General features: G+C 71.2%; 52 protein-coding genes (1 of these 52 cut by a window edge). 25 read left to right on the forward strand and 27 right to left on the reverse strand.

Annotation, left to right across the window (positions count from 1 at the left end):
* Nucleotides 1-412 precede the first annotated feature (412 nt).
* On the forward strand, nt 413-616 hold the full coding sequence (locus FCN22_RS13610; protein WP_137122107.1) for a helix-turn-helix domain-containing protein: 204 nt from the start codon (nt 413-415) through the stop codon (nt 614-616).
* Nucleotides 616-1,728 (forward strand): site-specific integrase, encoded by a 1,113-nt coding sequence (locus tag FCN22_RS13615; protein WP_137122108.1) that lies wholly within the window; start codon nt 616-618, stop codon nt 1,726-1,728. Before FCN22_RS13610 ends, FCN22_RS13615 begins: the two co-directional genes overlap by 1 nt.
* Nucleotides 1,729-2,042: 314 nt before the next feature.
* On the opposite strand, the gene FCN22_RS13620 is transcribed toward FCN22_RS13615, so the two are convergent.
* Nucleotides 2,043-2,822, reverse strand: coding sequence for an SDR family oxidoreductase (locus FCN22_RS13620; RefSeq protein ID WP_137122109.1), 780 nt, complete (start codon nt 2,820-2,822; stop codon nt 2,043-2,045).
* Between the two features lie 100 nt (nt 2,823-2,922).
* On the opposite strand from FCN22_RS13620, the gene sigJ reads away from it, so the two are divergent.
* Both sigJ and FCN22_RS13630 read left to right on the forward strand, forming a co-directional pair.
* Entirely contained in the window at nt 2,923-3,807 is an 885-nt protein-coding gene (gene sigJ / locus FCN22_RS13625) for an RNA polymerase sigma factor SigJ (protein ID WP_137122110.1), read from the forward strand.
* Between the two features lie 161 nt (nt 3,808-3,968).
* On the forward strand, nt 3,969-5,330 hold the full coding sequence (locus tag FCN22_RS13630) for a C39 family peptidase (RefSeq protein WP_238384731.1): 1,362 nt from the start codon (nt 3,969-3,971) through the stop codon (nt 5,328-5,330).
* A gap of 27 nt (nt 5,331-5,357) precedes the next feature.
* Here the strand turns inward: FCN22_RS13630 and FCN22_RS13635 are convergent, their stop codons facing one another.
* Complete coding sequence (locus tag FCN22_RS13635) at nt 5,358-6,371, reverse strand: zinc-binding alcohol dehydrogenase family protein (protein ID WP_137122111.1); 1,014 nt, start codon at nt 6,369-6,371, stop codon at nt 5,358-5,360.
* Complete coding sequence (locus FCN22_RS13640; protein WP_137122112.1) at nt 6,368-8,878, reverse strand: molybdopterin-dependent oxidoreductase; 2,511 nt, start codon at nt 8,876-8,878, stop codon at nt 6,368-6,370. The genes FCN22_RS13635 and FCN22_RS13640 overlap by 4 nt, the downstream gene beginning before the upstream one ends.
* Nucleotides 8,879-8,976: 98 nt before the next feature.
* Between FCN22_RS13640 and FCN22_RS13645 the strand changes: the two genes are divergently transcribed.
* The 4 genes from FCN22_RS13645 to ctaD all read left to right on the forward strand — a co-directional run bounded on the left by FCN22_RS13645 (nt 8,977) and on the right by ctaD (nt 13,981).
* Nucleotides 8,977-10,143: an NAD(P) transhydrogenase subunit alpha gene (locus FCN22_RS13645; protein WP_137122113.1), complete on the forward strand. Its 1,167-nt coding sequence runs from the start codon at nt 8,977-8,979 to the stop codon at nt 10,141-10,143.
* Entirely contained in the window at nt 10,143-10,454 is a 312-nt protein-coding gene (locus tag FCN22_RS13650; protein ID WP_137122114.1) for an NAD(P) transhydrogenase subunit alpha part 2, read from the forward strand. The genes FCN22_RS13645 and FCN22_RS13650 overlap by 1 nt, the downstream gene beginning before the upstream one ends.
* The gene (locus tag FCN22_RS13655; protein WP_137122115.1) at nt 10,454-11,962 is read left to right on the forward strand and encodes an NAD(P)(+) transhydrogenase (Re/Si-specific) subunit beta; all 1,509 of its coding nucleotides are present in this window, start codon (nt 10,454-10,456) and stop codon (nt 11,960-11,962) included. Before FCN22_RS13650 ends, FCN22_RS13655 begins: the two co-directional genes overlap by 1 nt.
* A gap of 222 nt (nt 11,963-12,184) precedes the next feature.
* Complete coding sequence (gene ctaD / locus FCN22_RS13660) at nt 12,185-13,981, forward strand: aa3-type cytochrome oxidase subunit I (RefSeq protein WP_137122116.1); 1,797 nt, start codon at nt 12,185-12,187, stop codon at nt 13,979-13,981.
* Nucleotides 13,982-14,012: 31 nt separating this feature from the next.
* Here the strand turns inward: ctaD and FCN22_RS13665 are convergent, their stop codons facing one another.
* On the reverse strand, nt 14,013-14,663 hold the full coding sequence (locus FCN22_RS13665) for an IMPACT family protein (protein WP_137122117.1): 651 nt from the start codon (nt 14,661-14,663) through the stop codon (nt 14,013-14,015).
* A 68-nt stretch (nt 14,664-14,731) separates the two neighbouring features.
* On the opposite strand from FCN22_RS13665, the gene FCN22_RS13670 reads away from it, so the two are divergent.
* The gene (locus FCN22_RS13670) at nt 14,732-15,430 is read left to right on the forward strand and encodes a copper resistance CopC family protein (protein WP_137122118.1); all 699 of its coding nucleotides are present in this window, start codon (nt 14,732-14,734) and stop codon (nt 15,428-15,430) included.
* A 71-nt stretch (nt 15,431-15,501) separates the two neighbouring features.
* Nucleotides 15,502-16,668, forward strand: coding sequence for a Glu/Leu/Phe/Val dehydrogenase dimerization domain-containing protein (locus FCN22_RS13675; RefSeq protein ID WP_137122119.1), 1,167 nt, complete (start codon nt 15,502-15,504; stop codon nt 16,666-16,668).
* A 19-nt stretch (nt 16,669-16,687) separates the two neighbouring features.
* Here FCN22_RS13675 and FCN22_RS13680 read toward each other — a convergent pair whose 3' ends face one another.
* Nucleotides 16,688-17,272 carry a class I SAM-dependent methyltransferase gene (locus tag FCN22_RS13680; RefSeq protein ID WP_137122120.1) on the reverse strand — a complete coding sequence of 195 codons (585 nt, stop codon included), beginning with the start codon at nt 17,270-17,272 and terminating at the stop codon, nt 16,688-16,690.
* A gap of 67 nt (nt 17,273-17,339) precedes the next feature.
* Nucleotides 17,340-17,555, reverse strand: coding sequence for a hypothetical protein (locus FCN22_RS13685; protein ID WP_137122121.1), 216 nt, complete (start codon nt 17,553-17,555; stop codon nt 17,340-17,342).
* Between the two features lie 244 nt (nt 17,556-17,799).
* Here FCN22_RS13685 and FCN22_RS13690 point away from each other — a divergent pair, with 244 nt between their 5' ends.
* The gene (locus FCN22_RS13690) at nt 17,800-17,994 is read left to right on the forward strand and encodes a DUF3073 domain-containing protein (RefSeq protein ID WP_137122122.1); all 195 of its coding nucleotides are present in this window, start codon (nt 17,800-17,802) and stop codon (nt 17,992-17,994) included.
* Between the two features lie 68 nt (nt 17,995-18,062).
* On the opposite strand, the gene purM is transcribed toward FCN22_RS13690, so the two are convergent.
* The 3 genes from purM to FCN22_RS13705 form a co-directional block, all read right to left on the reverse strand.
* On the reverse strand, nt 18,063-19,184 hold the full coding sequence (purM, locus tag FCN22_RS13695; protein ID WP_137122123.1) for a phosphoribosylformylglycinamidine cyclo-ligase: 1,122 nt from the start codon (nt 19,182-19,184) through the stop codon (nt 18,063-18,065).
* Nucleotides 19,185-19,293: 109 nt separating this feature from the next.
* On the reverse strand, nt 19,294-20,820 hold the full coding sequence (gene purF, locus FCN22_RS13700; RefSeq protein ID WP_137122124.1) for an amidophosphoribosyltransferase: 1,527 nt from the start codon (nt 20,818-20,820) through the stop codon (nt 19,294-19,296).
* Between the two features lie 80 nt (nt 20,821-20,900).
* The gene (locus FCN22_RS13705; RefSeq protein ID WP_137122125.1) at nt 20,901-21,131 is read right to left on the reverse strand and encodes a hypothetical protein; all 231 of its coding nucleotides are present in this window, start codon (nt 21,129-21,131) and stop codon (nt 20,901-20,903) included.
* Nucleotides 21,132-21,314: 183 nt separating this feature from the next.
* On the opposite strand from FCN22_RS13705, the gene FCN22_RS13710 reads away from it, so the two are divergent.
* The gene (locus tag FCN22_RS13710) at nt 21,315-22,430 is read left to right on the forward strand and encodes a sunset domain-containing protein (protein ID WP_137122126.1); all 1,116 of its coding nucleotides are present in this window, start codon (nt 21,315-21,317) and stop codon (nt 22,428-22,430) included.
* 81 nt (nt 22,431-22,511) lie between these two features.
* On the opposite strand, the gene FCN22_RS13715 is transcribed toward FCN22_RS13710, so the two are convergent.
* From FCN22_RS13715 to FCN22_RS13730, 4 genes are all read right to left on the reverse strand, one after another.
* A complete protein-coding gene (locus tag FCN22_RS13715) occupies nt 22,512-24,707 on the reverse strand; it encodes a thiamine pyrophosphate-dependent enzyme (RefSeq protein WP_137122127.1) in 2,196 nt (731 codons plus the stop codon).
* Nucleotides 24,704-25,588: an LLM class flavin-dependent oxidoreductase gene (locus FCN22_RS13720; RefSeq protein WP_137122128.1), complete on the reverse strand. Its 885-nt coding sequence runs from the start codon at nt 25,586-25,588 to the stop codon at nt 24,704-24,706. Before FCN22_RS13720 ends, FCN22_RS13715 begins: the two co-directional genes overlap by 4 nt.
* Nucleotides 25,589-25,710: 122 nt before the next feature.
* Nucleotides 25,711-26,082: a sterol carrier family protein gene (locus FCN22_RS13725; protein WP_137122129.1), complete on the reverse strand. Its 372-nt coding sequence runs from the start codon at nt 26,080-26,082 to the stop codon at nt 25,711-25,713.
* Nucleotides 26,082-27,305, reverse strand: coding sequence for an arginine deiminase (locus tag FCN22_RS13730; protein WP_137122130.1), 1,224 nt, complete (start codon nt 27,303-27,305; stop codon nt 26,082-26,084). The genes FCN22_RS13725 and FCN22_RS13730 overlap by 1 nt, the downstream gene beginning before the upstream one ends.
* A 106-nt stretch (nt 27,306-27,411) precedes the next feature.
* On the opposite strand from FCN22_RS13730, the gene FCN22_RS13735 reads away from it, so the two are divergent.
* Genes FCN22_RS13735 through FCN22_RS13745 form a run of 3 tightly spaced genes read left to right on the forward strand, consistent with a single transcriptional unit; the run spans nt 27,412 to nt 29,853 of the window.
* On the forward strand, nt 27,412-28,458 hold the full coding sequence (locus FCN22_RS13735; RefSeq protein WP_137122131.1) for a zinc-dependent alcohol dehydrogenase family protein: 1,047 nt from the start codon (nt 27,412-27,414) through the stop codon (nt 28,456-28,458).
* A 57-nt stretch (nt 28,459-28,515) separates the two neighbouring features.
* A complete protein-coding gene (locus tag FCN22_RS13740; protein ID WP_238384732.1) occupies nt 28,516-29,334 on the forward strand; it encodes a spermidine synthase in 819 nt (272 codons plus the stop codon).
* A 24-nt stretch (nt 29,335-29,358) separates the two neighbouring features.
* Nucleotides 29,359-29,853 (forward strand): NUDIX domain-containing protein, encoded by a 495-nt coding sequence (locus FCN22_RS13745; RefSeq protein ID WP_137122132.1) that lies wholly within the window; start codon nt 29,359-29,361, stop codon nt 29,851-29,853.
* Between the two features lie 106 nt (nt 29,854-29,959).
* Here FCN22_RS13745 and purL read toward each other — a convergent pair whose 3' ends face one another.
* The 3 genes from purL to purS are packed head-to-tail and all read right to left on the reverse strand — an operon-like array spanning nt 29,960 to nt 33,221.
* Nucleotides 29,960-32,254 carry a phosphoribosylformylglycinamidine synthase subunit PurL gene (gene purL, locus FCN22_RS13750; RefSeq protein ID WP_137122133.1) on the reverse strand — a complete coding sequence of 765 codons (2,295 nt, stop codon included), beginning with the start codon at nt 32,252-32,254 and terminating at the stop codon, nt 29,960-29,962.
* Entirely contained in the window at nt 32,251-32,922 is a 672-nt protein-coding gene (gene purQ / locus FCN22_RS13755; protein ID WP_137122134.1) for a phosphoribosylformylglycinamidine synthase subunit PurQ, read from the reverse strand. Before purQ ends, purL begins: the two co-directional genes overlap by 4 nt.
* Nucleotides 32,919-33,221, reverse strand: coding sequence for a phosphoribosylformylglycinamidine synthase subunit PurS (purS, locus tag FCN22_RS13760; protein ID WP_137122135.1), 303 nt, complete (start codon nt 33,219-33,221; stop codon nt 32,919-32,921). The genes purQ and purS overlap by 4 nt, the downstream gene beginning before the upstream one ends.
* Before the next feature lie 211 nt (nt 33,222-33,432).
* Here purS and FCN22_RS13765 point away from each other — a divergent pair, with 211 nt between their 5' ends.
* Nucleotides 33,433-34,038 (forward strand): class I SAM-dependent methyltransferase, encoded by a 606-nt coding sequence (locus FCN22_RS13765; RefSeq protein WP_137122136.1) that lies wholly within the window; start codon nt 33,433-33,435, stop codon nt 34,036-34,038.
* Between the two features lie 38 nt (nt 34,039-34,076).
* Here the strand turns inward: FCN22_RS13765 and FCN22_RS13770 are convergent, their stop codons facing one another.
* Entirely contained in the window at nt 34,077-35,003 is a 927-nt protein-coding gene (locus FCN22_RS13770; protein ID WP_137122137.1) for a phosphoribosylaminoimidazolesuccinocarboxamide synthase, read from the reverse strand.
* Nucleotides 35,004-35,134: 131 nt separating this feature from the next.
* Nucleotides 35,135-36,415: a phosphoribosylamine--glycine ligase gene (purD, locus tag FCN22_RS13775; RefSeq protein ID WP_137122138.1), complete on the reverse strand. Its 1,281-nt coding sequence runs from the start codon at nt 36,413-36,415 to the stop codon at nt 35,135-35,137.
* A gap of 257 nt (nt 36,416-36,672) precedes the next feature.
* On the opposite strand from purD, the gene FCN22_RS13780 reads away from it, so the two are divergent.
* Together FCN22_RS13780 and FCN22_RS13785 are read left to right on the forward strand one after the other, a co-directional pair.
* Complete coding sequence (locus FCN22_RS13780; RefSeq protein WP_137122139.1) at nt 36,673-37,740, forward strand: helix-turn-helix transcriptional regulator; 1,068 nt, start codon at nt 36,673-36,675, stop codon at nt 37,738-37,740.
* Nucleotides 37,741-37,800: 60 nt separating this feature from the next.
* Nucleotides 37,801-40,080, forward strand: a complete 2,280-nt coding sequence (locus FCN22_RS13785) for a HelD family protein (RefSeq protein WP_137122140.1) — start codon at nt 37,801-37,803, stop codon at nt 40,078-40,080.
* 103 nt (nt 40,081-40,183) lie between these two features.
* On the opposite strand, the gene lysS is transcribed toward FCN22_RS13785, so the two are convergent.
* The 3 genes from lysS to FCN22_RS13800 form a co-directional block, all read right to left on the reverse strand.
* Nucleotides 40,184-41,992: a lysine--tRNA ligase gene (lysS, locus tag FCN22_RS13790; protein WP_137122141.1), complete on the reverse strand. Its 1,809-nt coding sequence runs from the start codon at nt 41,990-41,992 to the stop codon at nt 40,184-40,186.
* A gap of 175 nt (nt 41,993-42,167) precedes the next feature.
* On the reverse strand, nt 42,168-43,460 hold the full coding sequence (locus FCN22_RS13795) for an adenylosuccinate synthase (RefSeq protein ID WP_137122142.1): 1,293 nt from the start codon (nt 43,458-43,460) through the stop codon (nt 42,168-42,170).
* Between the two features lie 209 nt (nt 43,461-43,669).
* Nucleotides 43,670-44,662: a hypothetical protein gene (locus FCN22_RS13800; protein WP_137122143.1), complete on the reverse strand. Its 993-nt coding sequence runs from the start codon at nt 44,660-44,662 to the stop codon at nt 43,670-43,672.
* Nucleotides 44,663-45,001: 339 nt separating this feature from the next.
* Here FCN22_RS13800 and FCN22_RS13805 point away from each other — a divergent pair, with 339 nt between their 5' ends.
* From FCN22_RS13805 to FCN22_RS13825, 5 genes are all read left to right on the forward strand, one after another.
* Nucleotides 45,002-45,610 (forward strand): hypothetical protein, encoded by a 609-nt coding sequence (locus tag FCN22_RS13805; protein ID WP_137122144.1) that lies wholly within the window; start codon nt 45,002-45,004, stop codon nt 45,608-45,610.
* Nucleotides 45,611-45,767: 157 nt separating this feature from the next.
* The gene (locus FCN22_RS13810) at nt 45,768-46,073 is read left to right on the forward strand and encodes a hypothetical protein (protein ID WP_137122145.1); all 306 of its coding nucleotides are present in this window, start codon (nt 45,768-45,770) and stop codon (nt 46,071-46,073) included.
* Between the two features lie 2 nt (nt 46,074-46,075).
* Entirely contained in the window at nt 46,076-46,315 is a 240-nt protein-coding gene (locus FCN22_RS13815) for a DUF2249 domain-containing protein (protein ID WP_137122146.1), read from the forward strand.
* Nucleotide 46,316: 1 nt separating this feature from the next.
* Nucleotides 46,317-46,739, forward strand: coding sequence for a metal-sulfur cluster assembly factor (locus FCN22_RS13820; protein WP_238384734.1), 423 nt, complete (start codon nt 46,317-46,319; stop codon nt 46,737-46,739).
* Nucleotides 46,736-47,893, forward strand: a complete 1,158-nt coding sequence (locus FCN22_RS13825; protein ID WP_137122147.1) for a DUF8744 domain-containing protein — start codon at nt 46,736-46,738, stop codon at nt 47,891-47,893. Before FCN22_RS13820 ends, FCN22_RS13825 begins: the two co-directional genes overlap by 4 nt.
* 6 nt (nt 47,894-47,899) lie before the next feature.
* On the opposite strand, the gene FCN22_RS13830 is transcribed toward FCN22_RS13825, so the two are convergent.
* From FCN22_RS13830 to fbaA, 3 genes are read right to left on the reverse strand one after another with little or no spacing between them, the layout of a single operon-like run.
* Entirely contained in the window at nt 47,900-49,048 is a 1,149-nt protein-coding gene (locus tag FCN22_RS13830) for an acyl-CoA dehydrogenase family protein (protein ID WP_238384735.1), read from the reverse strand.
* A 4-nt stretch (nt 49,049-49,052) separates the two neighbouring features.
* Nucleotides 49,053-49,463 carry a DUF3151 domain-containing protein gene (locus tag FCN22_RS22250; protein WP_137122173.1) on the reverse strand — a complete coding sequence of 137 codons (411 nt, stop codon included), beginning with the start codon at nt 49,461-49,463 and terminating at the stop codon, nt 49,053-49,055.
* On the reverse strand, nt 49,460-50,488 hold the full coding sequence (gene fbaA, locus FCN22_RS13840) for a class II fructose-bisphosphate aldolase (protein ID WP_137122148.1): 1,029 nt from the start codon (nt 50,486-50,488) through the stop codon (nt 49,460-49,462). Before fbaA ends, FCN22_RS22250 begins: the two co-directional genes overlap by 4 nt.
* Nucleotides 50,489-50,674: 186 nt before the next feature.
* On the opposite strand from fbaA, the gene FCN22_RS13845 reads away from it, so the two are divergent.
* The gene (locus FCN22_RS13845) at nt 50,675-52,774 is read left to right on the forward strand and encodes a prolyl oligopeptidase family serine peptidase (RefSeq protein ID WP_137122149.1); all 2,100 of its coding nucleotides are present in this window, start codon (nt 50,675-50,677) and stop codon (nt 52,772-52,774) included.
* 45 nt (nt 52,775-52,819) lie between these two features.
* Here the strand turns inward: FCN22_RS13845 and FCN22_RS13850 are convergent, their stop codons facing one another.
* On the reverse strand, nt 52,820-53,557 hold the full coding sequence (locus FCN22_RS13850) for a TrmH family RNA methyltransferase (protein WP_202911574.1): 738 nt from the start codon (nt 53,555-53,557) through the stop codon (nt 52,820-52,822).
* A 55-nt stretch (nt 53,558-53,612) separates the two neighbouring features.
* Between FCN22_RS13850 and FCN22_RS13855 the strand changes: the two genes are divergently transcribed.
* Nucleotides 53,613-54,311: a DedA family protein gene (locus FCN22_RS13855; RefSeq protein ID WP_137122174.1), complete on the forward strand. Its 699-nt coding sequence runs from the start codon at nt 53,613-53,615 to the stop codon at nt 54,309-54,311.
* 16 nt (nt 54,312-54,327) lie between these two features.
* Here FCN22_RS13855 and FCN22_RS13860 read toward each other — a convergent pair whose 3' ends face one another.
* Entirely contained in the window at nt 54,328-55,317 is a 990-nt protein-coding gene (locus FCN22_RS13860) for an aldo/keto reductase (protein WP_137122151.1), read from the reverse strand.
* A gap of 132 nt (nt 55,318-55,449) precedes the next feature.
* Nucleotides 55,450-56,860, reverse strand: the 3' portion of a protein-coding gene (locus FCN22_RS13865) for an L-lactate permease (RefSeq protein WP_137122152.1). Its footprint extends 263 nt past the window's final position; 1,411 of the gene's 1,674 nt are visible here — the last part of the coding sequence; the start codon falls outside the window, past its right edge; its stop codon occupies nt 55,450-55,452.

Here is a 56,860-nt window from a genome sequence, read left to right on the forward strand (position 1 = left end):
CCAAAGTGATCACACTCCAATGGTCGAGTGTTCACTTTTCACCGCCGAAACTGTCCAATCTTCGAGCGCCGTCGACATAGCGGCGACGCGAGGCCGCCAACAGGCCGGCCACCGATGTCGCCGGCCAGCCTTCAGCCACGCCTCGGCCGTCTGCTCGGTGAAACGGTCCAACCGCACGTCGTGCAACGTCCTCATCCTCGCGCGGATCAGCCGTTCGGTCCGCTGGGTCTTGGCTCGCTGCGCCTGAGCAGGCCAGAGTCCGTGGGGATGCCCACTGCTGACTGCCCCTTGTGACAGCCCCTTGCGCGTTGGTGTACCGCCGCCTTGGTATGCAGATCAGACATGGCGGTCCGCAGCGCGACCCTCTCCAAGGGCGGTGTTGGTCGGCCAGGTCACCGACGAAGGAGGAGCGGTGGACAGACTCTTGACCGTAGGGCAGGCAGCCGAACTCCTCGGCACGTCGGAACGCTTTCCACGGCGGTTGATCGCGGAGCGACGGATCCGCTTCGTGCATGTCGGGCGGCATGTCCGCATCCCGGAGTCGGCTCTTCAAGACTTCATCGCCGATGGAGTGGTCGAAGCGATCGGGACTCGAGGTGGGTTGGGTCTGCGGTAATGCCGCGACGACGCTTCGGGTCGATCCGCCGACTTCCGTCGGGCCGGTTCCATGCCAGCTTCATCGACCCCGACGGGCGCAGGCAGGTCGGGCCCGAGACCTACCGGTCCGAGGCGGACGCCGCCCGCTATCTGGACCGTGTGGATCGCGACATCAAGCGCGGCCACTGGATCCCCGACGAAGGCCTGGGCCGGCGGACCCTCCGGGAGTGCTGCGAGGCCTACCTGGAGGAGAACCCGCGCGTGGGGCTGCGTTGGGCGGAGACCTGCCGACGGAACATGCGTTTGCACATGACCGAGCTCCTGGACATGCCCATCGTCACCATCACCCCACCTGTCGTCCGGGCCTGGCACGCCAGGGCCCTGCGCGGAAGCGGTGGCCGCACGTCCATCAGCCAGTCCTACCGGCTCATCCGCGCCGTGCTGAACGTCGCCGTCCAGGACGGGGCCATCCTGCGCAACCCCTGCAACATCCCGGGCGCCGGCGCCCAACGCAGCCCCGAGCGGAAGATCGCCACACCGGCGCAAGTCACCCAACTGGTCGAGGCGACCACGCCCCGGTTCCGGGCGGCCGTCGTCCTCGCGGCGTGGTGCGGCCTACGCCGGGGCGAGGTCTGCGCGCTGCGCACCGACGACGTCGAGCTGGACCGGGGACTCGTCCGGGTGCGGCGCAACTGGGTCGAGCTGCTCGAGGAGCCGACCAGGTTCGAGAAGGATCCCAAGAGCGATGCCGGCAAGCGCACCGTCACCATCCCGCCGCACGTGATCCCGATCCTTCAGGCCCACGCCGACCAGTTCGCCGGCACGGAGTACTTCTTCGTCGACCGGCTGGGCAACCGGGTCAGGAGCAACGCGGTCTACCAGGCCTTCGTCCGCGCCCGGAAGAAGGTCGGGGTGGAGATCTCCTTCCACGACCTGCGGCACACCGGCCAGAGCCTGGCCGCGGCCACCGGCGCGAGCCTGGTCGACCTGAAAAAGCGGCTGGGTCACTCCTCGACCGCAGCGGCCCAGCGCTACATGCACGCCGTCGAAGGTCGCGATGCCCAGATCGCCAAGGCACTGTCACAGCTGGCCCAGGACGGCGACGCCACCAAGCTTCCCAAGAACTACTGACGCGACCGAGATGTTGCACGAGTTGTTGCACGACGCCATCAAAACCGGCCCTGACCTGCAGGTTCACGTCTGTCTGAAAATCGGAAGGTCGGCGGTTCGACCCCGCCCCTGGCCACCACCCGAAACCGCAGGTCACAGCGCCGTGGCGGTGGTTCGACGAACCCGGATCAGCCACGTCACTCCGCCTACGGACAGCACGCCGTATCTGCATGTCCAGACCATCGACGGCCCAGCACGCATCCACCTCGACCTGGTCGGCGACCTACAACAGGATCCTGCCGGCTGGAGGATCCGGGGAGTCAGGCACGTCGCACTCATACGTTCTCGGCGAGGAAGTCCTCCCAGGTACGGTGCCCAACGGCCCGATCGGGGGCGAGGTTGCCGCCCTGCGTGAAGCTGCGTGCCGCCCGGCCGGGCAGCTTGACCGGCAGGATGAGCCGGCGGCGGTGCGTGGCTCTCAGGTAGCTGCGGAGGAGCTCCGCCACGTCATACACCCGGGGGCCGGCCAGATCCGGCACCAGTCCGGACGGCTCACCGAAGGCGAGCTCGACCAGACGCGTCGCCACCTCCCCTGCGTCGACGGGTTGGAAGCGGCCCCTTGGCAGAGGGATGACTGGCGACTTGGCCAACGCGGCGGAGACGGTCAGCATCAAGTCGTGGAACTGCGTGGCCCGCAGCGTGGTCCACGGCATCCCCGACTCTTCCACGACGCGCTCGGCGGCCCGCTTCGAGGCGAAGTAGCCGAAGGCCCGACGATCGAAACGACTGACCACCTCGATCCGATCGGCGCCGACGACAGAGATGTACACCAGGTGCGGCGAACCCGAGCGCGCAGCTTCCCGCACCAGAACCCGCGTGCGGTCGTCGTCACCAACTTGGCTGCCGGCACAGTGCACGATGGCGTCGACGCCGTCCGTCGCCGCCGCGACTCCTTCGCCGGTGTCCAGGTCGCCGACGTAGAACTGAACGCCCTCCTCGGACGGATGACTGCGGCGACTCAGCACGCGCACCTCGGCGCCCGCCTCGCGCAGACGAGGTATGACGAGGCGCCCGAGGGTGCCGGTGCCGCCGGTGAGCAGGATGGGTGAGGTCATGGATTGCTCCTTGGGGGTGGCCAGGGACCGGGTCGCGGTCACACTCACGCTGTTTGGTGGGTCTACTGGTGTGACACCTCTCCAGAAGGGAACGTGACACGTGGACCAGGACGAGTGGCTGAGTCAGCGGTTCGAGGAGCACCGCCCGCACCTGCGCGCGGTCGCCTATCGGATGCTCGGCTCGGTCAGCGAGGCCGAGGACGCCGTGCAGGACACCTGGCTGCGGGTCAGCCGCGCCGACGCCGGGGCGGTTGACAACCTCGGTGGATGGCTCACCACGGTGGTGTCGCGGGTCTGTCTCAACGCGCTCCGCTCGCGCCAGCGGCGTCGGGAGGACGCGCTGGAGGTGCGCCTCCCCGATCCGGTCGTCACCGCGGAGCCGACGGCGGACCCCGAGCACGAGGCGGTCCTCGCGGACTCCGTCGGGCTGGCGCTGCTGGTCGTGCTCGAGACCCTCACACCTGCCGAGCGGCTCGCCTTCGTGCTGCACGACCTCTTCGCCGTGCCGTTCGACCAGATCGCGGAGCTGCTGGAGCGATCCCCTGCGGCGGTGCGGCAGCTGGCCAGTCGCGCGCGCCGCCGGGTGCAGGGTCAGGCCACGACTCCCGACCCCGACCTCGCGCACCAGCGCCGGGTCGTCGACGCGTTCTACGCCGCCGCCCGCGACGGTGACTTCGAGGGACTCATCTCGCTGCTGGACCCCGATGTGGTGCTCCGAGCAGACGGGGGCGGGTCGCGCACCCGCCCGAGCGTCGTCCTGCGCGGCGCTCGCGAGGTCGCTTCCAACGCAGCCCTCGCGGGGCGGCTCGCCGAGTCCGTGCAGCCTGCGCTGGTCAATGGAGCGGCCGGCGCTGTCGCCGTGGTCGCGGGAAGACCGTTCTCGGTGATGTCCTTCACCGTCACGGGCAGCCGGATCGTGGCGATGGACGTGCTCTACGACCCGGAGCGGCTCCGGCGGCTGGACCTCTCGGCGCTCGGCCTTTGAGCCCTCGTCACCGACGGACGCTCACAACCCGGACGCGGGCCTGGGCGCTCACCGGACCGGGGCGACCGTTCGTCCCCCGCACCACATGAACCGCCAGGTCCTTCCTCCGAGGACGGGCTTGGAGCTCCCATAAATGCGGCTTGGAGGCTATTGTCGGGCAGATGAATCGCAGCGTAAGAAAATCACGTATTCGTCTCGGTGGCACGACCGCCGTCGTCACCCTGGGTTGCCTGGCCCTCCTGGCCACCTCACCCGGCGCCGCGTCGGCCGCCCCGGTCCTCACCGGCAAGCTGCTGATGGCGGCGGCAGACCAGCCCGCCGGACAGCGCGACATCCTCTACCGCCAGTTCTCCGGCCACACCCTCGCGCAGGGCCACGGCGACGGAGTCCAGGTCACGCCGTACGGGCTGCGCATCGAGCGGGCGACCGGCACGATGACCTACACCGACCCGTTCGGCGACGGCGCCGCGCGCACCTACGACACCGCCACCTGGGTCTCGCCGCACGTCGCAACGACCTTCGGGCTCGAGCAGCTCATCGCGTCCTACAACGCGTCCACGCCGATGGGCACCTGGATCCAGGTGGAGATGCGCGGGCACTCCGTCAGTGACGAGGACCCGGGCGGCCACGACACCAAGTGGTACACGATGGCGCGCTGGGCCTCCAGCGACGAGCACATCCACCGCACCACCGTCGACGGCCAGGGTGACGACGACGGCACGGTCTGGACCGACACCTTCGCCGCTCGGGGCAGCGCCGACGTGGTCAGCTACCAGCTGCGCGTCACGCTGCTGCGTCCGGCGGGCACCCACCAGACGCCGACGCTCCGCTCGGTCGGCGCGGTCGCCTCGCGCCTGCCGTCCGGTGACGACAACCCGGCCAGCCCGCTCGGTGGTGCCGAGGGCATCACCCTCGACGTCCCGACATACAGCCAGGAGAAGCACATCGGCGAGTACCCACAGTGGGACGGCGGCGGCGAGGCCTGGTGCTCGGCCACCTCGACCGCCATGGTGGTCGACTACTTCCACAAGGGCCCGAACTCCCAGGAGATGTCCTGGGTCGACCCGAGCTACGCCGACCCGCAGGTCGACTTCACGGCGCGCAACGTCTTCGACTACACCTACGACGGCACGGGCAACTGGCCGTTCAACACCGCCTACGCCAGCACGCGCGGCCTCAACTCGTTCGTCACCCGCCTGCGGTCACTCACCGAGGCGGAGCAGTTCATCAAGGCCGGTATCCCCCTCGTCGTCTCGCTGTCGTTCAGCAAGGACGACCTCGACGGAGCGGGCTACGGCACCAACGGCCACCTCATGGTGCTCGTCGGGTTCGACAAGACGGGCAACGTGGTGGTGAACGACCCCGCCTCGCACCTGATCCCGAGCAACGACCAGGTCCGGTTCACCTACGACAGGAAGCAGTTCGAGAACGCCTGGTCGCACTCGGGCAAGACGGTCTACGTCAACTACCCCCGGAGCAAGACACTGCCGCAGAGCCTGACCCCGGACCAGCCCAACTGGTGACCCCCGCGATCACGGCGCCGCGGGGATTCAGAAACCGCTGAGGGTGAGCTTGCCGATGACGGACCCGGCCTCGATCGCCTCCTGAGCGGCGCGGATCCCCGCGGCGTCGATGGTGCCCAGATGCTGCGTGGCAGGGCTCACCACGGTGCCGGCGTCCACGACGTCGGCGACGGTGTCGAGGATCTCCCGCTGTCGCCCGAGATCGGGCGTGCAGAACGTCGAGCGGGTGTACATGCTCTCCCAGTGCACCGAGACCGACTTGGCCTTGAGCAGGCGCAGGTCCAGCGGCTGGGGGTCGTCGATGAGCCCGATCCGACCCTGCGGCGCGGCCATCGCGGCGAGTGCCCGCCAGGCCTCGGCGCTGGTGTGGGTGCTGAAGGCGTAGCTGATCGGGTGGTCGCCCAGCCCGAGGGCGCGCACCTGCTCGGCGAGGTCTTCGTGGTGGTCGACGACGTGCTGGGCGCCCATGCGTTGCACCCAGGCCCGGCTCTCCTCCCGCGACGCGGTGGCCACGACCGTGAGACCGGTCAGCCGAGCGGCAAACTGGATCGCCATGCTCGGAACGCCCCCGGCACCACCGAGCACCAGCAGCGTCCCCCCGCCTTCCCCCAGCGGCACCTGGAGCCGGTCGAAGAGCATCTCGTATGCCGTCAGGGACGTGAGTGGGAGCGCTGCGGCCGCAGGGAAGTCGAGCGTCGAGGGCTTGTGCCCGACGATGCGTTCGTCGACGACGTGCAGCTCGGAGAAGCAGCCGGGCCGCTCGGCCGAACCGGCGTAGTAGACGTCGTCACCGACGCCGTAGCCGGTGACCTCGGATCCGACCGCGGCCACCGTGCCGGCGGCGTCCCAGCCGAGGACCTGTGGACGCTCGGGGCTGGCCGGCTTGGTGCGACGCACCTTCGTGTCCCTCGGGTTGACGGCTACCGCGGCCACCCGCACCAGCAGGTCACGCGGCCCCGGCGTGGGCTCGGGCAGCGTGAGGTCCTCGAGCACCTCGGGTCCCTGGCCCGGCTCGAACCGGCTGTAGCCGACCGCCTTCACGACGGGTCGTCCTCTGCGTCTCGGCGCAGTGGGCCGTCCTCGGCCCCGGCCGCGGTTCCCCGCTCGTCCGCAGTGGTCGTGAGGTTTGAGGCCGGTTCTGCCACCCCTTTCCGCCGATCACGTGCCACGGGAGGGGTGAAGGCGCGCACGGGAGGCAGGGGGCCGTCATACCGCTCGACCTGCACGAGCGCATGCTGCCCGGTCGAGCCCTGCGCCAGCCTGGAGGTGCGCCGGTCGGAGGTCAACACGTTGGGGTTGCCGTGGACGCACATCGACGACGGGTCGGCGGGATCGAGCGGGTCGTACCACGCGCCGGTGGACAGCTGCACCACCTGCCGTCGCAGACCGTCGTCGAGCACCGCTCCCGCGAGGCAGGATCCGTGGTCGTTCCAGACCCGCACCACATCTCCGTCAGCGATCGAGCGAGCCGCGGCGTCCTCGGGGTGCAGCCGGATCGGTTCGCGCCCCTGCACCTTCGAGCCCTGGCTCGTCGCGCCGTGGTCGAGCTGGCTGTGCAGCCGGGTGCGCGGCTGGTTGGCGATGAGGTGCAGCGGGAACTGCTGGGCCCGCGCCGAACCCAGCCACTCCACGGGCTCCAGCCACGCCGGGTGCCCAGGGCAGTCGTCGTAGCCGAACGACTCGATCGTGTCCGACCAGATCTCGATCCGCCCGCTCGGCGTCGACAGCGGATGCCCTTCGGGGTCGGCACGGAACTCCTGCAGCAGGTTCCGTCGGTCCTCGACCGGAAGCCTAAGATGGCCGAGCTCCCAGAAGGCCTCGAACGTCGGCAGGTCCAGCCCGTGGCTCGCGACGACCCGCTCGCGCCACTCGCCGTAGAGGTATTCCAGCCACTCCTGCGACGTGCGGCCCTGCGTGAACTCCTTGCCCGCCCCGAGGAGCTCGGCAACCGCGGCGAAGGTGTCGTAGTCGTCCCGCGATTCGGCGTAGCGCTCGACCGCCGGGTGCATCGCGGTGAGGTAGGGGCTGTTGTTGCTGCCGCTGAGGTCGGAGCGCTCCAGCGACGTCGTGGACGGCATCACGAGGTCCGCGTGCCGCGCCATCGGCGTCCAGTAGGGGTCGTGCACCACCACGGTGTCGACCCTGCCGAGGGCGCGCCGGAGCCGCCCGAGGTCCTGCGCGTGGTGGAACGGGTTGCCGCCCGCCCAGTAGACGAGGCGGATGTCGGGGTAGGTGAGGCGCCGCCCGTCGTAGTCGAACGGCTCCCCCGGCTGCAGCAGCATGTCGTTGACGGCGGCCACCGGCACGAACGAGTCGATCGGGTTGACCCCCTGCGGCAGGCGAGGCAGCGAGAACGGCAACCGGCCCAGCCCGGGTTTGTTCATCGACCCGTAGCCGTGCCCGAATCCCCCTCCCGGCAGGCCGATCTGACCCAGCATCGCCGCCAGCGTCACCCCCATCCAGGGCGCCTGCTCGCCGTGCTGGACCCGTTGGAGCGACCAGTTGACGGACAGGAACGTCCGGCGGGAGGCCATCTCCCGCGCCAGGTCGACGATGACCTCGGCGGCCACCCCGGAAAGCTCCGCGGCCCACCGCGGATCCTTGGGTATGCCGTCCGAGCGCCCCAGCAGGTAGCCCTCGAACCGCTCGTAGCCGACGCAGTAGCGCGCGAGGAACGCCGTGTCGTGCAGCCCCTCCGTGGCCAGCACGTGGGCGAGTCCGAGCATGATCGCGACATCGGTGCCCGGCCGTGGCGCGATCCATCGCACGGAGGAATCATCGTGAGGTTCCGGCCCCCCAGAGGGGCCGAAACCGCGCGAAGATCCCTCACGGGGGTCGATCAGGTCGTCGCGCAAGGGGCTCACCGACACGAACCGGCACCCGCGGGAACGCATCCGGGCCAGGGCATCTCGAGCCGGGTGCACCGAGCTGCCGCCGTGGTTGGTGCCACGGTTCTTCAGCGGGACACCACCGAACGCGACGAAGAGCTCGGTCTCCTCGGCGAGCACCTCCCAGGTCGTCGACCGGGAACCCAGGTCGTCCTCGGGGGCGATCACGTGCGGATAGATGACCTCGGCCGCCCCGGTGCTGTAGCTGTTCACCGACCGGGTGTAGCCGCCGAGCGCGTTGAGGAACCGGTGCACCTGGCTCTGCGCGTGGTGGAACCGCCCCGCGCTGCCCCAGCCGTAGGAGCCCCCGTAGATCGCGCTGTTGCCGTGCCGGTCGATGACCCGGCGCAGCTCGCCGGCCAGGAGGGAGGTGGCCTCCTCCCAGCTGACCTGCACGTAGTCGTCGACGCCACGTCGATCCGTCGGGCCCGGGCCGGACTCGAGCCAGCCGCGCCGCACCGCCGGGCCGGTCACCCGCGAGCGGTGCCGGATCGAGCCGGGGATGTTGCCGAGCAGCGGTGAGGGGTCGCGGTCCTCGGGGTGCGGGTGGACGGCGACGACCTCTCCGCCCTCGGCCTGCGCGGCATACGTGCCCCAGTGCGCCAGATGGGGTACGCCCGGCCCGGCGGTCGGCGCACTCCCCTCGTCTCGTGGTTCCACCCCCTCACGGTAGCGAGGTCGCCGGATCGGGGTGACGGCCGATCGAGGTGTGGACCCGATCCGCGTTCTCCCACACCAGCGCGCCGTTCGCTGGCACGATGGCCCCACCCGACCGAGAGGAGACACCGGTGCGCGTGACCCTCGTCGCCGAGACGCGGCCCGGGGAGCGCCGTGTCGCCCTGACGCCGGAAGTGGTGGCGCCGCTCGTCGAGCAGGGACACGAGGTGTCGGTCGAGTCGGGCGCCGGAGCCGCGGCACTGTGCGCGGACGAGGACTACCGCGAGACCGGCGCGCAGGTGCTCCCGGCCGGCGACGACGCACTCCTCGCCGGTGCCGACATCGTGGCGCACGTCCGGCCGCTGCTGCCCGACCAGATCGCCCGGCTGCGCCGGGGCGCGGTGACCGTCGGTTTCGTGACCGGCCCCGGCGAGCTGGACGGCATACGCGCCCTGCGCGGCTGCGGCACGACGGCCCTCGCGATGGAGCTCGTGCCCCGCATCTCGCGCGCCCAGTCGATGGACGCCCTCACCTCCCAGGCCTTGGTGGCCGGTTACCGCTGTGCGCTCGAGGCCGCGATGCGCCTGCCCCGCTTCTTCCCGCTGTTCATGACTGCGGCGGGCACGGTGCGCCCCGCCAAGGTGCTGGTACTCGGCGCCGGGGTCGCCGGGTTGCAGGCGATCGCCACCGCCAAGCGTCTCGGCGCGGTGGTCGAGGCGTATGACGTGCGCCCCTCCTCCGCCGACGAGGTCAAGTCGATGGGCGCCACCTTCCTCGACCTCGGCCTGGACGCGATCGAGGGCACCGGAGGCTACGCACGGGAGCAGAGCGAGGATCGGGCCGCCCGCCAGCAGGAGGCGCTCACCCCCTACATCAGCAAGGCCGACGCGCTCATCACCACCGCCGCGGTCCCCGGGCGCCCGGCTCCACGGCTGGTCACCCGCGCCATGCTGGCCGGTATGCCGGCCGGTGCCGTCGTCGTCGACCTGGCCGCCGAGAGCGGGGGCAACGTCGAGGGCGCGCGGCCGGGCGAGACCCTCGACGTCGACGGGGTGACCCTGCACGGCATGGCCGACCCGGCCTCCGCGATGCCGGTCGACGCCTCCCGTCTCTACGCGAAGAACGTCACCAACCTGCTGGCCCTCGGGCTCAGCGCGGAGGGCTGGTCGCTCGACCTGGCCGACGAGGTCCTCGACGGCGTGTGCATCGTGCACGAGGGCACGGTGCGGCACGCGCCGACGGCGGCGCTGCTCGAGGAGGAGGGCTGATGGAGGGAATCACGCTGCTCACGATCTTCGTGCTCGCGGTGTTCGTCGGGTTCGAGGTGGTGTCCAAGGTGTCGACCACCCTGCACACGCCGCTGATGAGCGGCGCCAACGCGATCCACGGAGTGATCCTCGTCGGCGCGATCATCGCCACCGGGCAGGCCTCGTCGACCGCCGCGCTGGTCCTCGGCGTGGTCGCGACCGTCCTCGCCACGGTCAACATGGTGGGCGGGTTCGTGGTCACCGACCGGATGCTCGAGATGTTCAAGGGCCGCGGCGCCCGGGGCGGCGCCAACGGCCGGAAGGCGTCCTGATGGCGTGGCTCTCCGCCCCGTGGACGGCTCTGTTCTACCTCGTCGCGGCCGTCTGCTTCATCATCGCGCTGAAGGGCCTTTCCGCGCCGAACACCGCACGCCGGGGCAACCTGATCGGTGCGGCCGGCGCGGTGCTCGCCGTGCTCGTGACCTTCTTCTCCTTCGACCTCGACCACCTCGGCTGGATCGTCGGCGCGATCGTGGTCGGCTCCGCGCTCGGCGTGCCGACCGCGAGGCGGGTCGCGATGACCCAGATGCCCCAGCTGGTCGCTCTGTTCAACGGCGTCGGCGGTGCCGCTGCTGCCCTCGTCGCGGGCCTCGAGCTGACCGGCACGGTCCCGTTGCTCGAGCGCGGCAAGGTCGTCGGCACCATCCCCAAGCTCGCCGCACACAGCGGATCGGGAGGGTGGTTCGCCTACGGGTCGGTCCCGCACGGCATACCGGCCACTGCCGACACCTACATCGCGGCAGGCGCTGGCGCCTTCACCGTGCTCGTGGGGGCGATCTCCTTCTCGGGCTCCATGGTGACGTTCGCCAAGCTGCAGGAGCTGATGACGACCCGTCCGGTGACCTTCCCGGGCGGGCAGTATCTCTTCGGCGGTGGCCTGCTGGCCGGGGTCGCCCTCGGCGTGGCCGTGGTGGTCGATGCCCGGGACTCGATCGTCTCCCCGTGGTTGCTGGCCGCGCTCGCGCTGGTCGCGCTGGTCGTCGGCGTGCTGTTCGTGCTGCCGGTCGGGGGTGCGGACGTGCCGATCGTGATCTCCCTGCTCAACGCCTTCACCGGCCTGACCGTGGCCGCCAGCGGCTACGTCCTCGACAACACCCTGTTGCTGGTCGCCGGCACGTTGGTCGGGGCGAGCGGCACCATCCTCACCCGCCTGATGGCCGCAGCCATGGGCCGCTCCCTGACCTCGACCCTGTTCGGCGCCTTCCGGCAGTCATCCTCGGCCGGCGCGGTGGGCAGCGGCGAGGACCGGCCGGTGCGCTCCGGGTCGGCGCAGGACGTCGCGATCATGCTCGGCTACGCCCGCAAGGTCATCATCGTGCCCGGCTACGGTCTGGCCGTCGCGCAGGCCCAGCACACCATCCGTGAGCTGGCCGAGCTGCTCGAGGCACGCGGCATCGAGGTGCTCTACGGCATCCACCCCGTCGCCGGCCGGATGCCCGGGCACATGAACGTGCTGCTGGCCGAGGCCAACGTGCCCTACGAGGTGCTGCGCGAGATGGACCAGGTCAACCCCGAGTTCGCGAGCACGGACGTCGCGCTCGTCGTGGGCGCCAACGACGTGGTCAACCCGGCGGCCAAGTCCACCCCCGGGGCGCCGATCTACGGGATGCCGATCCTCGAGGTCGGCGACGCCCAGCAGGTCGTCTTCCTCAAGCGCTCGATGCGGCCCGGCTTCGCGGGCATCGAGAACGAGCTGCTCTACGACCCCAAGACCATGCTGCTGTTCGGCGACGCCAAGGACTCACTGACCAAGGTGGTGGCGGGCATCAAGGCGCTCTGATCGGTGCTCCGGCGGTCGCCGCAGCGCCGCCCGGAGCAGGTCCCGGGAGTGCTCCGGGCGGTGTGATCCTCGCACGAGTTCCATCGGGACGGGGTTTTGCCCTTGCGACCGGCGGGTATGAGGGCCACCATCGAACAGATCGCCGGATTGCGATGACCACCCGAGCCGACAGGGACTCGGGCGCGTCACCGTGGACCTGACCGGGTCGACGAAGGAGACGCCATGGCGGGCACGCTCGAGCGCGACACCCTGACCACCCTCGAGACAGAGATCCGCCGCGGCGGACGCCGCCACTCACCCGGGCAGACCGTCATTGCCTGGGCCACCACGACCGACCACAAGGTCATCGGCAACCTCTACTTCATCACCTCCTTCGCGTTCTTCCTGTTCGGCGGCGTCCTGGCGATGCTGATCCGGGCCGAGCTGTGGGAGCCGGGTCTTCAGATCGTCAGCAACCCGGAGGAGTACAACCAGTTCTTCACGATGCACGGCACGATCATGCTGCTGCTGTTCGCGACGCCGCTGTTCGCGGCCTTCGGCAATGCGCTCATGCCGATCCAGATCGGGGCCCCGGACGTCGCCTTTCCCAAGCTCAACGCCTTCGCCTACTGGCTCTACCTGTTCGGCGGTCTGATCGCCGCCGGCGGCTTCCTGACCCCGGGTGGGGCCGCGTCCTTCGGCTGGTTCGCCTACTCCCCGCTCTCGGACATCGTCTACAGCCCCAACCTCGGCGGCAACCTGTGGGTCTTCGGTCTGGCCCTGTCCGGCTTCGGCACCATCCTGGGCTCGGTCAACTTCATCACCACGATCATCTGCATGCGCGCGCCCGGCATGACCATGTTCCGGATGCCGATGTTCTGCTGGACCGTGCTGGTGACCTCGATCCTGGTGATCATGGTCTTCCCCGTGCTGGCCGCGGCGCTCTTCGGGCTGGGCGCCGACCGGGTCGTGGGCGCGCACATCTTCGACCCCGCCAACGCCGGAGCCATCCTGTGGCAACACATGTTCTGGTTCTTCGGCCACCCCGAGGTCTACATCATCGCGCTGCCCTTCTTCGGCATCATCAGCGAGATCATCCCTGTGTTCTCGCGAAAACCCCTCTTCGGCTACAAGGGCATGGCCTTCGCCACGATCGCCATCGCCGCCCTGTCGATGAGCGTGTGGGCCCACCACATGTTCGCGACGGGACAGGTGCTGCTGCCCTTCTTCTCCGCGATGTCGTTCATGATCGCCGTGCCGACCGGGGTGAAGTTCTTCAACTGGATCGGCACCATGTGGCGCGGCTCGTTGAGCTTCGAGACACCCATGCTCTGGGCCATCGGCTTCATCACCACGTTCCTCTTCGGTGGCCTGACCGGCGTCATCCTGGCCAGCCCTGCCCTGGACTTCCACGTCACCGACACCTACTTCGTGGTCGCCCACTTCCACTACGTGGTCTTCGGCACCGTGGTCTTCGCGATGTTCGGTGGCTTCTACTTCTGGTGGCCCAAGCTGACCGGCCGGATGCTCGACGAGCGGCTGGGCAAGATCCACTTCTGGATGCTCTTCTTCGGCTTCCACATCACCTTCTTGATCCAGCACTGGCTGGGTGTGATCGGCATGCCCCGCCGCTACGCGGACTACATGCCCGAAGACGGCTTCACCTGGGCCAACCAGATCTCCTCGGGCGGCGCCTTCCTGCTCGGCGCTTCGACCCTGCCGTTCCTCTACAACGTCTGGAAGACCTACACGAGTGCACCACTGGTCGAGACCGACGACCCGTGGGGCTACGGCGGCTCCCTGGAGTGGGCCACGTCGTGCCCGCCACCGCGGCACAACTTCAACTCCATCCCGCGGATCCGTTCCGACCGTCCGGCCTTCGACCTGCACCACCCCATGGTCGAGACGCTCTCTTCACCTGAACCCGACAAGGACGTCATGGAGCAACTGGCCGGAGGTCCCGACGGGCATCCGCCCGGCGAGCCCGTCGATCCGACCGGCGACCGCACCAGCTCACCGGGCGACCGCTCCGACGAGTGACGCCGCAGCGCCGGGCGACGGCCCGGCGCCGTCAGCCGGGCAGGTCCACCCACTCCGTCGCGGTGGGGCGCAGGCTGACCTCACCCGACGTCAGCGCCGCCACGATCGAACGCAGGTTCTCGACCCCGGTGACGGGCACGGCAGCCGTGACCACCACCGGGTCGGCGTAGCTGACGCCGCGCACCACCACGTCACGCGAACGCAGGTCGTGCTCTAGGCGTCCCGCCCCCGCGGGAGTGGTCAGCAGCTCCACGAGCTGCATCCGCTGGCGGCGCACCACGCCCTCCTCCTCCAGCCCCATCCGGACGGCCTCGGAGTAGGCCCGCACCAGGCCACCGGCGCCGAGCAGCGTGCCGCCGAAGTAGCGTGTCACCACCGCCACCACGTCGCTCAGCCCGTGACCCCGAAGCACCTCCAGCATCGGAGCCCCCGCCGTCCCACCGGGCTCGCCGTCGTCGTGCGAGCGCATGGTGGCGCCGTCCGGGCCGAGCACGAAGGCGGAGCAGTGGTGCCCGGCGTCCCAGTGCTCCTTGCGAGCGCGATCAACGACCTCCCGGGCGCCCGGCTCGTCAGTGACGCGACGCAGCCGGGCGAGGAAGCGGGAGCGTTTCACCTCGATCTCGGCGTCGCCCGGCCGGGCGATGGTCAGGTAGCTCGACGGCTCCGCTGGCTGACCCTCCACCCCGCCAGCCTAGGACGGCCTCCTCACCCTGCACCGGACCACAGCACCAGCGCTCCTAGGCTGGGGCCATGATCGCCCCCGCGAACCGTCTGCTGCGCCTGACCCGCGCGGTCGCCTTCGCCTCGGTGGCGGTCGTCCTGTCACTGGTAGCCCGGCCCCTGCAGCGGTGCCTGACGATCGCCGCCCTCGCCCTCGCCGCTCTCGCGCTGACCTGGGGCGCGGGTGCCTCGCCGGCCGCGGCGCACGACGTGCTGATCAAGACCACACCCGCCGACGGTGCCTCGGTGCCCCGGCTGCCCGACAAGGTCACGCTCACCTTCGACGACCCCGCGCTCGCGCTCGGCACCGAGCTGCGGGTCACCGGCCCCTCCGGCCAGGTCCAGGAGGGCAAGCCGGTGCTGGTGGACAACACGGTGAGCCAGGCCGTCCGCCCCGGCTCGCCCGCCGGGTCCTACACCGTCGTCTGGCGGGTCACCTCCGAGGACGGCCACCCGGTCTCGGGCACGTTCAGGTTCACCGCCGCGAAGGGCAACGGCGGCACCGCACCTTCGGCGAAGGCCAACCCGTCGGCTGCCTCGCCCGCGAACAGCTCGTCCTCGAGCGCGGCGAACAGCCCTGCCGCGAGCAGTCCCGCGACCTCCTCGGCTGGGAGCACACAGCAGCAGAGCGAGTCCGGGAGCTCGATGCCGTGGATCGCGGGAGTGGTGGCCATCGTCATCGTGCTCGGTGGCGTGGGCTTGTGGTTGAGGTGGCGTCGGAGGGCCTGAGCGGACGGCATACGCTGGGAAGGCGCGTGATCCGCGCCACATCTCCATACCGCACCCAAGGAGTCACCACCGTGGCCCAGTCCCCGTCGCCCACCGCAGCCGACCTCGTCACCGAGCCGGGAGCCACCCCTTCCCGGACCCGATGGAACGCACCGGGTCCCTTCGGGCCGTCTGAGGGTCACGAACAGGTCGCCTACTGCCACGACCGGGCCACGGGCCTGCGGGCCATCATCGCGATCCACAGCACCGCCCTCGGGCCGGCGCTCGGAGGCACGCGGTTCTTCCCCTACGAGACCGAGGACGACGCGCTGCAGGACGTGCTGCGCCTCTCCCGCGGGATGACCTACAAGAACGCGCTGGCTGGTCTCGACCTCGGCGGTGGCAAGGCCGTCATCATCGGCGATCCCTCCCTCGACAAGAGCGAGGCGCTGCTGCGGGCCTACGGCCGGTTCGTGGAGAGCCTCGGTGGCCGCTACGTCACCGCGTGCGACGTGGGCACCTACGTCGCCGACATCGACGTCGTGGGGCGGGAGACCAGCCACGCGGTCGGTCGCAGCGAGGCGAACGGCGGCTGCGGCGACTCGTCGGTGTTGACGGCGTATGGCGTGTTCCAGGCCATGCGCGCCAGCGCCGAGCACGTCTGGGGCGAGCCGACGCTGTCCGGCCGCACAGTGGGCATCGCAGGGGTCGGCAAGGTGGGACACCTGCTCGCCGAGCACCTGCTGGAGGACGGTGCCCAGCTGGTGGTGACCGACGTCAACACCGCTGCGGTGGAGGCGCTGCAGGTGCGGCACCCCGACATCGAGCAGGTGGAGGACGCCACCGCGCTGGTCAAGTCCGACCTGGACGTCTACGCGCCCTGCGCGATGGGTGGCGCGATCGACGACGCCACCGTGGAGACGCTGAGCGCGCGCATCGTCTGCGGGTCGGCGAACAACCAGCTGGTCGACGAGGGCGAGGACGGCACCGCGGCCCGGTTGCTCGCCCGCGGCATCGTCTACGCGCCGGACTTCCTCGCCAACTCCGGAGGCGTGATCCAGGTCTGCGACGAGTTGCACGGTTTCAACTTCGAGCGGTGCAAGGCTCGGGTCAGCGGCCTGTTCGAGGCGACTGCGTCCGTGCTGCGCCGGGCGGACGAGCACGGCATCTCGCCCGCGACCGCAGCCGCCCACCTCGCCGAGGAGCGGATCGAGGCGGTCGGCAACACCCGCCGCATCTACCTCCCTCGGCGCCGCTGACGCCTTACCCGGTGGCGCGTCAGCGGCGGGCGACGAGGGCGACGTCGATGGCGTCACCGTCCGGTGTGGTCCGGATGACCTCGCCGAGGCGCTCGATCGTGAGATCGCCCGCGGCTGTGCGCAGCTCCGCCTCGTCGTGCAGCAGGGCAGGGTTCGAGGGACCGCCCACGCCGTCGACGAGGTTGCGCTTGGCATGTCCCACGACCACGAGGCGGCCGCCGGGCGAGAGCAGGCTGCGCGCCTGTGCGAAGACGTCGTCGGCCAGGTGCAGGTAGGCGACCAGCACGAGGTCGTAGGTGGTGCCGGGGGCGGGCCGCCAGCTGCGCACGTCGGCGACGACCCACTCCACGTCGAGGCCGGCGCGCAGTGCGCCCGTCCTGCCCTTGTCGAGTCCCACGGCGGAGAAGTCGACCGCGGTCACCGACCAGCCGCGCCCCGCGAGCCAGACCGCGTGCCGGCCCTCGCCGGCCCCCAGATCGAGCGCTGTGCCGGGCGCCAGCGGAGCGCAGATCTCCTCGACCGTCACGTTCGGGGTCGCGGACCAGACCCGCTCGTGCTCGGCATACCTGCGGTCCCACTCCTGCGCCGGGTGGCCAGCCGTCACGAGCGCGGTCCCTCGACGACGAGCGGCGCCGCGTGCCCTGAGCTCGCGGCGTCGCGCAGGATGCGGGTCACTTGGGCAGCGGCGGGGCCTGCAGGACCTCCATCAGCGGCCAGATGCCGATGAGGAAGGCAGCGAGGACGATGCCGAAGAGGACGTAGAGGGCTGCCCTGACCCCGTCGGGGAGCCGCTGGCGTCGAACCGTGCCGTACGACTCGCCTCCCACCACCTCCAGGGGGGCGGCGTCGTCGGAGGCGTCGAGGGTCGACCGTTCGCTGCGCTGCATGGCGCCCATTGTGACACGGGCCACCTGACCTGCCCACGGCTCTCGGGTCACGCCTTCGTCACGACCCGGCGTCCGCTCGAGTGGCGCCGGAGGAGAAACCGGCTCACACTTCGAGGGACAACTCGTGTAGCGTGGGTACCACGATTACACAAGATTCCCGGGGCCGTCCCGTGAACCGCAACGAGTGCGAGCTCGAGGTGGGGAGCGAGAGGCCGCCCCGGCAGAGCCATGAGGGGGTCACGCCATGGGGCGCGGCCGGGCCAAAGCCAAGCAGACCAAGGTTGCCCGGGAGCTGAAGTACTTCTCTCCCGACACCGACCTGACGGCACTTGAGCGAGAGCTCCACGGATCATCGTCTCCCCGCGAGCGGGAGTCTGCTCCCGACTCACGCGAGGACGACTACGACGACTACGACAAGTGGGCGTCGGGAGACCGCTGAGTCACTCCACCTTCCGCGACGCGCGCACCTGACGTCGGGCGGCACGGTCGAGCACGCCGTGCTCGAGGTCAGGGATGCGTGCCGACCAGTTGGACGGCGCCGCCGTCCACTCCCTTGGCACCATGCGTCACCTCGACGCCGTCATCCGGGGTCGACGGCGCGCCGTCGCTCACCTCGCCGAGCACCCACGCCGGCAGACGGAGCCCTGCGGCGACCTCGATCGCCCGGTCCGCCTGGTCCGCGGGCAGCACGGCCACGAAGCCGACCCCCATGTTGAGCGTGCGCTCGAGGTCCGCCCGGGGCACCCGTCCGACCTCGCGCACGAGGTCGAAGACCGCCGGGGGTGTCCAGGTCGAGCGGTCCAGCCTCGCAAAGGTCCCCTGAGGCAGCACCCGGGCCAGGTTGGCCGCGAGCCCGCCGCCGGTGACGTGACTCAGGCCGTGGACGTCCAGGCCGTCGGTGCCGATCATGGCCAGCAGGTCGCGCGCATAGACCCGAGTCGGTTCGAGCAGCTCCTCGCCCAGCGTGCGGCCCAGCTCGGGCACCTCGCGGTCCAGCGCCCAGCCGGCGGTGTCGAAGACGCGACGTACCAGGGAGTAGCCGTTGGAGTGCAGGCCGGAGGAGGCCAGCCCCAGCACGAGGTCTCCCGGCACCACTCGCTGCGGACCGAGCACATCGGCATACTCGACCACCCCGGTGGCGGCGCCCGCGCAGTCGTACTCACCCGGCTCGAGCAGTCCCGGGTGCTCGGCCGTCTCGCCGCCCACGAGGGCGACCCCGGCCCGTTCGCAGGCCGCCGCGATGCCGCCGACGATCGCCGCGATCCGCTCGGGCACGACCTTGCCGGTGGCGATGTAGTCGGTCATGAACAGCGGCTCGGCGCCGCAGACCACGATGTCGTCGACGACCATGCCGACCAGGTCGAACCCGATCGTGTCGTGCACGTCCATCGCCTGGGCGATCGCCACCTTGGTGCCGACCCCGTCCGTGCTCGTGGCCAGGATCGGCCGGGTCATCGAAGCGATCGCGGACGCGTCGAACATCCCCGCGAAGCCCCCCAGACCGCCCACCACCTCGGGCCGCTGGGCACGCCCGACCGCGGCCTTCATCAGCTCGACCGCCTTGTCCCCCGCCTCCACGTCGACACCGGCGTCGGCATAGGTGATCGGCTGGGCTGGGGTATCGCTCACGACTCTCCTGGTGGTGAGGGGATGCTGCGGGCCTGTTCGGGGATGCTGCGGAGTATGACGTGCTGGTCGCGGCCGGCTCCAACCCACGGAGGGAGGCCGGGTCGCAGGATCAGTGGTGCACGGGCGTGCCGGGCACCGGGGGCCGATCGGTGGGCTCGGGGAGCTCGAGCTCGAGCACCGCGGCTCCGACTCGGTCGTCGTCGGGGACACCGATGGGGTAGACGCCGCTGAAGCAGGCCGTGCACAGCTGGTCGCGGGGCTGCTCGGTCGCCGCGACCATACCTTCCTCGCTGATGTAGCCGAGCGTGTCGGCACCGATGCTGGCGCGCACCCCCTCGACCCCGACGCCGTTGGCCAGCAACTCGGCGCGCGTGGGGAAGTCGATGCCGTAGAAGCACGGCCAGCGCACCGGAGGCGCGCTGATGCGCACATGCACCTCGGCGGCGCCGGCCTCGCGCAGCATCCGGACCACGGCCCGCTGGGTGTTGCCCCGGACGATGGTGTCGTCGATCACGACGAGCCGCTTCCCGCGGATCACCTCCGAGAGCGGGTTGAGCTTGAGCCTGATGCCCAGCTGCCGGATCGTCTGGGTCGGCTCGATGAAGGTGCGCCCGACGTAGGAGTTCTTGACCAGTCCGTGCCCGTAGGGAATCCCCGAGGCCTCGGCGTAGCCGATCGCCGCCGGTGTGCCGGACTCGGGCGTGGGGATGACCAGGTCGGCGTCGACCGGGTGCTCCCGGGCCAGCCGGCGCCCCATCTCGACCCTGGCCTCGTAGAGGGTGCGCCCGCTGATGGTCGTGTCGGGGCGAGCGAGGTAGACGTATTCGAAGACGCAGCCCTTGCGGACCGGCTCGGCGAACCTCTGGCTGCGCAGACCGTCCTCGTCGATGGCGATCAGCTCACCCGGCTCGATCTCGCGCACCACGCTGGCGCCGACGATGTCGAGGGCCGCGGTCTCGCTGGCCACGACCCATCCCCGCTCGAGGCGGCCGAGGACCAGGGGACGGATGCCCTGCGGGTCGCGGGCGGCATACAGCGTGTGCTCGTCCATGAACACGAAGCAGAACGCACCCCGCACGCGGGCCAGCACGTCGGCGGCGACCGACTCCAGGCTGCGGTCGGGTTCGCTGGTGAGCAGTGCGGTGACCAGGGCCGTGTCGGTCGTGTTGCCGCGCCGCAGCTCACCGCCCAGGCCGCCGAGCTCCTCGCCGTGCCGCTCCTGGAGCAGCTCGCGCAGCTCGGGCGTGTTGATCAGGTTGCCGTTGTGGGCGAGTGCGACCGTGCCGCCGTCGTCGGTGCCGCCGAGGGTCGGCTGGGCGTTCTCCCAGGTGCTGGCCCCGGTCGTGGAGTAGCGGCAGTGACCCACTGCCATGTGCCCGCGCAGGGAGTTGAGGCTGCCCTCGTCGAAGACCTGGGAGACCAGGCCCATGTCCTTGTAGACCGTGATCCGGCGACCGTCGCTGGTCGCGATGCCGGCCGCCTCCTGGCCACGGTGCTGCAGGGCGTAGAGGCCGAAGTAGGTGAGCTTGGAGACCTCTTCGCCGGGTGCCCAGACGCCGAAGACGCCACAGGCGTCCTGGGGGCCCTTTTCGCCGGGGAGGAGATCATGGGAGAGCATTCCGTCGCCACGTGCCACGGTGCCCAGTCTCGCACAGCTTCGGGGCGCGACCCCACTCCGCGCGGCCTGGCTGCGAGAGTGTGCGCTCGCCGCGCCGCCTACCTCAGCGAGCGCTTGTCCACCACCACGAGGACGATGCCCGCCACCAACAGTCCGAGCGCCGCGAAGATCACTCCGAAGAGCCCGACCAGCGTCATCGTGCTGTAGCCCGGGTTGGCCGGGCCGATCAACGCGATCGCCACCCCGACGAGCAGGCCGAGAAGGGCCCCCGTCGCCAGGAAGGGGACGATGTTGGGCGCCCGGCGGATCTTGCGCGGCTTGGTGTCCATCCTCCCCACGGTAAGCGATGACTGGGCCCTTGCAGCACGGGCCGTCCGCCTGCACCGTGCACGGGTGCCATCAGCGTAGGGTGACACGCAAGACGGGCAGCCGACGGTTGTCCAACGACGAACGCGGCCGTCTGCGCCGTGACGAAAGGGGCTCCACAGATGTGGAAATGGATACTCCTGATCGTGTTCCTGATCGTGATCGCGTTCCTGGTCTGGTACCTCTTGCGCAAGCCGAACGAGGGCACGGGAGCATCGACGCAGGGGCAGCCGGGGGCGGGAGCGGCCGGCTCCGCAGCGGGTGGCTACGGCATCCCGGGACAGGGCGAGGCGCCCCGGGCCGGGCAGCCCGGGGCCTACGACCAGCAGGGTGACTACGGCCAGCAGCCCCTTCCCCCCGGTCAGCCCTACGACCAGCAGACCGACTACCAGCAGGCCGGGTATGCCGACCCGGGCCAGGGCGGGTACCAGCAGCAGGGCTACGCCGACCCCGGCCAGGGCGGCTACGAGCAGGGCTACGCCGACCCCGGCCAGGGCGGCTACGAGCAGGGCTACGCCGACCCCGGCCAGCAGACCGAGTACCAGCAGGCCGGCTACGCCGAGGAGGGCCGGCAGGCCGGCTACGCCGACCCGAGCCAGCAGGACTACTCCGAAGGTGTCCAGCCTTCCGATGCCGCGACCGTGCACGACACGACCTGGCAGCAGGCGCCGGCCGGCCAGACCGGCTACGGCGACTCGTCACCCCACGCTCCGGCGGCTGGTGGCGTCGACGAGGCCTACTCCGAGCCGAGTGACTCCACCTCCAGGGCCGTGGACGGCAGTTTCGAGGAGGTCGAGCCGGCCGCCCCAGCTGGTGGCCCGGCCGACGAGGAGGTGCCCGGCGCCGGCGCGGTGAGCGGTGCCACGGCCGCTGCGGCCACCCGCACTCAGGGTGCCGAGGAGACTGCACCGACCACGGCACCGGCGGCCGAGCCGCTTGCCGAGCAGACGGCATACCGCGAAGAGACGCAGCAGGTGCCCGAGACACAGGTGACCCCTGAGCAGGCGGGCGCGCCGTCGACGGCAGCTGGGCAGCTGCCCTTCGGGGAGCCGGCCGAGGGCCCCTACGGTCCCGGTTCGGCGCACCCGGCGGAGGACGGCTCCGGGCCGGCCGGTTGGGCGGTCAAGGGCAACACCGGGTCGATGCTGTTCCACACCGACGAGTCGCCCTCCTACCAGGACACCCGTGCCGAGGTCTGGTTCGAGAACGAAGAGGCCGCCAAGGCGGCGGGATTCAAGCACTGGGACCGCAAGAGGCGCTGACCCCAGCAGCACTGAAGCGCTCCGAGGGCGCCCCGCACGTCGCGGGGCGCCCTCGTCCTCTCCGGGCTCGTGTGCCGCGCCTCACCCGCGCGTGAGGCTCACCGCGGCCCGTTCGATCTGCTCCTCCGACACCAGGACGTGGCGCGCCGCCTCCCCGAGCGGGATGAAGCTGTCCTCCGCCGCGACCCGAGCCAGCCGACCGACATACCCGTGGTCGACCAGGGCTGTGACAACGCCTTCGGAGACCCCGCCGGAGCGCCGCGTCTCGTCGACGACGAGGACCCGACCGGTCACCTCCGCCTCGCGCAGCAGGTCGGCCGTGGGAAGGGGGGCGAGCCAGCGCAGGTCGAGCACCCGGGGCCGGATGCCCCGCGCCTCGAGTCGCGGCACCACTCGCTGGGTGAGGTGGAGTCCGTTGCCGAAGGAGACGATGGTCAGGTCGGTGCCGTCCCCGTGGGTGCGACCGGCCCCGATCGGCACGTGGGCGGCGGACCAGCCGTCGGGTCCCACGTAGCGGCCCAGCCACAGGCCGTCGCCCTCGGCGAGCAGGTCCTTGGTGTGGTAGCGCGCGATCGGCTCGAGGAAGACGCTGACCACTCCCTCGGCGGCTGCCGCGACGCAGGTCCGCAGCATCGCCGCGGCGTCCTCGGGCCTCGACGGGGAGGCGACCACGATCCCCGGAATGTCCCGGAGCGAGGCGACGGCGTTGTCGTTGTGGAAGTGGCCGCCGAACCCCCGCTGGTAGGCGTACCCGGCCAGCCGCAGCACCATGCCGCCCCGGTACTGGCCCGAGGAGAAGAACGCCAAGGTGGCCGCCTCGCCGCGCAGCTGGTCGATGGCGTTGTGCAAGTAGGCGAGGTACTGGATCTCCGGGATCGGCAGGAGGCCGGACAGGCTTGCCCCGAGGGCGAGTCCGAGGATCGACTGCTCGTCCAGGACGGTGTCGAACACCCGCGCCCGGCGAGCTCGCGCCACCAGGCCACGAGTCACGCCGTAGACGCCGCCCTTGGTCGCCACGTCCTCGCCGAAGACCAACACCTCGGGGTGGGCGGCGAGCGCCTCCAGCAGGGTGCGGTTGATCGACTGCGCCAGCGTCAACGGCTCACCGTGCTCGGGCAGCGCCCCGCCGAAGACCGCTCGCCTGGCGTCGTCGTCGACCGGTCGGGTGACGCGTCGCGCGATGGTCTCGGGGTCCGGCAGCGCAAGGGGCGCCATGACCTGCTCGGCCGTCTCCAGGCGGGGTCGGCGCGCCACCTCGCGGGCGACCTCGCGCACCTCGCGCCGCTTGGCCTCGTAGCGCTCCCGGATCTCGTCCGGCGTGAGGATGGCCCGGTCGACGAGGGCGCGGGCCGTGCCCAGCAGCGGGTCGCGACGCCAGTCGGCGGCGATCTCGCCGGGACTGCGGTAGGCGGCCTCGACGTCCGAACCGGCGTGGCCCATCAGGCGGACCGTGGACAGGTGGAGGAAGACCGGGCGACGCCGGCTCCGGGCGATGTCGACGGCACGGGTCGCTGCCGCGAGCGCGGCGACCGGGTCGCTGCCGTCGGCGGCGAGGTACTCCAGTCCCGGGCGGAGGCCGTAGGCCTGTCGGATCCAGCCGCGGGGCGTGCGCACGCTGATGCCGAGTCCGTTGTCCTCACAGACGAACAGCAGCGGAAGGGGCAGCTCCTGGTAGCGGCAGTGGATGGCGGTGTTGATCGCGCCGACGGCCGTGGAGTGGTTGGCCGAGGCGTCACCGAAGCTGCACACCGCGACCGCGTCGGTCGGCCAGGGCGAGTCCACGCCGAGCTTCTTGGCTCGCGCGATCGACAGGGCGAGCCCCATCGCGCGAGGCAGGTGGGAGGCGACCGTGGAGGTCTGCGGGATGACCGCGAGGGCGTGGTTGCCGAAGACCTTGTGCCGGCCCCCGGCGATCGGCTCCTCGCGGGCCGCCACCACTCCCAGCAGCATGTCGCGCAACGGCGTCTGCCCCGGCACCTGCGAGGCGCGCTCGAGGTAGAACGCGCCGGAGCGGTAGTGCAGCAGGGCCGGGTCCGTGGGCTGCAGGGCCGCGGCGACCGCGGCGTTGCCCTCGTGGCCGGCCGACCCGATCGTGTAGAAGCCTGCCCCTTGCGCCTGCAGGTCGCGGGCCGCGAGATCGACGTGCCGGCTGCCGAGCTGGGAGTCGAAGAGCCGCAGGAGGCGCTCGGTGTCGGGGTCGACGAGCCCGACCGGCCCGCTCGGGGAGCGTAGGGCGGCAAGTCCCTCGAGGAAGGCCTGGTCGACGGGTTCGGTCACGGACGTTCCTTGCGCAACCGCGGCAGGACCTCGGTGGCGACCTGCTCCAGGACTGCGGGGTCGCCGGCATACGGGCCCTCCGGCCTCGGCCAGTGACACACGACGTCGGTGAAGCCGAGCTCGGCGGCGCGCAGCGCCGCCTCCTCGAAGCCCGCCACACTGGAGAGGGCGAAGACACCGCTCGCGTCGATGGAGAGGTAACGGTCGAGCTCGTCGCGTGGGCGGCCCGCCTCGTCGAGGGTCTGGTCCATGCGCAGACCGGCCTCGCGCACGGCGGCCCACCACTGCTCGGGCTCCGCCCCAGGGCGCCCAGTGGTGACCCATCCGCTGCCGAAGCGTGCCGCGAGCCGCATCGAGCGCGGACCGTTTGCCGCCACGACGAAGGGGATTCGCGGTTGCTGGAGCGGTCCGGGAAGCGTACGGGCGTCGACCGCGCCGAAGTAGGTGCCCTGGTAGTCGACGTGATCGCTCGTCAGCAGCCGGTCCAGCAGGGTGACGAACTCCTCGAAGCGGTCGGCTCGCTGCCGCCGGGTCAGCACGGCCCCGCCGAGGATGCGGGAGTCGAGGTCGCCGCCGGTGCCGAGTCCCGCGGTCAGCCGTCCCTGCGAGATGTCGTCCAGGGCGAGCAGGTCACGACTGAACGTCACCGGGTGCCGGTAGTTCGGAGAGGAGACGTAGGTGCCGAGCCGGATCCGTTCCGTCACCATCGCCGCCGCCGTCATGGTGGAAACGGTGCCGAACCAGGGCGAGTCCGGCAGCCCCGACCAGGTCAGGTGGTCGTAGGTCCAGGCGTGGTCGAACCCCAGCCCCTCCGCGCGACGCCACAACGGGGCAGCATCGCACCAGCGGTGCTCGGGAAGGATGACGATGCCGAAGCGCATAGCGAGACCCTATGACGGTCCGCGGGCCTCAGGTCGGCGAGCCGCCCATTCACGGGAAAGGTGTGGGTCCACCGAGAACACCGTGCTCACGCCGTCGCGCCGTCGCAGCTCGCCGTCGCCACTCACTCCACTTCGAAGAGGGGCAGGTGGGCGTCGAGGACGGCGCGTTGCCCGCTGTGCCGCAGGGCCCCCGACGCCTCGGCCTCGCTCCAGGTGGTCCGGCCGGTCACCAGAGCCAGCCAGGTGTGCGCGTCCGTCTCGACGACGTTGGGCGGCGTGCCTCGCGTGTGCCTCGGCCCCTCGATGCACTGCACCGCACCGAAGGGCGGCACGCGCACCTCGACGCTGCGCCCCGGAGCCCGTGCGCCCAGCTCCTCGAGGCTGAAGCGGACGGCTGTCGCGACGTCGGCGCGGGGCGCCTCCTCGGCAGCGGAACGCCATACCTGCAAGGCTTTTTCGCCGTCCGCGATCGGGACGCGGCGACGCGGGGGCATCAGAGCCCGTCGCGCACGATCGGGCAGGACATGCACCGCGGACCGCCCCGGCCACGGCCGAGCTCGTTGCCGGGCACCTCGATGACCTCGACGGCGTGCTCGCGCAGGTAGGTGTTGGTCGCGACGTTGCGCTCGTAGGCGATGACCACGTTGGGCTCCACTGCGAGCACGTTGCAGCCGTCGTCCCACTGTTCGCGGGCGGCGGCGTGGGCGTCCTGCTCCGCCGTGAGCACGTTGATCGACCCCAGGCCCAACGCCGCGGCGATGGCGCGGTGCATTTCCTCCGGCGGGTGATCGGTGATCTTGAGCTCCTTCTCGGTGGCACCGCTCTCGATCGTGAACGACGGCAGCATCCCGAGCCCGGCGTACTGCGTGAAGGTGTCCTCGTTGACCATCGTCATCACGGTGTCCAGGTGCATCAGCGCACGCGCCTTGGGCATGTCCAGCGCGACGATCGAGCGCACCGACCCGTCGACCAGGAGGCTGCGCGCGAGCCGCTCGACACCCTGCGGGGTGGTGCGCTCGCTGATGCCGACGAGCACGGCCCCGCCTCCGAGGACGAGCATGTCGCCGCCCTCCGTGGTGGCCGGTCCACCCAGGCGTCCCTGCTGCCAGATGCGGAAGTCGGCGTCGGCGAAGAGCGGGTGCCAGCGGTAGATCGCCTCGTAGTGCACGGTCTCGCGCATCCGCGCCTTCTTGTGCATCGAGTTGACGCTGACGCCGCCATAGATCCAGGCCGAGGTGTCACGGGTGAACAGGTGGTTGGGCAGCGGTGCGAGGACCATGTCGTCCGGCTCGAGCGCGTGGATCACGAGCGACTTCGGCTCCTCGATGCGCTCGAGCAGCTCGCGCTTGGTGATGCCACCGATGAGGAAGGTCGTGAGGGTCGCCTCGTCCATGCCGTCGAAGAGGTTGCGCAACGCGTCGATGGCCATCGGCCCGTAGAATCGCTCGTCGAGCGACTGGTCGAGGATGTGCTTGCGGGCCTCGGGGATCGCGAGCGTCTGCTCCAGCAGCTCGGCGAACAGGTGCACGGACACGTCCCGACCGCGCAGCGCAGCGACGAACGCATCGTGCTCCTGCTGCGCCTGGGTCACCCACAGGACGTCGTCATACAGGTAGGCGTCCTTGTTCGACGGCGTGAGCCGCTGCATCTCCAGTCCCGGCCGGTGCACGATGACCTGCCGCAGGCGCCCGACCTCGGAGCCGACGTGAAACCTCATGAAGTCTCCTTCTCGCATGGTGAGACCCCATCCTCGCACCCCCGTGCGGTCGTCGGGGACCACTGCGCCGGACCCGCCGCCTCGACCGCGCACTACCTTGGGTGCCATGAAGGCGACCACGATCCACGCTCCGTATGACGTCCGGCTCAGTGACGTCCCCGACCCGCAGATCGCCGCGCCCACCGATGCGCTGGTGCGCGTCACCGCCGCGTGTGTCTGCGGGTCGGACCTGTGGCGCTATCGCGGGATCAACGAGATCACCGAGGGATCCCGGATCGGGCACGAGTTCGTCGGCGTCGTCGAGGAGTGTGGCGACAGCGTGACCTCCGTGCGTCCCGGCGACTTCGTCATCGCGCCCTTCACCTACTCCGACGGGACCTGCCCGAACTGTGCGGCGGATGTGCAGTCGGCCTGCGTGCACGGTGGCAACTACGGACTTCCGGACGAGCAGGGGCATCTCGTCGACGGCTGCCAGGGGGAGTACGTCCGGGTGCCGCTCGCGGACGGCACTCTCGTGGCGACGGCGGACGTGCCGGACGACGACCTCGTGCCCTCGCTGCTGGCCCTGTCCGACGTGATGGGCACGGGCTGGCACGCGGCCCTGCGCGCTGGGGTGCGACCGGGCCAGACCGTCGTCGTGGTCGGTGACGGCGCGGTCGGGCTCTGCGGGGTGCTCGCCGCCTCCCGCCTGGGTGCGGAGCGGGTCGTGGCCCTGTCCCGGCACCAGCCGCGGCAGGCCCTCGCGCGCGAGTTCGGGGCGACCGACATCGTCGCCGAGCGGGGCGACGAAGCCGTCTCGGCCGTCCTCGAGCTGACCGACGGCACCGGCGCCGACGCGGTGCTGGAGTGCGTGGGCACCGACCAGTCGATGACGACCGCGCTGGACTGCGCCCGGGCCGGCGCGACGGTGGGCTACGTCGGCGTGCCGCATGGGGTGGAGCTGCCGATCGGCCGGATGTTCGGGCGCAACGTGGGACTCGCCGGTGGGGTGGCACCGGCCCGGGCCTACCTGCCCACGCTGCGCGACGAGGTGCTCTCCGGCGCGATCTCGCCCGGCCGGGTCTTCGACCTCGAGCTGCCGCTCGTCGAGGTGGCCGAGGCCTACGCGGCGATGGACGAGCGGCGCGCCATCAAGACCCTGCTGCGGCCCTGAGCCGGGCCGGGATCGGGCTCCGGGTCGCGGAACGGCCGCGCCGCTAGCGTTGCCGTCATGAACCCAGGAGGCCCGGACGTCCAGTTGGTCCCTGACGACGACGGACGCGGCGGGGTCACGGTCGTGATGGACGGGTCGCCGCAGTCGCACGTCTCACTCGACGACCCGGCATACCTGGCCTTCGAGTACGTCCAGCACCTGGCGACCGTCATCGACACCCTCCCGGACGGCCCGCTCGCGGTGACCCATGTCGGCGGGGCGGCGATGACCCTGGCGCGCTACGTCAGTGCGGCGCGGCCGGGGTCGCCACAGATCGTGCTCGAGCCCAACGTCGCGCTGACCGAGCTGGTGCGACGCGAGCTGCCCCTGCCGCGTCGGCACCGGATCAGGGTGCGGCCGCAGGACGGTCTGACCGGTGTCGCGGGGTTGGCCGACGCCAGCGCCGACGTCGTGGTGCTGGACGCGTATGCCGGGGCCCGCGTGCCGGCGGAGCTCACCACCGTGCAGTTCCTGACCGATGTGGCGCGTGTGCTGCGACCCGACGGTCTCGCCCTGCTCAACCTCGCCGACGAGCCCGGCCTGCGTTATGTGGCAAGGGTGCTCGCGGGGCTGCGGGAAGCCGTCGGGGAGGTCGCGGTGATCGCGTCGCACGAGGTGCTCAAGGGCAAGCGTTTCGGCAACGTCGTGGCAGTGGCGTCGGGCGGCGCGTTGGATGTCACGGGTCTGCGGCGGGCGGCGGCTCGAGCACCCCTGCCGACCGGCGTGCGCGACGCGGCGCAGCTGGCGCGACAGGTCGGGAGGGTGCGGCCCTGGACCGTGGCCGAGAGCGCCCCCTCGCCCGCACCGCCTCCGGCGCGGGTCTGGCGCCGCCGCTGACCTGCCGGCCGTAGAGTGCCGGGCATGCTCGAACGATTCCGGGTGGTCCCCGCTGCCTACGTGCTGTTGCTGCGGCCAGAGCCCGACGGCCCGGCGGGCAGCGACGGAGCCACCGGCAGACAGGTCCTGCTCCAACTGCGTCAGGGCACGGGCTACCGCGACGGGCACTGGGCCGCAGCCGCGGCCGGGCACGTCGAACGGGGCGAGTCGGTCTTCGAGGCGGCCGTCCGCGAGGCCCGCGAGGAGCTCGGGATCGAGCTGCGCACGGACGGCCTGGTGCCGCTCACGGCGATGCATCGGACCGCCGGCGACGGGGACCCGGTCAACGAGCGGGTCGACTACTTCCTCACGGCGAGCGACTGGTCGGGCGTACCCGCCATCCAGGAGCCCGACAAGTGCGCCGACCTCGAGTGGTTCAGCCTCGACGCGCTGCCCGACCCGGTCGTCCCGCACGAAGCCGTGGTCCTCGACCTGCTCCGGCGCGGTGCCGTGCCCGCCATACTCGCCCACGGCTTCTGACCGACCGGGCCGCGAGCTCGACTCGCCCGTCCTTTGCTCAGCTCAGGCCGGTTTCGCGAGGGCGATGAGCGGTCTGGACTGAGCACGGGCCGGCCGGGCGGCTGCGTCAGTGCGCGAAGGCCGCGGGCAGGGTGCCGGTGTGCGCGTGCCGGAGCTCCTCGAGGGTGACGCTGAACCGGCCCTGCAGCTCGATCCCGTCGAGCTCGTCGTCGACCACACCGATCCGGGCGTGCGCGAACCCGCGCGCCGAGCACATGTCGGTGAACCGCACTTCCTCCGACCGTGGCACCGCCACGACCGCCCGGGCCGCGGACTCGCTGAACAACGCGGTGAACACGTCGATCCCGTCACGTTCGCAGACCTCGTCCAGCCAGACGCGGGCGCCGGCGCCGTAGCGCATCGTGCCCTCGGCGAGCGCGATCGCCAGACCGCCGTCGGACAGGTCGTGCGCCGCGTCGATCAGTCCGTCCCGGGAGGCGTTGACCAGGATCTCTCCCAGCTCGCGCTCGAGTCCCAGCTCGACCGCCGGCGGCAGCCCACCGAGGTGCCCGTGCACCACGTCGGCCCAGGTCGAGCCGCCGATCTCCGAGGCTGTGCGTCCGAGCAGGTAGAGCATCTGCCCGGGGGCCTTCCACCCCGACGGAGTGCGCCGCGCGACGTCATCCATCACGCCGAGCACCGCGACGACGGGCGTCGGGTGGATCGCGGTCTCGCCGGTCTGGTTGTAGAAGGAGACGTTGCCGCCGGTGACCGGGATGCCCAGGGCCAGGCAGCCGTCATACAGGCCGCGCACGGCCTCGCTGAACTCCCACATCACCCCGGGGTCCTCCGGCGAGCCGAAGTTGAGGCAGTCGGACACTGCGAGCGGGGTCGCGCCTGCGGTGGCCACGTTGCGGTAGGACTCGGCGAGCGCGAGCTGCGCCCCGGCATACGGGTCGAGCTTGGCGAAGCGGCTGTTGCAGTCGGTCGACAGCGCGACCCCGAGGCCGGTCTCCTCGTCCACCCGCACGACGCCGGCGTCGTCGGGCATCGCGAGCGCCGTGTTGCCCCGGACGTAGCGGTCGTACTGGTCGGTGACCCACGACTTGTCGCACAGGTTGGGCGAGGCCAGCAGCTGGAGCAGCGTCGCCTTGAGGTCTTGCGGCGTGGACGGCCTGGACAGCCGCGCACCGTCGTCAGCCTGCAAACCATCGAGGTATGCCGGCCGCTCCAGCGGGCGCTCGTAGACCGGGCCGTCGTGGGCCACCGAACGCGGAGGGACGTCGACGATGAGCTCGTCGCCCCAGTGGATCTGCAGGTTGGTGCCGTCGGTCACCTCACCCACCACCGTGGCCTCGACGTCCCAGCGGTCCGCGATCGCCATGAACTCGTCGAGCCTGTCGGGAGTGACGACCGCCATCATCCGCTCCTGCGACTCGCTCATGAGCACCTCCTCCGGACGCAGCGTCGCGTCGCGCAGCGGCACCCGGTCGAGCCACACCCGCATGCCACCGTCACCCGCAGAGGCGAGTTCACTGGTGGCACAGGAGAGCCCGGCACCACCGAGGTCCTGGATACCTTCCACGACCTCCGCGGCGTAGAGGTCGAGGCAGCACTCGATGAGGACCTTCTCGGCGAACGGGTCGCCGACCTGCACCGCGGGGCGCTTGCCGACACCCTCGTCGTCGAAGGTCTCGGACGCGAGCACCGAGACACCGCCGATCCCGTCGCCCCCCGTCTTGGCGCCGAAGAGCACCACGAGGTTACCGGTGCCCGTGGCCTTGGCCAGGTGCAGGTTTTCGTGCCGCAACGCACCGACGCAGAGGGCGTTGACGAGGGGGTTCCCCTGGTAGCAGGGGTCGAAGACAACCTCGCCCCCGATGTTCGGCAGGCCCAGGCAGTTGCCGTAGCCGCCCACCCCGGCGACGATGCCGGGCAGCACGCGCTGGGTGTCGGGATGGTCGATCGCCCCGAACCGCAACGGGTCCATCACCGCAATCGGGCGGGCACCCATCGCCATGATGTCGCGCACGATCCCTCCGACGCCGGTCGCGGCGCCCTGGTAGGGCTCGACGTAGGAGGGGTGGTTGTGGCTCTCGACCTTGAAGGTCACCGCCCAGCCCTGACCGATGTCGATGACCCCTGCGTTCTCGCCGATGCCGGCCAGCTGCTTGCCCAGCGGTGTCTCGGCCGGCAGGTCGCCGAACCGGCGCAGGTGCACCTTGGAGGATTTGTAGGAGCAGTGCTCCGACCACATGACGGAGTACATCGCGAGCTCAGCGCTCGTGGGCCGGCGACCGAGGATCTCGCGGATCCGGGCGTACTCGTCCTCCCCCAGCCCCAGCTCGGCCCAGGGTTGCGGTGTGTCGGAGGAGGCAGCGGCGCGCTCGACGGTGTCGAGCTGCGAGGTCGAGGCGCTCACGCCCTGACCACCTGAGCCAGGACCGAGGTGAAGAAGCCGAGCCCGTCGACCGAGGGACCGTAGCCCTCCTCGACGGCATGCTCGGGGTGCGGCATCAGACCGACCACGTTGCCCCGTTCGTTGGTGATCCCGGCGATGTCGCGGTAGGAGCCGTTGGGGTTCTGCCCCACGTAGCGGAACGCCACCCGCCCCTCGGCCTCGAGCGCGTCGAGGGTGCGCTCGTCGGCGACGTAGCTGCCCTCGCCGTTCTTCAGCACGACGGTGATCTCCTGTCCCTGCTCGTAGTCGGACGTCCACGCGGTAGCGGCGTTCTCGACCCGCAGCACCTGGTCACGGCAGACGAACTTGCGGTGGTCGTTGCGGATCAGCGCCCCCGGCAGCAGGTGCGATTCGCAGAGGACCTGGAAGCCGTTGCAGATGCCGAGCACCGGCAGCCCGCCCTGGGCCGCGGGCACGAGCGCCCCCATCACCGGGGCGAACCGCGCGATGGCACCACAGCGCAGGTAGTCGCCGTAGGAGAAGCCGCCCGGCAGGATCACGGCATCGACTCCTCGCAGGCCCTCGTCGCCGTGCCAGAGCGGCACCGCCTCGGCACCGACGAGGCGCACCGCGCGCAACGCGTCCTGGTCGTCGAGCGACCCGGGGAAGGTGACGACCCCGATCCTCATCGCGCCGACTCCGCCGCTGCCGTGTCCTGCTCCGCCCGGACAGCCTCCACGTCCTGCTCCGCCCGGACAGACACGACGTCCTCGATCACCGGGTTGGACAGCAGCGTCTCGGCGGCCCGACGCGCAGCGGCAAGCACCTCGTCGGTCACCTCGCCGTCGACGGTCAGGACGAAGCGCTTGCCCTGCCGCACGTCGATGAAGTGGTCGATTCCCAGCCTCGGGAGGGCGCCGGCGACGGCCTGTCCCTGCGGGTCGAGAATCTCGGGCTTGAGCATCACGTCGACGACGACGTTTCCCATGCGAGGTGCTCCTCGTGAGTGCGGCCACGCGCGAAAGCCCGGCCGAGGGGTATGGCGGTCACCCAAGGATATCCGCCCGGTCGCCCGGGCGTGGTCTCGCCCATCCCCGCCCGACCGCCGCCCCGGTGGTGGAGCGCAACCCGGTTCGCCCATTCGGTGTCACACGAATCGCCGCCGGCCCTAACCTGAGGATCGGAAGGAGGAAACCTTGATGAGCCTCGCCTACCGTCTTCTCTACCGCGTCGGTTTCATGCCTTGGGACGCCAAGGACCCCGCGAGCCTGCACCAGATGTCTGCGCTGTTTGACCGGGAGGAGCGGGGCAGACCGGCGCCGTTCGGCCGCGCCCTCGACGTCGGCTGCGGGACCGGCGGCCCGTCGGTCGAGCTGGCCCGCCGTGGCTGGCAGGTGACCGGCGTGGACGCGGTGCCGCAAGCGCTCCGCCGGGCCCGCGAACGAGCCCGCGAAGCGGGGGTCGAAGTGGAGTTCGTCGAGGCTGACGTCACCCGGCTCCACGACCACGTCCGCGGCTCCTTCCGGTTCGCCATCGACGTCGGCTGCTTCCACGGGCTCGACGACGACCAGCGACGGGCCTACGGTCGCGAGCTGACCAGTGTCACGAGGGTCGACGCCGCCCTGTTGCTGATGGCGTTCAGCCCGGGACGGCGGGGTCCCCTGCCGCGCGGGGCGGACCGTGCCGGCATCGAGAGCGCGCTGCCCGGGTGGCAGATCACCGACGAGGAGCCGCTAGACATCAGCGCGGCTCGAGGTCTCGCAGCCAAGGCCTCACCTCGCTGGTATCGCCTGGCCCGAGTCTGAGCCGGTGCCGCTCGTCCGCGCCCCTGTTGCGCGTCGGGTCACGACGCGAACGTGCGGCCGGTGAGCGCCTCGTAGGCCTCCACGTACTTCGCCCGTGTCTGGTCCACGATCTCGTCCGGCAACGGCGGGGGCGCCGCACCGGAGCTCCTGTCCCACCCGCTCGCCGCAGAGGTCAGCCAGTCACGCACGAACTGCTTGTCGTATGACGGCTGGGTGCGACCCGGTTGCCACTGGTCAGCCGGCCAGAACCGGGACGAGTCGGGCGTCAGCACCTCGTCCGCGAGCACGACCGTCGGGTTGCCGTCATGGTCAGGGCTGGCGGCGTCCAGGCCGAACTCGACCTTGGTGTCGGCCAGCAGGATGCCGCGCGCGGCGGCGATCCCGTTTCCGCGGGCCAGGATCGCCGTGGTGAGGTCGCGCACCTGCGCGGCAAGCCGCGCACCCACCTCCTGCTCGACCTCGGCGAAGGTCATCGGCAGGTCGTGCTCGCCCAACGGGGCCTTGGTCGTCGGGGTGAAGATCGGCCCGGGCAGCCGGGACCCGTCCTCCAGGCCCTCGGGCAGCGGCACCCCGCACACGGACCCGTTCTGCCGGTAGTCCTCGAGCCCGCCGCCGGTGAGGTAGGCCCGGCCGATGCACTCCACCGGCAGCATCTCCAGCCGCCGGACCAGCAGCGCGCGGCCGGCGACTGCCGCAGGCACCTCGTCCGAGACGACGTGGTTGGGCACGAGGTCGGCCAGTTGCTCGAACCACCACAGCGACAGCTGGGTCAGCACGGCGCCCTTGTCGGGGATCTCCGACTCGAGGACGTGGTCGTAGGCCGAGATGCGGTTGGAGGCGACCAGCAGGAGCCGGTCCTGGCTCGGTGATCCTGTCGCGGGGTCGAGCGGCGCATACAGCTCGCGCACCTTGCCGGAGTAGACGTGGACGTAGCCGGGCAGGTCCAAAGGGACAGGAGGCGTCATGCCGGCGATTCTTGCAGCCGGGCACCCCGGACCCGCCCTCCGGTCGACTCGTCTGGGGCGACGACCCTCGAGAAGTTGCTGGGGATGGGCGTCACCGACGACGCGATCTCGGAGCAACGACGAGAGGGGGGTCAGCCGGCGACGGCGACCTCGCCGCGTTGGGCGGCCAGGGCGATGTCGGTGCGGTGGTGCGAGCCGTCGAGCTCGATCCGGTCGACCGCCGCGTAGGCGCGATGGCGGGCCTGCTCGAGGTCGTCGCCGAGGGCCACCACGGACAGGACGCGTCCGCCGGCCGACACGATGGCGCCGTCCTTGGCTCGGGCCGTGCCGGCGTGCAGCACGTAGGCGTCATCGCCCACCTCGTCCAGACCGTGGATCCGGCCGCCGGTGCGTGGCGACTGCGGATATCCCTTGGCGGCCACGACAACGGTGACGGCGTGCTGCTCGCGCCACCGCAGGGGTGGGACCTCGGCCAGGGCGCCCCGAGCAGTCGCCTGGAGCACAACGCCGAGCGGTGTCAGCAGCCGGGCCAGCACCACCTGGGTCTCCGGATCGCCGAAGCGGGCGTTGAACTCGACGACCTGGGGGCCGCGCGCCGTGATCGCCAGTCCCACGTAGAGCACTCCGGCAAACGGAGTGCCACGGCGCCGCATCTCGTCGATGGTGGGCTGCGCGATCCGGTCGACCACGTGCTGCGTCAAGCCCTCCGGCACCCAGTCCAGCGGTGAGTATGCCCCCATGCCACCGGTGTTGGGCCCTTCGTCGCCATCACCGACCCGCTTGAAGTCCTGCGCCGGAGCGAGGGGCACGACGGTGGTGCCGTCGGTGAGGCAGAACAGCGAGACCTCGGGGCCGTCCAGGAACTCCTCCACCACGACGGTCGAGCCCGGGCCCGCCAGGCAGTGGGCGGCGTGCGCGAGAGCCCGCGCGCGCTCGTCGGTCACGACGACGCCCTTGCCGCCTGCCAGGCCGTCGTCCTTGACCACGTGCGGGGCGCCGAACGCGTCGAGGGCGTCGGCAACCTGGTCGAGGCTGGTGCACACCCGAGACAAGGAGGTGGGCACGTCGGCTGCGGCCATGACCTCCTTGGCGAAGGCCTTGCTGCCCTCCAGCCGAGCCGCCTCGGCGGTCGGCCCGAAGCAGTCGATCCCGGCGGCGCGGACCGCGTCCGCGGCGCCGGCCACGAGCGGCGCCTCCGGCCCGATGACCACCAGGTCTGCGCCGACCTCCTGGGCGAGTGCCGCGATACCGGCTCCGTCCTCCGGACCGGCGGGGAGCTCTCGGCAGAGCGCGATGGCGTCGATCCCGGGGTTGCCGGGTGCGGCGACCACCGCGTCCACCGCGGGATCCGCGGCGAGCGCACGGACGAGGGCGTGCTCACGAGCACCTGAACCGATGACGAGGACCTTCACGCTGCCGAGCCTAGTGACCGGCCCGGGGACGGAGGAGTCGTGGTGTGCACGGCCCCCCCGGGAGGCAGGGGGGATATCTCCCGGGGGGACCGCGCCTCGAACACGGAGTCGCACGGTGGGGGGAACTGGCGACAGTGCACGTGCCCGACCGGTACGAGGACCGGCTCGACCCACGATGGCAGACCAGCGGCAGGGTGTGCAGCCGATTCCTGACGGAGCGGAGACAATGTCGGGAACCCGCCACATAGGGTGGGGCCATGGCACGCGACTCGACCGACACGGCAGCCCCCGCGGGCTCCCCCGGCAGGCCCGCGGGCCCGGCGGACGCACACGATCCGGTCGGCCCACCCCCGACAGCGGCGGCGCCCCACCTTCTGGACGAGCTGACCACCCGGGTCTACCTGGCCATCCTCCGGCAGAAGGACGCGACGCGGGCCCTGCTCGTGGCCCAGGGCATGACCGGCAAGCTGGTCGACCAAGCACTCGAAAGCCTGCTAGGTCGGGGGCTCATCCTGCAGCAGGAGGACGGCGTCTGGCTGCCCGTGGCACCCGACGTCGCGCTCCCGGCCTACGCTGCCGAGCTCGAACGGCAGGCCAGGGGGGTGCGCGCCTCGGCACACGAGCTCGCCGAGGTCTTCTACGCCGCTCACGGACGGGGACCACGCGGCGACCGGGGGGTCCAGGTCCTCAGCACCGTCGACGAGCTGCACAGCGCAACCGCTGACATCGTCGCCTCGGCGCGCACGTCGGTCGTCGCGATGCGGGACCTGTCACCCCGCACCCGCCAGCTGTTCGCCGGGCCGCTGGCCGCGCACCGGGAGCCGGGCTACTCCGCCGACGGCCAACCGCTCGAGTTCCGCAGCACGTATGTCGTGGACGTCCTCGACCTGCCCGACGCCCGTGACGTCCTGGTCGCACGCGTCGAGGGCGGGGAGTCCATCCGCTTCGTCCCGCGGGCCCCGTTCTCGGCGGTCGTGGTCGACGACACTGCTGCCGTCGTCGACGTGTCGGCCCACGACGAAACCGGCGCCGGCTCGCTGTTGGTGCGCTCACGTGCCCTGGTCCTCGCGATCTCTGCCACGGTCGAGCAGGCGTGGCGCCTCGGCTCGCCGCTGCACCGTGCGGTCGAGGACTCTCCCCTGGACGACCGCGACCACCAGATCATCACCCTGCTGGCCGCCGGCGCCTCGGACGCGACGATCGCCCGCCAGCTCGGGGTCTCCCAACGGACCGTGGAGCGACGGATGCGCGCGCTGATGGACCGGCTGGGGTCGCGCACGCGCTTCCAGGCCGGCATCACGGCCACGAAGCGCGGATGGGTCTGACCGGCCGATCAGCCGATCACCGGACAGTGACCTCATGCCCGCGCGGACGCGGCTAGACTCATGCGTTCGGCGTTTGAGAAACGGACGCCGGTCGCCTATCTCGTCGTCAGTCGTGCAGGGGAGCATGTGAGCGTTTCGGAACAGGTCACCGCGCAGTCGACCCCTCCCGAGGTCACCGCCGAGATCGCCGTGGAGCAGTCCCACGTCAACCGCGTCTACGCCGAGCTCGACAAGGCGACCGCCCGGGTGGACCTCGTCGAGGCGGAGGGTCTGTCCCGCGGTCGCACCGACCGCACGGGAGACATCCGCGACGAGGAGCTGACCGGCCTGTTCGAGCGGGACGCGCTCGTCTACAGCGCCGGCCGACGCCGCGCGAGCCTGGAGACGCAGTACGAGGGCCTGGTCTTCGGGCGCCTCGACCTCGAGCACGAGTCCCGCGACGGCGCGGAGCGCGAGGTGCGCTACGTGGGCCGCCTCGGGGTCCGGGACGACGACTACGAGCCGCTGGTCATCGACTGGCGGGCACCCGCCGCCGCCCCGTTCTACCGCGCGACACCGGTCGATCCGCTCGGCGTCCTGCGCCGCCGGGTCCTGCGCTGCCGTGGCCCCGAGGTGATCGGGATCGAGGACGACCTCATGGTGGTCGAACCGCCAGAGGACCTCGTCGTGGTCGGCGACGGCGCGCTCATGGCGGCCCTGACGCGCACCCGCGGCGAACGGATGCGCGACATCGTCGCCACCATCCAGCGACACCAGGACGAGGCGATCCGAGCGCCCGCCAAGGGGGTCACCGAGATCACGGGGGGCCCGGGCACGGGCAAGACCGTCGTCGCGCTGCACCGAGCGGCCTTCCTGTTGTATGCCGACCGGCGCCGCTACGAGGCCGGCGGCATCCTGGTGGTGGGCCCCTCGGCCGCCTACACGGCATACATCGAGCGGGTCCTGCCCTCCCTGGGTGAGGAGACCGTCACGTTGCGCTCGCTCGGCGACGTGCTCGACGGGATGACGGCCGTGCGTCTCGACTCGCCTGCCGCGGCAGCGATCAAGGGCTCATTGCGGATCCGGCGGGTCCTGGCCCGGGCGGCTCGTGACGTCATCCCCGGCGTCCCCCGGACGCTGCGCGCCTTCGTCGCGGGCCGCGCGATCCGGATCGACCAACCCGACCTGGCTCGGGTGCGCGACCAGGTGCTGCGGACGCATCAGCGCAACCTCGCCACCAGCGCGGCCGCACAGGGGCTCGCCGAGGTCGCGTGGGCGGGCGTCCGCAGCGGTGAACGTGCCGAGTTCATCGACAAGTTCGTCGATCACCCGGACGTGGAGGCCTTCCTGGAGCAGTGGTGGCGGCCGCTCGACCCCCGCGAGGTGCTGCTGTGGCTCGCCGACCGCGAGCGCCTCACCCGCTACGGCAGGGGCATCCTGTCGGCCGAGGAGGTCGAGGTGCTCGGCCGATCCATCGACCGGGCCCTCGAGACGGGCGCGTGGTCGGTCGCCGACGCCGCGCTGATCGACGACCTCGCGGCCCGGCTCGGGCCGATCCGGGAGGTGCGCTCGGAGGAGCGCGGCTTCTACGAGATCGAGGAGCTCGACGACGCCTCGCCGTACCACGTCTCACCGGTCGGCGCGCGCGGCACGGGACTCGAACCCGCCACGGCGCGTGGGGAGTTCACCCCGCAGGACCGCCGGGCCCGGCTGCTGCAGGGCCGCCTGGAGAAGCCGGCGGAGTATGCCCACGTGCTCGTGGACGAGGCGCAGGACCTGTCGCCCATGCAGTGGCGGATGCTCGGACGGCGCGGCCGGTGGTCGTCGTGGACGGTGGTCGGTGACGCGGCGCAGAGCTCCTGGCCCGACGGGGACGAGGCCGCCACGGCCCGCGAGGAGGCATTCGGCAGCAAGCTCCGCCAGCGCTTCCACATGGACACCAACTACCGCAACGCGCAGGAGATCTTCGACTACGCCGCGCGCGTGGTGCGCGAGCAGGTGCCGGACGCCGACATCCCCCGGGCGGTCCGCGACACGGGCGTCGAGCCGGTCGAGGAGACGGTCGCGCCCTCGAGGCTGGCCGAGGCAGCCGGCAAGGCGGTGGTGCGGCTGCTCGGCGAGGTCGAGGGATCGATCGCGGTCGTCACACCGGCGCGCTGGGCCGCCGACCTGGCCACGGTCCACGACGACCGGCGCGTGGTCGTGGTCGACCCGATGTCGACCAAGGGCCTGGAGTACGACGCGACGGTGATCGTCGACCCCGACGAGATCACCCGAGAGTCACCCGGCGGCGTGCGGGTGCTCTACGTCGCGCTGACCCGTGCCGCCCACCGGATGGCCGTCCTGCGCGTCGAGGGGTGACACCGGAGCCGGCCTGCCGCGCCCCACGACCTCGGGCGGTGGCGTGTCGGGTCGTGGCGTGTCGGGTCAGAGACAGCTCGCCGCTGCTGCAGGGGTGGTCGGGTCAGTGGCCGAGCAGCGCCTTGGTCCGGTCGAGGCCGACCGCCAGCAACAGCGTGGGCAGCCGCGGCCCGGTCTCCTTGCCGATGAGCAGCCGGTAGACCAGCTTGAAGAACTCGCGCTGGGCCTTCGACAGCTCGGGGTCGCGCAGCTTGGCGTCGGCCTCGATGTCGCGCAACACCTTGGGCACGCCGTAGACCTGGGTCGTGAGGCCGTCGAGCGACCAGGCGTCATCGAGCCTCGGCAGCGCAGGATCCGCGTGGCCCTCGAGCAGGACGCGCAGCTCCTCGCGCTCGGATTCGCCGATCCCGGTGAGCAGCTCGGCGTCGGGCTCGGCCCGGACACGCGTGCGGTCCTCCGCGGCCACCTGCGTGTCGACCCAGTTCTCGGCGCAGGTCAGACGCGGACGTGCCTCGTCCAGCGACGCCAGCGGGTCGTCGGGGTCGAGCTCCGACAGGATCCGCAGCGTCTGGTCGTCGTGGCCGGTGGTGATGTCGACCACGGACGCGAGGGTGCGGAACGGCAGCGGGTGGGGCGTGCGGGCCAGCTCGCCTGCCGCGGTCGAGCTCGCCCGCTGGTATGCCGCCAGGTCACCCGGCTGCGCCGAGTCGCCGGTGACCTTGCGCACCAAGGCATCCCACTCGTCATACAGGCGCTGGATCTCCTGACCGAAGGAGATGTCGAACGACTGGGACGGCTTGCGCCGGGCATAGAGCCACCGCAGGATCGCCGGCTCCATGATCTCCAGCGCCTCCGCGGGGGTCGGGACTCCCCCCTTGGACGAGCTCATCTTGGCCATCCCCTTGATGCCGACGAAGGCATACATCGGTCCGACGGGGCGCTCGCCACCGAAGATCTCGCGGACCAGCTGCCCACCCACCACGAAGGACGAGCCGGGTGACTGGTGGTCGACCCCAGAGGGCTCGAAGACGACGCCCTCGTAGGCCCACCGCATGGGCCAGTCGACCTTCCAGACCAGCTTGCCGTGGTTGCTCTCCGAGAGCAGCACGGTGCGTCCGTGCCCGCAGGCGCAGGTGTAGGTGAGCGCGGTGGTCTCGTCGTCGTAGGCCGTGACCGTCGTCGTGTCGCGCTGGCAGACGTCGCAGTAGGGCTTGTAGGGGTAGTAGCCGGTCGCGGCGGTGCCGTCGTCCTCGCTGGCCGCGCCAGAGCCCTCGGCTGCCTCGGCCGCGGCGGCCTCCTGGTCCGCGTCGAGCTTCTTCGCCTGCCCCGCCACGACGGCGGCCGGGTCGGCCGCCTTGGTGCGGTAGCGACCGAGGACCTCGTCGATGTGGGCCCGCTCGCGCATGGCGTGCAGGATCTGCTCGCGGTAGGCGCCGGAGGTGTACTGCTGTGTCTGGCTGATGCCGCGGAACTCGATGCCCATCCGGGTCAGCGCGTCGACGAGCGGGGCCTTGAAGTGCTCGGCCCAACTGTCGTGCGCGCTGCCGGGAGGCGGCGGGACGGAGGTCAGCGGCTTGCCGATGTGCTGGTTCCAGGACTCGTCCACCCCGACGCCGAACGGCACCTTGCGGAAGCGGTCGTAGTCGTCCCACGACATGATGTGCTCGCAGGCGATCCCGCGCCGCTTGATCTCGTCGGCGACCAGGTGCGGCGTGATGACCTCGCGAAGGTTGCCCAGGTGGACCGGCCCGGAGGGGCTGATGCCCGAGGCGCAGACGATCGTGTCCATGCCGCGGCGCTTCGCCTCGACCACGACCTCGTCCGCGAGCCGCGAGACCCAGTCGCCGTCGATGCCCCGGTCGGTGCCCGCGCTCGCGGCGACCGTGTCTGCGTTCCGCGCCGTGTCCGTCATACTCCTCATCCTCCCAAACCACGTTGCCCGCCCTGCGCCCGCGCCGCGCGCCGGTGCTCCGCGTGCTCCGTGCCGGCCGCTTTGCTCGCGTGAGGCCGCTTTGCTCGCGTGAGGCCGCTTCCGACCCGCTGGACACCGGCTTGACGCGAGCAAACCGGGTTGGACCGAGCACAGGTCAGTCGTGGCCGAGCAGGGAGTGGCGTTCGATGACCTCGTCGCGCCCCGGGCCGACACCGATCACCGAGACCCGGGCCCCGACCTGCCCTTCGACGAACTCGACGTAGGCCCGGCAGTTGGCCGGCAGCTCGTCATAGCTGCGACAGCCCGAGATGTCGGACTTCCACCCCGGCAGCACCTCGTAGATCGGCTTCGCATGGTGGAAGTCGGTCTGGGTCATCGGCATCTCGTCGTGCCGCACCCCGTCGACGTCATAGGCCACGCAGACCGGGATCTCGTCGAAGGTGTCGAGGTTGTCGAGCTTGGTGATCACGAAGTCGGTGACACCGTTGATCCGCGCGGCGTAGCGCCCGATCACGGTGTCCAGCCAGCCGATCCGCCTCGGTCGTCCCGTCGTGGTGCCGAACTCGCGGCCTATCTCCCGCAACCGGTCACCGACCTCGTCGTGCAGCTCGGTCGGGAACGGCCCCTCCCCCACCCTGGTCGTGAACGCCTTGAGGATCGCGGTGACCCGGTCGATCCGCGTGGGCGGCACGCCGGCCCCGGTGCAGGCGCCCGCCGAGATCGCGTTGGACGAAGTGACGAACGGGTAGGTCCCGTGGTCGACGTCCAGCAGCGTCGCCTGGCCGGCCTCGAAGAGCACGTTCTTGCCCTCGTCCAGCGCCTTGGCGAGGACCAGCGAGGTGTCGGCCACCATCGGACGCAACCGGTCGGCATACCGGAGGAACTCAGCCATGACCTCGTCCACCTCGACGGCGCGACGGTTGTAGACCTTGAGCAGCATCTGGTTCTTGACGTCGAGTGCGGCCTCGACCTTCTGCCGCAGGATCGACTCGTCGTAGAGGTCCTGGACCCGGATGCCGATCCGGCTCATCTTGTCGGCATATGTGGGGCCGATCCCCCGGCCGGTGGTGCCGAGCTTGCGCGACCCGAGGAACCGCTCGGTGACCTTGTCGAGCACCCGGTTGTAGGGCGCGATGAGGTGTGCGTTGGCGCTCACGACGAGCGTGCTGGTGTCGATCCCGCGCGCCTCGAGCGCGTCGATCTCCTCGAACAGCACGCCGAGGTCGACGACGACGCCGTTGCCGATGACCGGGATGCAGCCCGGCGTGAGGATGCCGCTGGGCAGCAGGTGCAGGGCGTACTTCTCGCCGTCGATGACGACCGTGTGACCGGCGTTGTTGCCGCCGTTGAACTTCACGACATAGTCGAGCCTGCTCCCCAGCAGGTCCGTCGCCTTGCCCTTGCCCTCGTCGCCCCACTGGGCTCCCACCAGCACGATCGCCGGCATCCCGGCCACCCACCTTCTCGTCGCTGCACGCGTGTGCGTTCCGCGCCCGGTCGTCGGTGTCGCAGGCACGACGCGAGCCCCGCTCGCCGCAGGGCCCGTGCGGCCAAAGGTTACCGGGTGCGCCCCTGGTGCTGCGTCGTCGTTCACCAGCCGGTATGCCGTGCACCAGCCCCTCCCCCACCACTTCCGTATGCCGCGCGGCCCCTGGGTCAGCGCAGGATGTCGCCGTCCAGCAGGTGCCGCCGTTGCGCCGCGGCGCCGAGCTGGAACCGCGAGTCGACCCCCAGCTCGTCCATCAGCCGGGAGACCCGCCGTCGCACCGTGCGCACGCCCCAGCCCAGGTAGCGGGCGATCGCCTCGTCCTTGAACCCGCTGCCGAGCATCCCCAGCAGCCGGCGGTCGTCGGCGGAGGCGTCGGAGCCGTCGTGCACCGGGAGCGCCAGCCGCCAGGCCTGGTCGAAGACGGTGCTGAATGCCTGCACCAGCATGGCGTCGCGGATGACGACGTAGCCGCCCGTGGGCGCGCCCCACTCGACGGCCGCCATCACGGCGTTGGACCCGAAGACCGCGAAGTCGTGCGGTGGGCGTTCCATCACCCGCTGCTGCTCACCGACCCGGGCCCAGGAGTGCATCCAGTCGCGACCGTTCGGGTCGGACAGGGCCACCATGGGATAGAGGGTCCGCTGCTCCCGTCCGGCGATCAGCGCCGACTGCGTCGTGCGCACGGCGTCGTGGTCGAGGCCGGGTCCGATGTCCAGGCTCTGCACGCACGACCGGATCAGGCCGCCCGTGGTGCGCGAGAGGTATTCCACGACGCTGGGGGCCACCTCGGGCGCGACCGTCTCCCAACCCGTGACGGGGTGTCTCGCTCCGGCTTGCCCGAAGCTGTGGTCCTCGGTGAACTGGCTGATCGCCCCCCGGGCGGCGGCCAGCTCACGGCGTCGGTCGTCAAGGCGGGCCTCCTCCGCATCGATCAGCCGCTCGAGCGCGGCGCGGGGATGGTCCACCTGGATCGTGCCGTCGGGCCGGTGCCGCACCAGGCCCGCGGTCAGCAGCTCCTCCAGCGCCTCGGCCGCGTCGATCTCGCGCCACCCGAGCTCGGTCGCGTGTCCTGCCAGGTCGGTGGAGGTGGCCCGCAGGACTCGGCGGTAGAGCGACTCGGCGCGAGGCGAGACGTTGAGGACGGCGAGTTGACCCTTCATTTCGTGGCATTTTATGGACATTGGCAATGTTGTGCCACCATCCGGTCACTTCACACGGCATCATGGTCCCCGCCGTGCGGACGTGGCAGGGGAACATCCGAGCACGGCGGCGGACGGCCCCCGGCCGGACGTGAGATGCAGGGGGCGGTGCCGGGAGCCGGGATCCCACGCGGGTCCCGGGCCCCGGCACCACTGCGTCGCCGGAGGCCACCGGACGCTGCACCCATCGGGGGATGCAGTGTGCCCGGTCTCGGGTTCACTCGCACCACCCAACCCGCGGGCCGGTTCGGACGTCGGAGGGGGCACCAGCAGCACCCGTCGATGAGGGAGCGACCTTCCATGGCCACCCGCCCACGCCTCGCAGTCCTCGCGCTCGCCGCGAGCGCAAGCCTCGGGCTCATCACCGCCTGCGGGACTGCCACTGAGGCCGGAAACGGATCCACCGGATCACCGGCACCCGTCGCGAGCGGTGAGCCGGCCCCCGGCACCGCCCCGAGCAGCCCGGCCGCTGCCAGCACTGCTGGCGCGCCGACACCGGCCCCCAGCGCATCGAGCCTTCCCGCCAGCAGTCCCGCGTCGCCCAGCACGTCGTCGAGCACGTCGGCCCGGACGGCGGCGCCCAGCAACCCGTTGGCGCCCGCCACCCATCCGGCGCCTGCCCTGCCGGGCGACGCCACGGCATACGCCGACGATCTGGTCCGTGCCTGGGGCGCGGGGCGTCGCGCCGACGCTTCGCGCTATGCCACCAGCGGCGCGGTCCGGGCACTGTTCTCCCACGCAGACCCGGGCGGCAAGCACTGGAAGCGGGTCGGGGCGCAGGGTGCCGCCGGAACGATCTACGTCTCCTACCGCGACGAGGCCAGCGGCGACCGGGTGACCCTCGCGGTCGGCAACGCGGCCGTGGCCGAGCACCAGCGGCACGCGGTGCGCGAGGCTCGCTTCGGCTGAACCGTCCGGACCGTCCGGACCGTCCGGACCGTCCGGACCGAGTTTCGCCCGGGCCAGGGCGTGAGGTGCCTCACCCAATAAACACGGGACACTTCGGATAAATCGGATCTAGCCTCAGCAGGTCAACAGCTTGGCGGCGTCACCGAGGAGGATCGGCATGGGCTCGCGGCTCGATCCCCGCCCACCGGACACCGCCAACAGCACGCCCGCAGGGACCCCGCCGGCCGACTCCGAGCGCCTCCTGCGGGTCCTGATCCGGGCCCTGCGTGGGCTCGGCGAGGCCGGGGACCCCGACCAGGCCAGCCGCCTCGCGGCCCGGGCCTGGTCGGAGGTCCGCCACTCGAACCCGGCCGCGGCAGAGCGGCTCAACGGCACGATGCACTACCTCGCGCGGCTGCCGGACCCGACGAACACCCCACACCTGGGCCACTCGGCCCCGGACCGCACACCGCAAGGAGACTGACCATGCCCGAAGCAGACCAGCAGCTCGACGTCCGCACCGAGCTCCCGGCCCGACGCCACCAGCTGATCTTCGAGACCTACCACGCACTCGACGCGGGCCAGGGCTTCGTGCTCGTCAACGACCACGACCCGAAGCCGCTGTACTACCAGTTCGCCGCGGAGCACGAGGGCCAGTTCAGCTGGGACTACCTCGAGGAGGGCCCGGAGACCTGGCGCGTTCGCATCGGCCGCGTCGCGGCCTGAGATGGCCTTCTGGACCCGTGAGCGCGGCGGGTCCCCGATCCCGCCATCGCCGGACCTCCCGGCGGGTGACGGCTCCAACGGGGCCACGCCGTTGTCGGTCAGCGGCTGGCTGCAGGACAAGCCGGACGTGCAGATGCTCCAGGACCTCCTGCACGGCGTCATCGATCCCGAGATCGGCGTCAACATCGTCGACCTCGGGCTCGTCTACGGCATCCGGGTCTCGTCCGACGGGGTCGCCCTCGTCCGGATGACCCTGACCACCCCCGGCTGCCCACTCAGCGCCTACATGGACGACGCCGTGCGCGGTGCCCTGTGGGGTGCCCCGGGAGTGAGCGACGTCGACCTGCAGATCATCTGGGAGCCGCCCTGGAGCACGGACATGATGAGCCACCGGGCCAAGCAGGAGCTCGGGTGGGAGCGGTGACCGTCCCGACCATCGGACTGACCACCAGCCGGGGCCGACGGGCCGGATGGGTGGCGCCGTTGATGATCGGCGCCGTCGTGATCCTGCTCGCCGCGCTCTGGTCCGGCCTGGTCCACCTCGGGCTGCCGCTGCCGAGCGGCGGCACCAGCCTGCACGAGGGCCACGGGCCGATGATGATCCTCGGCTTCCTCGGCACCGTCATCGCGCTCGAGCGCGCCGTCGCGCTGGGTGCCGCCTGGGCCTACCTCGGCCCGGCGGCCGCGGCGATCGGTGGTCTCGGCGTCCTCGTGGCGATCCCGGACGGCATACCGGCCCTGTTGGTCACCATCGGCGGTGTCGTGCTGGTCGCCGTCTTCGTGGCGATCGACCGGATCCAGCGCTCGCTGCACAACGTGGTGCTGGCCTCCGGGGCCGTGTGCTGGGTCGTCGCCGGCTGCCTGTGGCTCGCGGGGTGGGAGGTCTACCGGTTCCTGCCCTGGATGGCGGGCTTCCTCGTGCTCACCATCACCGGGGAGCGGCTCGAGCTGTCCCGACTGACCGGGTCGTCGACGCGAGCGCACCGGGTGTTCGCGGTGGCCGCCCTGGTCTTTGCGGCCGGACTGGTCGTCTCCACCGTCGCCGAGCAGACGGGCGTCCGGATCGCGGGCGTCGGCGCGCTCGCGCTGGCCGCCTGGCTGAGCCGCTACGACCTCGCCCGCCGCACCGTGCGCACCAGCGGCCTGACCCGCTACATGGCGGTCGCGCTGCTGTCCGGCTACGCCTGGCTGGCCACGACCGGGGTGCTCTGGATCGTGTTCGGCCACATGACCAAGGCGATATCGCACCAGGCGTCGTATGACGCGATGCTGCACGCGCTCTTCCTCGGCTTCGTGATCTCGATGATCTTCGCGCACGCGCCGGTCATCGTGCCCTCGGTGCTCGGGCGGCCACTGCCCTACTCCCGCGTGCTCTACCTGCCGCTCGCGCTGCTGCACCTGTCGCTGCTGCTGCGGCTCATCGCCGGCGACGGGCTGGACAACACGGCGGCGTGGCAGTGGGGCGGGATCCTCAACGAGGTGGCGCTGCTGCTGTTCATGGGCCTGGCGGCCTACCAGCTGTTCGTGCGCAAGGCGCCCCAACCGGCAGCGGCGCCAACCCGTTCCGGCCCCGGCTGACGCAGCTCAGAGGCCAAGGTCCTTGGCGATGATGACCTTCATGATCTCGCTGGACCCGCCGTAGATCCGCGAGACGCGGGCGTCCGCATACATCCGGGCGATCGGGTACTCCAGCATGTAGCCGTAACCGCCGTGCAACTGCAGGCAGGCGTCCATGACCTCGCCCTCCAGCTCGGTGGTGAACAGCTTGGTCCGCGCGGCGTCAGCGCCCGACAGCGTGCCCGCGTCGAGCTCCTCCAGCGCCCGGTCGAGCAGGTGCCGGCCCGCCTCCACCTTGGCGGAGAGGTCGGCCAGGACGAACTTGGTGTTCTGGAACGACGCGACCGGCGTGCCGAAAGCCTTGCGCTCCAAGGTGTATGCCGTGGTGAGCTCGATCGCCCGCTCGCTCGCCGCCTGCGCGTGGACGGCGATGGACAGCCGCTCCTGCGGCAGGTTGGCCGTGAGCTGGTCGAACGCGGCCCCCTCGTCGCCGAGCCGGTTGGCGACCGGCACCCGCACGTCCTGGAACGACAGCTCCGCGGTGTCCTGCGAGCGCAGGCCCAGCTTGTCCAGCTTCCGGCCGCGGGTGAACCCCGGCATGCCCTCCTCGACCACGAGCAGGGTGAGGCCGGCTCGGCGGTCCTTCGCGTCGCGCGCCGTGCGGGCCACCACGACGACGAGGTCGGCCTGGATGCCGCCGGTGATGAAGGTCTTGGCGCCGGAGAGGACGTAGTCGTCTCCGGCGCGGACCGCCGTCGTCGAGATGCCGGCCAGGTCCGAACCGGTCCCGGGCTCGGTCATCGCGATCGCCGAGACCGATTCTCCCGACACGAATCCGGGGAACCAGCGCTCCTGCTGCTCGCGGTTCGCATAGTGCAGGAAGTAGGGCAGCACCACGTTGAGGTGCAGCTGCACCGCGCCGGCCGAGGCCCCGCTGCGTGCGACCTCCTCACCGAAGATCGCGTTGTAGCGATAGCTGCTCTCGCCACCGCCCCCGAACTCCTCCGGCACCTGCACACCGGTGACGCCCAGGGCGCCCAGCTCGGCATACAGGCTCTTGGGGGTCAGCCCCGCGCGCTCCCACTCCGGGGTGCGCGGCAGGACCTTGTCCTCGAGGTAGGCGCGCACCATCTCGCGGAACGCCCGCTCCTCGTCCGTGCTCGACCGGCCCCGCACGACGTCAGAGGCCGAGCTCTGCGGCCGCCTCGGCCGAGGAGTCGCGCAGCAGCTGGGTGCACCGCTGCTGTTCGTCCGTCTCTCCGATCGCGGCCGCGGCGTGGGCGAGGGCGGCAAAGGCCCGCAGCACGCCGCGGTTGGGCTCGTGCGACCACGGGACCGGTCCCTGCCCGCGCCAGCCGTTCTTGCGCAGGGCGTCCAACCCGCGGTGGTAGCCGGTGCGGGCATAGGCGTAGCCCTGCACGGTCAGCCCGTCGGCCAGTGCGTCCTCGGCCAGCTGGGCCCACGCCAGGGAGGACGTCGGGTAGGCGGCGGCGACCTGCTCGGGATGCACGCCCTCCTCCAGCTTGGCCGCGGCGGGGTCGTCCGGCAGGTTCGTCGGGGGGATGCCCAGCAGGTTCTGCCCCGCGGTCACCGGCTGGTCCCCGCGCTGCTCAGGTGCTCGCACGCCTCCACGACGCGCGCCGCCATCGCGGCCTCCGCCTCCTTGCCCCACGAACGAGGGTCGTACTGCTTCTTGTTGCCGACCTCGCCGTCGACCTTGAGCACGCCCTCGTAGTTGGTCAGCATGTAGCCCGCGACCGGCCGGGTGAACGCGTACTGCGTGTCCGTGTCCACGTTCATCTTGATGACGCCGTAGCTCACCGCGGCGGCGATGTCCTCGGCGGACGAGCCGGAGCCGCCGTGGAAGACCAGGTCGAACGGCTTGGCACCTGGCTCCAGTCCCTTGGCCTTCGCCACCGCCTCCTGCGCGTCCTTGAGGATGTCGGGGCGCAGCTTGACGTTGCCCGGCTTGTAGACGCCGTGGACGTTGCCGAACGTCAACGCCGTGAGGTAGTGGCCCTTCTCGCCTAGCCCCAGCGCCTCGGCGGTGGCCAGCGCGTCCTCGGGCGTGGTGTAGAGCTTCTCGTTGATCTCGTTGGCCACGCCGTCCTCCTCGCCGCCCACGACCCCGATCTCCACCTCGAGCACGACGTGTGCCGCGGCCGCCAGCTCGAGCAGCTCCTCGGCGATCCGCAGGTTCTCCTCGAGCGGCACCGCCGAGCCGTCCCACATGTGCGACTGGAACCACGGCGTGCCGCCGGCCTTGACCCGCTCGGTCGACGCCGCGAGCAGCGGACGGACGAAGCCGTCGAGCTTGTCCTTCGGGCAGTGATCGGTGTGCAGCGCGATATTGACGTCGTAGTTCTTCGCGACCTGCTCGGCGTAGGACGCCAGCGCCAGTGAGCCGGCGACCATGTCCTTGACGGTCGGGCCGGAGAGGTACTCGGCACCGCCGGTGGAGACCTGGACGATCCCGTCACTGCCCGCCTCGGCGAAGCCACGGATCGCGGCGTTGAGGGTTTGGCTGGAGGTGACGTTGATCGCGGGGTAGGCGAAGGACTCGGCCTTCGCGCGGGCAAGCATGTCGGCGTAGACCTCGGGGGTGGCGATGGGCATCTGGGCTCCTTGCTCCGGCAGTGGTCCGTCGGTGGCAGTCGGCGCGCGCCGCTGCCCTGCTCCGATCCTTCCATGTTCGTCCCGGGAGCAGCAGGGGCCTCCTCCAACCGTGACCGGGGACCGCGGGCCGGCCTGCCCGTTAGGGTCGAGAAGGCAGCCCCGCCACCGGCACGAGGAGAACTCCGCATGACCGATCACGCTCGCGCCTACCCGGCCACCCGACGCGACGACACGGTGGAGGTGCTGCACGGGGTCGAAGTGCCCGACCCCTACCGCTGGCTCGAGGACCCGGACTCCGGCGAGACCAAGGCGTGGGTCGCCGCCCAGAACGCCGTCACGCAGGAGCACCTGTCCGCCCTGCCGGCGCGAGCGTGGTTCCAACGGGTGATGGAGGGCATCGTCGGCAGCCCGCGCGTCGGCGTGCCCGACCGGCACGGAACGCACCTCGTCGTCACACGCAACGACGGCACGCAGGAGCAGGACGTCTGGTATGCCGTCCGCTCGCCCGAGGACGTGGCTTCCGGCGGCCGCGTGCTCATCGACCCCAATCAGTTGTCCGCACACGGCTCCACGTCAGTCGGTGGGGTCACGGTGAGTCTCGACGACTCACTCCTGGCCTATGCGCTGAGCGACGCCGGCAGCGACTGGATGACCATCCGGGTGCTCGACCTGGCCACCGGGGAGCCGGTCGACGATGTGGTGGAGCAGGTCAAGTTCTCCCTGGCGACCTGGCTTCCGGACCACGCGTCATACCTCTATCTGCACTTCCCCACGCAGGGTGGCGCGACCGGCACCGATGCGAGCGAGCTGCCAGGGGGCCGGTTGATGCTGCACCGGCTGGGGCGGCCACAGCCCGAGGACGAGCTGGTGCTCGAGTTCCCCGACCAGCCAAGGCTCTTCGCGACGCCGGAGACCTCGCACGACGGGCGGTGGGTCATCGTCCACCTGGCCGAAGGCACTGAGCGCAACAACCGGCTGTGGGCCTTCCCCGTCGAGGACGGGCCGGCCGGGTCGCGCCTCGGCGAGCCGGTGCGGGTCGTCGACGAGGTTTGTGCGGCCTATGAGTTCATCCGCACCGACGGTGACGAGCTCTACCTGCGCACCGACGCCGACGCGCCGGCCGGTCGCGTCGTCAAGGTCGACCTGGGCCGGGCCCGCGAGACCGGAGGAGCTGAGTTCGCCCCGGTGCTGCCGGAGTCCGACGCCACCCTGCTCCACGTGGTGGCCGGTGGCGACGAGCTGATCGCCTACTCGCTGGAGGACGCCCAGCCCCGGTTGCGCCGCTACGGGCTCGACGGGACGCCCCGCGGAGAGGTGGCGGTCGGTCCGGGCGGGCTCACCGGCCTGTCCGCCCACGTGGGGACGCCGGACGTGTTCATCGGGGTCTCGACCGTCACGACGCGCTCGCAGCCGCTGCACCTGGACCTGTCGACCGGCACGCTCACGAGGCTGCCCCTGCCCGAGGGAGGCACGTTCACCCCTCCCGAGGTGGTGACGCAGCGGCGCCGCGCCACCAGCAAGGACGCCACGAGGGTGCCCTACTTCCTGGTCCACCGCGCGGACCTCGATCTGGACCAGCCGCGCCCGACCCTGCTCTACGGCTACGGCGGCTTCGACGTCCCCGTCCTGGCCGACTTCCGGCCGGCGTGGCCGGCTTGGCTCGCGGCGGGTGGGGTGCTGGCCATCGCCAACCTGCGTGGGGGCGGCGAGTACGGCGCGGCCTGGCACGACGCTGGCCGGCTGCGCCACAAGCAGAACGTGTTTGACGACTTCATCGCCATCGCCGAGGCGCTGCAGGCCGAGGGGGTCACCACGCCCGCACAGCTGGCGCTCCACGGCGGCAGCAACGGGGGCCTCCTGGTCGGCGCGACCATGACCCAGCGGCCCGAGCTCGCGGCCGTCGCCCTGCCCGCCGTCGGAGTGCACGACATGCTCCGGTTCCACAGGTTCACCATCGGCGGCGCGTGGACCTCCGACTTCGGCTCGCCGGACGACCCCGAGATGTTCCAGGTGATCCGCGCCTACTCGCCGCTGCACAACGTGCGCGAGGGCACGGCATACCCTGCGACGCTGGTGACCACGGGCGACCACGACGACCGCGTGGTGCCGGCGCACAGCCACAAGTTCACCTCCACGCTGCAGCACGCCCAGCGCGGTCCGGCGCCGGTGCTGACGCGGGTGCAGACCTCCGCCGGCCACGGCATGGGCAAGCCATCCAGCGTGGTCGCCGCCGAGACGGCCGACCTGCTGGCCTTCGCCGCCGCCCACACCGGCCTGACCCCCTGACCGCTCGCCCGGAATGATCGTTGGGTTTGCGACCAAACCCAACGATCATTGCCCACGAGCGCGGGAGGTGGGAGTGGGGGCGGGAGTGGGCGTGGGGGCGGTGACGGGCTGGTCGAAGACGTGGCGGCGGACCCAGGCGTGCATCGCGATCGCCGCGGCGGCGCCCGCGTTGATCGAGCGGGTCGAGCCGAACTGGCTGATGTCGAGCACCACGGCGCTGGCCGCGACCGCCTCGGCGCTCAGCCCGGGCCCCTCCTGCCCGAACAGCAGCAGGCAGTGCCGCGGCAGGTCGAAGGTCTCGATCGGGCGCGACCCGGGCAGGTTGTCGATGCCGATGATCGGTATGCCGGCCGGTCCCTCGCCGTTCGCCGCCGCCGGACCCGCCGGACCCGCCATGCTCGCCCAGGCGGCCAGGTCCGCGACGGTCGGGTGGTGGTGCTCCTGCTGGTAGCGGTCGGTGACCATGGCGCCGCGACGGTTCCAGCGACGCCGGCCGATGATGTGGAACGCGGCCGCGCCCATCGCGTTGGCGGTGCGGATCACCGAGCCGATGTTGAAGTCGTGGCCCCAGTTCTCCACGCCCACGTGGAAGTCGTGCCGCCGGGTCCGCAGGTCCGCGACGATCGCCTCGTGGGTCCAGTAGCGATAGCGGTCCACGACGTTGCGGCGGTCTCCCTCCGTCAGGAGCGACACGTCATACCGAGGGTCCGGCCGGCCGTTCGCGTCGACCGGCCAGGAGCCCCGCCACGGACCGACGCCCACGTCCTGCTGGTCCTCGCTCACGACATTCACTCTCTCAGCACCGGCACAGACTCCGTCACGTACCCTCGTGCGTGTGATGCCTGCGCTGGGTCCCGAGTGGATGGACCCCAACTACCTGCTGCAGCAGTTCGGGGACCAGTTCTTCTGGGTCAGCGTGCTGATCGTCTTCATCGAGTGCGGGCTGCTCTTCCCGATCCTGCCGGGCGACTCGCTGCTGTTCGCGATGGGCCTGTTCATCTCCAACGGCAGCGTGCACATGCACCTGTGGGTCGCGCTGCTGATCCTCAGCGCGTCGGCCTTCGCCGGCAACGTCGCGGGCTACGAGATCGGGCGGGCGGTCGGGCAGCCGCTCTACGAGCGGGACGGCCGGCTCCTGAAGAAGAAGTACTTCGACCAGACCCACGCCTTCTTCGACAAGCACGGCAACAAGGCCCTGGTGATCGGCCGGTTCGTGCCGATCGTGCGCACCTTCATCACCGTGGTGGCGGGCGTGGGCCGGATGGAACGGCGCCGGTTCTTCACCTGGAGCGGGATCGGGGCCCTGCTGTGGGCGTGCAGCATCACCCTGCTCGGCTACTTCCTGGGCAAGCAGTTCCCCGCACTGCAGGACAACCTCGAGCTCGCGATCCTGGTGATCGTGGCGTTCTCGCTGGTGCCGGCGGTGGTCGAGTACGTCCGGCACCGGCGCCAGTCACGGACCGGCACGAACGCCGGGTCCGTCGAGGCTTCCGGGCAGGCGCCTCACCGCGCCGACGACGTCTCCGACCAGCACTAGCCGGACGCGGCGCCACTCAGTAGCGCGTGCCCACTGCCGCCGGTATGCCGTCCAGCTCGGTCAGGTCCTCATCGGTCAGTGCCAGGTCGGTCGCCGCGATGTTGGCTTCGAGGTTCTTGACCTTGGTGGTGCCGGGGATCGGGACGACGTGGTCGCCCTGGGCCAGCACCCATGCCAGCGCCACCTCGGCCGGGGGCACACCGTGCCGGGTCGCCACGGCCCGCACGACGTCGACGATCGCCTGGTTTGCCGCGCCCGCGTCGCCCGTGAACCGTGGCAACCGTCCGCGGAAGTCGGACGCATCGATCGTCTTCGTGTCGAGCGCCCCGGTCAGGAACCCCCGACCGAGCGGTGAGAACGGCACGAACACCGCCTCGTGCTGGGCCGTCCAGGCCACCACGTCACCGGCCGGGGCACCGTCGGCGGTGCTGCCGCCACGTGCGTCGCGGGTCCACAGCGAGAATTCCGACTGCACCGCGGCGACCGGATGGATCGCCTGCGCGCGGTCGCACTGCTCGACGGACACCTCGCTGAGCCCGAGGGCGCGCACCTTGCCGTCGGAGACGAGCTCCGCCATGGCGCCCCAGGTCTCCTCGAGCGGGACGTCCGGGTCGACGCGGTGCAGGTAGTAGAGATCGATGACCTCGGTGCCGAGGCGGGTGAGGCTGGCGTCGACCGCCTCCCGGATGTGCTCGGGCCGTCCGTCCCGCGCTGTCGCAGGGGCGTTCGGCTCGCCCGTCGACACGAGGCCCACCTTCGTGGCGAGGACCGCCTCGTCCCGGCGTCCCTCGAGGGCCCGACCGACGAGCCGCTCGTTGTGCCCCGCTCCGTAGTAGTCGCTGGTGTCCAGCAGCGTGACGCCCGCGTCAAACGCGTGGTGGATCACCTCGATCCCGGCGGCCTCGTCACGAGCCTCGGGCGCGACATACGCCCAGCTCATGCCCATGCAGCCGAGTCCGATCGCGCCGACCGGCCGGTCGAGGACGGGGATGGTGCGCTGGTGCATGGTGATTCCTTCCTCTCGAGAATTCACCCTACGACGCCCACGCCGGGACGTCCTGCGCCACGGTCGCCTCACCAACCGGAACGCAGGACGTTACGGGCCGGTGGCGGGCAGGGTCACCGTCCGGGGTGGGTGCTACACGCGCATCGCCGCCGGGAGGACGAAGTAGTAGAGGCACCCGATGGCGATCAGGTAGACCAGGATGATCAGCGTCCAGCTCATGTTGTTGCGGATGACCTCGCCCTCGTTGCGCACGAACTTCGTCGTCGCCACCCCGACGCTCGCGGTCTGCGGCGCCACGGGTTTGCCGACCTCCGCCCCGATCGAGTTCAGCGACGGGAACAGCAGCACCGGCGCGCCGAGGATCTTGCCGACCGTGAACTGGAAGTGACCGAAGACCGCGTTGGACGAGGTGTTGCTGCCGGACAGCGCGACGGCGATCCAGCCCAGGATCGGCGCGAGGATGATGTAGACCGTCCCGACCTTGGCGAAGCCGTTGGCCATCGAGTTGGCCATGCCGCTGTAGTTGAAGACGTAGGCCAGACCGAAGATGAAGGGGCCGACGAGCAGCGCGCCCCACATCTGCTGCCAGGTCTGCGCGAACACGGCCTTGAACGCCGAGCGCGGAGGACGCAGGTAGGCCAGGATCAGCAGCCAGGACGCGAGGATCGCGGTGCCTGCCACGGCTGGAGCGAACTTCCACGAGGCGCCGCCGGTGGTCCCGGCCAGTGAGTCGATGAACTGCACCGTCGGCTGGTAGGGGACGTACTTGGGCAGCGGCGACCACGGCCCGGTCCACAGGATCACGACCACGATCAGGATTCCGAACGGCACCAGCGCGCGGACGACGCGACCCGGGGCCACGGCCGCGGCCGGCTCGTCGGGTCCTCCTGCGGCCGACATGGCACCCGGGCCGTCCCCGGTGGACAACGCCCCGGCCTCCTGCCGCCGCACCTCCTCGGGTGTCAGCTCGTGGCCGCCGAAGCCGAGGACCTCCTTGGGCCGCCAGACCCGCAGGAGCGCGAAGAGCGCGACGAACGACACCAGCGCGCCCGTGATGTCCGGCAGGTACGGTCCGACGAACTCGGCGATCGGGAACTGCCCGGCGATGTAGCCGAACGAGCCGACGATCGCGAGCGGCCAGCCGGTCCTGATCCCCTTCTTGCCACTGACGAGGTAGATCAGCACCCATGGCGGGGCCAGCGCCAGGATCGCGACGATGCGCCCGATCGACTGGGACAACGCAAAGAGCGGCAGGCCGGTCACGGCGGCCAGGCCGATGATCGGAGCTCCCAACGCCCCGAACGAGACGGGAGCGTTGTTGGCCAGCGCGGCGACGCGGATCGCGGACAGGTCGGCCACTCCCAAGGCGATCAGGATCGGCGCCACGACGGCCCACGGGTAGCCGAACCCGACCAGACCCTCCATCAGGGCCCCGAACGACCAAGCCAGCAGCAGGGTCTGCACGCGGATGTCCGCCGTCGCCTGGCGCACGAGCCAACCCTTGAAGTCGCCGAAGGCACCGGTCACGACCAACGTGTTGTAG

This window comes from Segeticoccus rhizosphaerae, assembly GCF_005222685.1.
GTDB lineage: Bacteria > Actinomycetota > Actinomycetes > Actinomycetales > Dermatophilaceae > Segeticoccus > Segeticoccus rhizosphaerae.

Coding starts and splice junctions, on each gene's coding strand:
- FCN22_RS13860 (WP_137122151.1), bottom strand. CDS start 55,317: ATGCACCAGCGCACCATCCCCGTCCTCGACCGGCCGGTCGGCGCGATC.
- FCN22_RS13810 (WP_137122145.1), top strand. CDS start 45,768: ATGGGCTCGCGGCTCGATCCCCGCCCACCGGACACCGCCAACAGCACG.
- FCN22_RS13630 (WP_238384731.1), top strand. CDS start 3,969: ATGAATCGCAGCGTAAGAAAATCACGTATTCGTCTCGGTGGCACGACC.
- FCN22_RS13800 (WP_137122143.1), bottom strand. CDS start 44,662: ATGAAGGGTCAACTCGCCGTCCTCAACGTCTCGCCTCGCGCCGAGTCG.
- FCN22_RS13615 (WP_137122108.1), top strand. CDS start 616: ATGCCGCGACGACGCTTCGGGTCGATCCGCCGACTTCCGTCGGGCCGG.
- FCN22_RS13725 (WP_137122129.1), bottom strand. CDS start 26,082: ATGCCCCCGCGTCGCCGCGTCCCGATCGCGGACGGCGAAAAAGCCTTG.
- FCN22_RS13815 (WP_137122146.1), top strand. CDS start 46,076: ATGCCCGAAGCAGACCAGCAGCTCGACGTCCGCACCGAGCTCCCGGCC.
- FCN22_RS13795 (WP_137122142.1), bottom strand. CDS start 43,460: ATGCCGGCGATCGTGCTGGTGGGAGCCCAGTGGGGCGACGAGGGCAAG.
- FCN22_RS13770 (WP_137122137.1), bottom strand. CDS start 35,003: ATGACGCCTCCTGTCCCTTTGGACCTGCCCGGCTACGTCCACGTCTAC.
- FCN22_RS13765 (WP_137122136.1), top strand. CDS start 33,433: ATGAGCCTCGCCTACCGTCTTCTCTACCGCGTCGGTTTCATGCCTTGG.
- fbaA (WP_137122148.1), bottom strand. CDS start 50,488: ATGCCCATCGCCACCCCCGAGGTCTACGCCGACATGCTTGCCCGCGCG.
- ctaD (WP_137122116.1), top strand. CDS start 12,185: ATGGCGGGCACGCTCGAGCGCGACACCCTGACCACCCTCGAGACAGAG.
- FCN22_RS13855 (WP_137122174.1), top strand. CDS start 53,613: ATGCCTGCGCTGGGTCCCGAGTGGATGGACCCCAACTACCTGCTGCAG.
- FCN22_RS13745 (WP_137122132.1), top strand. CDS start 29,359: ATGCTCGAACGATTCCGGGTGGTCCCCGCTGCCTACGTGCTGTTGCTG.
- FCN22_RS13645 (WP_137122113.1), top strand. CDS start 8,977: ATGGCCCCACCCGACCGAGAGGAGACACCGGTGCGCGTGACCCTCGTC.
- FCN22_RS13845 (WP_137122149.1), top strand. CDS start 50,675: ATGACCGATCACGCTCGCGCCTACCCGGCCACCCGACGCGACGACACG.
- FCN22_RS13740 (WP_238384732.1), top strand. CDS start 28,516: ATGAACCCAGGAGGCCCGGACGTCCAGTTGGTCCCTGACGACGACGGA.
- FCN22_RS13820 (WP_238384734.1), top strand. CDS start 46,317: ATGGCCTTCTGGACCCGTGAGCGCGGCGGGTCCCCGATCCCGCCATCG.
- FCN22_RS13805 (WP_137122144.1), top strand. CDS start 45,002: ATGGCCACCCGCCCACGCCTCGCAGTCCTCGCGCTCGCCGCGAGCGCA.
- FCN22_RS13685 (WP_137122121.1), bottom strand. CDS start 17,555: ATGCAGCGCAGCGAACGGTCGACCCTCGACGCCTCCGACGACGCCGCC.
- FCN22_RS13620 (WP_137122109.1), bottom strand. CDS start 2,822: ATGACCTCACCCATCCTGCTCACCGGCGGCACCGGCACCCTCGGGCGC.
- FCN22_RS13785 (WP_137122140.1), top strand. CDS start 37,801: ATGCGTTCGGCGTTTGAGAAACGGACGCCGGTCGCCTATCTCGTCGTC.
- purQ (WP_137122134.1), bottom strand. CDS start 32,922: ATGAGGATCGGGGTCGTCACCTTCCCCGGGTCGCTCGACGACCAGGAC.
- FCN22_RS13780 (WP_137122139.1), top strand. CDS start 36,673: ATGGCACGCGACTCGACCGACACGGCAGCCCCCGCGGGCTCCCCCGGC.
- FCN22_RS13735 (WP_137122131.1), top strand. CDS start 27,412: ATGAAGGCGACCACGATCCACGCTCCGTATGACGTCCGGCTCAGTGAC.
- FCN22_RS13655 (WP_137122115.1), top strand. CDS start 10,454: ATGGCGTGGCTCTCCGCCCCGTGGACGGCTCTGTTCTACCTCGTCGCG.
- FCN22_RS13670 (WP_137122118.1), top strand. CDS start 14,732: ATGATCGCCCCCGCGAACCGTCTGCTGCGCCTGACCCGCGCGGTCGCC.
- purS (WP_137122135.1), bottom strand. CDS start 33,221: ATGGGAAACGTCGTCGTCGACGTGATGCTCAAGCCCGAGATTCTCGAC.
- lysS (WP_137122141.1), bottom strand. CDS start 41,992: ATGACGGACACGGCGCGGAACGCAGACACGGTCGCCGCGAGCGCGGGC.
- FCN22_RS13690 (WP_137122122.1), top strand. CDS start 17,800: ATGGGGCGCGGCCGGGCCAAAGCCAAGCAGACCAAGGTTGCCCGGGAG.
- FCN22_RS13720 (WP_137122128.1), bottom strand. CDS start 25,588: ATGCGCTTCGGCATCGTCATCCTTCCCGAGCACCGCTGGTGCGATGCT.
- FCN22_RS13650 (WP_137122114.1), top strand. CDS start 10,143: ATGGAGGGAATCACGCTGCTCACGATCTTCGTGCTCGCGGTGTTCGTC.
- FCN22_RS13730 (WP_137122130.1), bottom strand. CDS start 27,305: ATGAGGTTTCACGTCGGCTCCGAGGTCGGGCGCCTGCGGCAGGTCATC.
- FCN22_RS13705 (WP_137122125.1), bottom strand. CDS start 21,131: ATGGACACCAAGCCGCGCAAGATCCGCCGGGCGCCCAACATCGTCCCC.